The following is a 56,998-nucleotide window of genomic DNA, read 5'->3' on the forward strand; positions in this document are numbered from 1 at the left end:
TCCTGGTGGGCACCGAGTACATCGGCGGCGGCCTGGTCACCGTCGTGGTCCGGGGCGACGTCGGCGCGGTCAAGGCGGCCACCGACGCCGGCGCGGCCAGCGCCTCCCGGCTCGGTGAGGTCGTCTCCGTGCACGTCATCCCCCGCCCGCACACCGAGGTCGAGGCGATCCTGCCGACCGGGTCGACCCGGGGCGGAACGAAGTCCTGAGCCGGCCCCCATGTTCATCGAAGGAGCTTGACACATGAGTCGGGTGTGGACTGCTGTCGACATCGAGGACGTCGCCCGGTCGGACGGTCCGCGCGAGGTCCTGCTGGGCCCGGGTGACCTGATCTCCCCGCACGCGGAGGACATCGCCCGGGGGCTCGGCATCACCGTTCGCCGGGGCGCGGCGGACGGTCGGGCGGCGTCCGCCCCCGTCCAGGCGACGGCCGGCCCTGCCGGGGCCTCCGCTACTACCGGCACCCCTGCCGGGGCCTCCGCTACCACCGGCACCCCGGGCGGCTGCGACGACACCGACGGCTGCTCGTGTGGCTGCGAGGGCGCCGAGGAGGCGGAACGGACCATCCGTACCATCGCCGCCGCGGTGGTGTCCGCCAACCCCGACGCCGACGCCTCGACGGTGGCGACCGAGACGCTGCGGGCGCTCGGCGCCTACGGCGGGCCGGGCGTGGGCAGCCCCGAGCAGGCCCAACCGCTGCCCGGACAGACGCTGCCCCGCAAGGCCAAGGGCGCCCGCCCGCAGTTCTTCGCCGAGCCGGGCATGGAGGCCCTGGTCTCGACGATGGTGACCCTCACCTCGGAGGTGTGGGTGCTGCGGGAGCGGGTGATGACCCTGGAACAGCTGCTCGCCGACCGGCGGGTGGTGGAGCGGGGTGCGGTGGACGACTTCACCGTCGCCGCCTCCGACGCCGAGACCAGGGACGCCGAGGCGGCGGCGTTCGTCGCCCGGGTACTGCGGGTCTTCTACGAGTGGCGCGAGGAGATCGTGCGGGAGGAGACCCCGGAGTCCTACCGGGAGGTCATCCGGCAGGCCTTCGCGCAGGTGGGGGAGGGCAAGTGAAACAGCAGCACCGGCACGGCCTGTTGCCGACGGAGAACCACGACGAACTCGCCCGGGAAACCTTCGTGCGGGCCCTGAAGGCGCACATCTCCACCGAGGTGACCCCCGGGGTCCGGGAGCTGTACGCGCACCGCGTCGCACCCCGCTACCAGCGGGAGATGGGTGTCCCGCCGCGGGACCGTGAGACGGTCCGCCGGGCGATGGAACCCGAGCCGTACTACCAGCTCTGGAGTTCGGTCCGGCGGGCGAGCCAGGACCTGCTCTGGAACGTGGTGGCCGACAGCATCGTCCGCCAGCTGGACGACCTGCGGGCGAAGGCGGAGCCGTCCGGGCGGGTGCGGGGCTCGCTCGAACTGGATCACGACTTCGAACTGCCCTGGTACTTCTGGGGCATCGACATCCACGCCATGCCCGGCGGCTACCGGGGCGAGTACGCCCCGGGCGACGTCACCGCCGGTGCGCTCTACGACCGGGGCGTCTACGTCTACGCCACCGGGCAGATGGGCGAGCTGAACGACGACTACGGCCAGTCGGTGGTGAACAACTACCTCAAGCCGGAGCACCGGGATTTCCGGCCCCGGCGCATCCTGGAGATCGGCTGCGGGGTGGGCAACTCGACCCTGCCGTACGTGGACGCCTATCCCGACGCCGAGGTGCACGGCATCGACGTCGGCGCGGCCCTGCTGCGATACGGCCACGGCCGTGCCGAGTCTCTGGGCCGCAAGGTGCACTTCTCCCAGCAGAACGCGGAGGCCACCGCGTTTCCCACCGGGCACTTCGACCTGGTCGTCTCGCACATCCTGTTGCACGAGATGCCACCGGAGGCGGTCCGCGCGGTCCTGCGGGAGTGCCACCGGCTGCTCGCCCCCGGCGGGATGATGATCCACGCGGACTTCCCGGGCTACGCCGGCCTGGACCCGCTGGCGCAGTTCCTCATCGACTGGGACACCTGGAACAACAACGAACCGTTCTGGGGGCCGATGCGGGACATGGACCTGGTCCAGGCCGCCCGGGACGCCGGGTTCACCGGCGACTGCACCGAGCTGTCCTGCAAGCGGGACTGCGTCGAGGAGGTCTCCACCCCCACCGGCCGGGTGCTGCAGAGCGGTGAACGCCGCAGCAGCGGCACCCTGGCCTTGCTCGTGGGTCGGCGCTGACATGGCCCACAGCGCCGTCGAGCTGCGCACCTTCGCGTTCGTGGACCGGCTCCAACCGCAGATGGCCGCCCTGCTCGGCAGCGTGATGTCGGGCGATCCGGTGGTCGAGGGGATGTCCGAGCTCTACCTGGAGATCTCCCCGGGCAGCGACGTCTACGCCCTGGTCGACGCCGCGGTCAAGGCTGCCGGGGTCCGCCCCGGTTCCCAGGTCGTCGAGCGGCAGTACGGCATGACGGAACTGCACTCGATGTCGCAGGACGCGGTCCGTCAGGCCGGTCAGACCATCCTCGACCTGCTCGGGTTCACCGAGGCCGACGCGCAACCGGCGGAACTGGTCTCGGCGAAGATCGTCTCCAACATCGACGCCTATCAGGCGCAACTGGTGAACCGTTCCCGCAAGGGCTCACTGCTGGTGGCCGGCGAGTCGATGCTGGTGGTCGAGTGCCAACCCGCGGCGTACATCTCCGCCGTGGGCAACGAGGTGGAGAAGTCCGCCGGGGTCAAGATCGTGGACGTCCGGGGGGTCGGCCAGTTCGGTCGGCTGTGGGTCTCCGGGCTGCACTCGGAGGTGGAGTCGGCCCGGGACGCGGTCCGCCGCGCCTTCGACACCAGACCCTGGTCGCACCGACGCTAGAGGAACGAGGTGGTTCGGCATGCGTATCGCCCGGGTGATCGGCTCGGTGGTCAGCACCGTCAAGTCCGAGGAGCTGACCGGCGCCAAGCTGCTCGTCGTCGCGCCCCTGGGTGAGACGCACGCCGTGGAGCCGTACGTCGCCGTCGACACCGTCGGGGCCGGCCGGGGAGAGGTCGTCCTGGTCGCCATGGGTGGTGCGGCACGGCTGGTGCAACGGCAATCCAGTCAGGCGCCCGTGGACTCCACAATCGTCGCGATCGTCGACCGGCTGGAGACCGAGGCGTGGGTCAACTACGTAAAGGACTGACGTGGACCTGTGGGATACCGGTGCCCTCGGCGTGGTCGAGACGCACGGACTGACCGCCTCGATCGTCGCCGTCGACGTGATGGCCAAGGCGGCCCAGGTGCGGCTGATCGGCGTCCGCCGGATCGGCGACGGGATCGTGACGGTCTCCGTCGTCGGCGACATGGCGTCGGTGACGGCGGCGGTGGAGAGTGCCCGGCTGGCGGTCACCGCGATCGGCGGCACGGTCGCGTCGACGGTCATCGGTCGACCCGCCGTACCGACGGCGGTCCTGCGTGACGCCGGACCGGTCGAACCCCCCACCACCCGACCTGGGGAGCAGTGACATGCGTGGCTACGTCGGCCCGGCCGGGGCGCAGATCCACTACCGTGCCAGCGGTACCGGTGGCCCCGCGCTGGTGCTCTTCCACGAGTCGCCGCAGGCGTCCAACGTGTTCGAGCCGGCCCTGCCCGCCCTCGGCCGGTCGCTGCGCGCCTACGCCCTGGACACGCCCGGGTACGGGCTCTCCGACCCGCCCGCCGGCACCCCGGAGATCCCCGACTACGCCCGCCTGCTGCTCGACGCCGTCGACGCGCTGGGCATCGGCCGGTTCGCCGTCGCGGGGCAGCACACCGGTGCCTCGCTGGCGCTTGCGGTGGCCCACCTCGCCGAGCCCGGCCGGGTCACCCACGCGATCCTGTCGGGCCTGGTGCTGGACCGGGCCGAACGGGAACGACTGGGCGCGTCCTGGGCGCCGGACAAGCCGATCGACCCGGCCGGTGGGCACCTGCGCGAACTCTGGGCCCGCTACCTCGACATCTGGGAGGGGCCCCCGGCACTCGTCAACCTCGCCGTGGCGAACATCGCCGCGGTCTTCGAGCGTTACAACTGGGCCTACCGGGCCGCCTTCCGGTACGACCCGACCGAGCCGCTGCGCACGGTGCCCTGCCCGGTGCTGCTGCTGACCGCGGAGCGGGACATGCTGGCCGGCGGCGACGCACTGGCCCGGGAGATCCGTCCCGACGCCACGGCGGTCCGGTTGACCGACACCACCGGTCAGCTGCCGTGGCGGGTGCCGGAGGAGTTCGCCGCGGTGGTGTCGTCCTTTGTCACCGGGCGTGAGCCGGGGGCCGACCGGGTCGGTGCCCGGTGAGCGAGCAGGCGGACCTGCTGGTGATCGGGGCCGGCACCGCCGGTCTGCCGTGTGCGATCGAGGCGGCGCGGGCGGGGCTGCGGGTCGAGCTGGTCGACGTGGGTGCCGACATCGGCGGGACGCTGGGTGTCTCGGCCGGGCACCTGAGCGCCGCGGGCACCCGTCGGCAACGTCGGGCGGGCATCGACGACGACCCGGACCGGCACTTCGCCGACGTGCTGCGGATCGGGCACCACCGGGGGGACCCGGCGCTCATCCGGCTCGCCGTCGACGAGGCCGCGGGGCTCGTCGACTGGTTGGACGACAACGGTTTCCCCTTCGCTCCGGGCACGCCAGTGGTCTACCACGGGCACTCCCCGTACTCCCGGCCCCGGACCTACTGGGGTACCGGGCACGGCCGGTCGATCCTGGAGACCCTGCGACCGCTGCTTGCCGAGCAGGTCAGCGCGGGCCGGGTCAGCCTGCGGCTGGGCACGCGTGCCGCGGAGTTGACCACGACCGCGGGCGTGGTCACCGGCGCCGTGGTGCATACCGCCGAGGGCCCCCGCGAGCTCCGCGCCGGGGTCACCGTCCTGGCCTCGGGCGGGTACGGCGCCAACCCCGACCTGTTCCGTGCGCTGACGCCGAACCGGCCACGCCTGGTGACCAACGCGGCACCCACCTCGACCGGTACCGCGATCGAGTTGGCGGTGCCACTGGGCGGCAGCGTCCGCTTCGCCGACCTGCACACGCCCCGACTGGGCCTGTTGGAGCGCCGCTCCGACCCCGGCCGGGTGGACTTCTGGACCGAGCTGGCCCACCTCGCCCCGGCCGAGCGCCCGCCTCGGGAGATCTGGGTGAACTCGGCGGGGCAACGGTTCGTCGCCGAGGACCTCGACGACGTCACGCGCCACGAACGGGCCGTGCAGGAGCAACCGGGGGCAGAGTTCTGGATCGTCTGTGACGAGCCGGCCGTGGCGGCGGGCGCGCCACTGGTACCCGCCTGGGGTGCCGACCGGTTCCGGACGGAGGCGCGCCGGGGGGACGTGGCGTGGGTCGCCGACGACCTCGCCGACCTCGCCCGCCGGGCGGGCATCGACGCGCCGGGGCTGGAGCGCACCGTGCGGGCGTTCAACCTGGCGGTCGAGCAGGGGGTGGACCCGCTCGGTCGCCGGGTGTTGGGACATCCGGTCAGCCGACCGCCGTACTACGCGGTGCGGTCGGTGGCCGCGCTGCTGTGCAGTTTCGGCGGACTGGACGTCGACACCGACTTCCGGGTCCGGCGGGCCGACGGCACGGCCGTGGCCGGGCTGCACGCGATCGGGGAGGCCATCGGGATGGGCGCCACCAGCGGGGCGGCGTTCTGCGGCGGGATGGCGGTGACCCCGGCGCTGGCCTTCGGACGGCGGTTGGGCCGACGGCTGGGCGAGCGGACGAGTGTGGACCCCTGACCGGCATATGTATGCATAAAGGCGCGGACGCCGAGTCCGTGCCGGCAAAAACAAGTGTTGACAGCGAGTGGTGCATCACTGTTGTATACAACGACCACTCGGTGGCTGCTATGAGAGGTGTTCATGACTAGCGATCTGCACCACGAAGGACCGCTGCACGGCGTGCGCGTGGTCGAGTTCGGCTCCCTGCTCGCGGGGCCCTTCTGCAGCCAGCTGCTGGCCGACTTCGGCGCCGAGGTCATCAAGTGCGAGCCACCGCGTCAGGGCGACCCGATGCGCGAGTGGGGCCAGGAGAAGCCGCACGGCAAGTCGCTGTGGTGGCCGATCGTGGCCCGCAACAAGAAGTCGGTCACCGTGGACCTGCGCACCCCCGAGGGGCAGGACGTCGCCCGGCGGCTGATCGCCCAGTGCGACGTGGTGGTGGAGAACTTCCGCCCCGGGACGATGAAGCGCTGGGGGCTCGGCTACGAGCAGCTGTCGGTGGCCAACCCCGGCCTGGTCATGGTCCAGGTCTCCGGCTTCGGCCAGAACGGCCCCTACTCGGCACGCCCCGGTTACGGTTCCGTCGGGGAGGCCATGGGCGGCCTGCGGTACGTCGTCGGCGACCCGCAGACCCCGCCGAGCCGGGTCGGCATCAGCCTCGGCGACTCCCTGGCGGGCACCTTCGCCGCCCTGGGCGCGCTGCTGGCGTTGCGGGTGCGCGACCGGACCGGCCGCGGCCAGATCGTCGACTCGGCGATCTACGAGGCGGTCCTGGCGATGATGGAGTCGCTGCTTCCCGAGTACGCCCTGGGTGGCCACGTGCGCGAGCGCACCGGCGCCATCCTGCCCAACATCGCCCCGTCCAACGTGTACCCGACCCGAGACGAGGGGCTGGTGCTCATCGCGGCCAACCAGGACACCGTCTTCCGCCGGTTGGCCGTGGCCATGGGCATGGCGGAGCTGGGCACCGACCCACGTTTCGCCAGCCACGCCGCACGGGGCCGCAACCAGGTCGAGCTGGACGAGATCATCGCGAAGTGGTCGGGGCAGCACGACACCGAGGAACTGATGGCGGTGATGATCGAGAACGACGTACCGACCGGGCGGGTCTACCGGGCCCCGGAGATGCTGCGCGACGAGCACTTCGCCGCCCGCGAGGCGATCGTCCGGATCGCCCACCCCGAGTTCGGCGAGTTCCCGATGCAGAACGTGGTGCCCAGGCTGTCGATGACCCCGGGACGGGTGAAGTGGACCGGACCGCGGCTGGGTGAACACACCGACGAGGTCCTGACCGACATCGTGGGCATGGAGACGGCCGAGATCGACGCGCTGCGCACCAGCGGCGTCATCTAGCGGCGGCGCACGGTGAACGATCTCCAGGGGGACTACCGCAGGGCGGGCTTCGGCGGCGGCCTGGGGCACGGATCGAGCCGCGCGCTGCTCGTGGTCGACCTCGTCCGGGCCTACCTCGATCCGGCGTCACCGCTCTACGCCGGCCAGCCGGAACCGCCGGCCCTGCGGGCCTGCGCCACACTGCTCGACGCCGCGCGGCGCCAGCACGTGCCGGTGATCCACACCCGGGTCGAGCTCGCCCCCGGTGGACTCGACGGCGGCCTGTTCACCCGCAAGGTGCCGGCCCTGCGGGTCTTCGAACGCGGCGGTGAGTTCGCCGCCGCACCACCGGAGCTGGCTCCCGTCGCCGGTGAACCGGTGGTGACCAAGCAGTACGCCAGCGCCTTCTTCGGCACCAGCCTGGCCAGCACCCTGCGGGTGCTCGGGGTGGACGCGTTGCTGATCGTCGGCGCCTCGACGAGCGGGTGCGTCCGGGCAACCGCGGTGGACGCGTTGCAGCACGGGTTCGTCCCGCTCGTCGTGGCCGACGCCTGTCTGGACCGGGACCCACGCCCGCACCAGGCCACGTTGTTCGACCTGGCCGCGAAGTACGCCGAGGTCCTGACCCTCGACGAGGCGATGGCGCTGCTCGGACCGGGAGGTGCGTGATGCGGGTCCTCGGGTACGCACGACGGCGGTTGCTCTTTCTGCCGGTGGGCCTGCTGTCCGTTATCGTGCTGGCGTTCCTTTTGGTCAACGCGTTGCCGGGCAACCCGGTGGGGGTCATCGCCGGCCCCGCGGCCGGCCCGGAGGAGTTGGCCGAGATCGAGCGCCGGCTCGGCCTGGACCGGCCCCTGTGGGAACGGTTCGTCGACTACGTGGGCGGCCTGGTCCGCGGTGACCTGGGATCGTCGTACTACACCGACCGGCCGATCCTGTCCGAGATCGCGCGGTTCGCCCCGGCCACCCTCGAACTGGTCTTCCTCTCGCTCACCCTCGCCGCCGTGCTCGGCGTGGCTCTGGGCACCGTGGGCGCGTACTTCAAGGGCACGCTTACCGACCGGGCCTCCCGGTTCGTCGTCACCACGTTCCAGTCGATCCCGGACTTCTTCCTGGCCCTGCTGCTGATCTACCTCTGCTTCTACCTCGCCGGCTGGGCACCGGCCCCGGTCGGTCGGCTCGGCCTGATGGACGAGCCACCGCCGACGGTCACCGGCGCGCTGCTGGTCGACGCACTGATCGCCGGTGACCTGGCCACCTTCCGCTCGGCGGTGGCGCACTCGATGCTGCCGGTGCTGACCCTGGGCATCTACTACTCGGCGTACTTCGCCCGCAGCACCTACGCCTCGCTGGTGCCCGCCCTGGAGTCCAAGCAGGTCGAGTTCGCCCGGGCCTGCGGCCTGCCCGAGCGGACCGTGCTCGGCTACGCCTTCCGGCAGGCCCGGACCCCGATCCTGACCTACGGCGGCATCCTGCTCGCCGCGCTGCTCGGCGGCGCGGCGATCATCGAGACCATCTTCTCCTGGGGCGGCTTCGGAGAGTGGGCCATCGACTCCATCCTCCAACTGGACATGCCGGCCGTCCAGGGCTTCATCCTGGTCGCCGGACTCGGAACCCTGTTGGCCTTCACCGCACTGGACATCCTGGTCGCGGTGCTCGATCCGAGGGTGCGTTATGACTGAGAGCCTGGCCGTTGATGCCACCACGGCCACCGCCCCGAAGACACCGAAGCGCCGCCGGAGCGGCCGACGACTGCGGCTCTGGGTGCCCACCGGCATCCTGACGGCCATGCTGGCCGCGGCCTACCTCGCGCCCCTGCCGCACGACCCGGCGGAGCCGCTGGCCAACCCGCTCGCGGCCCCCGACGGCGTGCACTGGATGGGCACCGACAAGTTCGGCATCGACGTCTTCAGCCGGCTGGTCGCCTCGGCCGGTGTGGACATCCCGCTGGCGCTGGCCGGCATGCTCATCTCGCTCGTGATCGGCGTGCTGCTCGGACTGGCCGCCCTGCACCGGGGGCCCTGGGGTGAGCGCGTCGTCCGCGCGCTCGACGTGTTCCAGGCGTTTCCGCTGCTGATCCTGGCCATCGCGCTGGTCGCCCTGATGGGCAACAACATCGAGAACGTCGTGGTGGCCATCGCCGTCATCAACGTTCCCCGGTTCGTCCGGCTGGTCCGCAGCGAGGGCCTGACCATCCGGGAGAGCCGGTACGTCGAGGCGGCACACGCCATCGGCGCGACCGGCCCCCGGGTCATGTTCCGGCACGTCCTGCCGAACATGACGGGCATCATCCTGGCCCAGGCGTCGCTGGCGGTGGCGCACTCGATCGTCGTGATCGCCTCGCTCTCCTTCCTGGGCATCGGCATCAACGCCGCCGACGCCAGCTGGGGAGCAATGATCCAGACAGGAGCACAGAACATGACGACCGGCCAGTGGTGGGTCTCGGTCTTTCCCGGCCTCGCCATCTTCCTGACCGTGCTGTGTTTCAACGCCATCAGCGACGAGTTGCAGGACACCTTCGGCCGGGCGAGGCAGCGGTGACCGCCCGCGACGTCCTACCCGGCACCGGTGCCCTCCCCGGGGCACCGGCCACCACCCAGCCGGCGGGCCGTCTGCTGGAGGTGAGCGGCCTGACCACCCGGTTCGACACCCCGGACGGCCTGGTGCACGCGGTCAACGGCGTCGACTTCCACGTAGACCGGGCGGAGATCGTCGGCGTGGTCGGGGAGAGCGGCTGCGGCAAGTCGGTGACCATCCGGTCGATTCTCGGGCTGGTCCGTCCGCCGGGGCGGGTGGTGGACGGCACCGCCATGTTCGACGGCGTCGACCTGCTTGGCCTGCGCGGCGCGCAGCTGCGCCGGCTGCGCGGACGGCAGATCGGGTTCATCGCGCAGAACCCGTTCAGCGCGCTGAACCCGGTGCTGCGCATCCACCGCCAGTTCGCCAACATCATGGCCGCGCACGGTGTCCGCTCGGGCGGCACGGCCCGGGACCGGGCCCGGACCGCACTGGCCGACGTCGGCATCGCCGGACCGGACCGGGTGCTCGACGGTTACCCGCACCAGTTGAGCGGCGGCATGGCCCAGCGGGTCGTCATCGCCATGGCCATGCTGCTCGACCCGGCCCTCGTCGTCGCCGACGAACCGACCACCGGCCTCGACCTGACCGTGCAGCGTCAGATCCTGGACCTGATCCGTGGCCTGGTCCAGCAGCACGGCCGGTCGATGCTGCTGGTCACCCACGACCTCGGGGTGGTGGCCCAGTACTGCGACCGGGTGGTGGTGATGTACGCCGGCAAGGTCATCGAACACGGTGCGGTGCGCGACGTGCTCAACACGCCGCGCCACCCGTACACGCAGGCGCTGATCCGGGCCGTGCCCCGACCCGGGCAGCCGTTGGTGCACCTCACCGGGCGACTTCCGGACCTGGTCGACTACCCGCGGGGGTGCCCCTTCCAGGCGCGCTGCCCGGATGCCTTCGCGCCCTGCGACCACGTGATCCCCGAAGCGGCGACCGTCGGAGGCGGCCAGACGTACTGGTGTCACCTGTCGAAGGAGCCGGAGGTCGTCAGGTGAGTCTGCTGAAGTTGGCGAACGTCAGCAAGGAGTTCCCGGTCGGTGGTGCCACCCGCGTCTACGCCCTCGACGACGTGTCGCTGTCGGTGGACGCCGGTGAGACGCTGGCGATCATCGGGGAGAGCGGGTCGGGCAAGTCGACGTTGGGCCGGCTGGCGCTGCGACTGATCGAGCCGACCCACGGGTCGGTCCACTTCCAGGGTACGGACGTGCTCGCGCTGCCCCCCGCCGAGCTGCGGCGACTACGGGCGAAGCTGCAGATCATCTTTCAGGAGCCGTTCGAGTCGTTGAACCCGCGGATGCGGGTGGCCGACATCGTCGGCGAGCCGCTGGCCATCCACCAGCCGAACATCTCGGCGGCCGACCGTCGCGCCCGGGTCAGCGCGGTGATCGAACAGGTGGGGCTCGCCCCCGACATGGCGCGGCGGTATCCCGGGGAACTCAGTGGCGGCCAGCAGCAACGCGTGGGCATCGCACGCGCGATCGTGACCAGGCCGGCCCTGATCGTCCTCGACGAGCCGACCTCGTCACTCGACCTGTCGGTGCGTGCCCAGATCCTGCAACTGCTGGCCGACCTGCAGACCGAACTCGGCATGGGGTACCTGTTCATCTCGCACGACATCCACACGGTCCGCTACGTCAGCGACCGGATCGCGGTCATGTACCGGGGCCGGGTGGTCGAGACCGGTCCCTCCGAGCGGGTGTTCGCCGACCCGCAGCACCCGTACACCCGGGCCCTGCTGGCCGCGGCGCTTCCGGTCGATCCCGACCAGGAGCTGCCGCCGGCCCGGCTGGTGGGCGAGCCGCTGAGCCCGACCCAGCGGGTGACCGGCTGTGTGCTGTACGGGCGCTGTCCGGTCAGCGAGGAGAAGTGTGTACAAATTGACGTCCGACTGGCTCCGATCGACGCGGACCGGCAGGTGGCCTGCGTGAAACCGGGCGCACCCGGTAGCTGACCGGGTGCGTGCCGGCCGGGCGGTGCCCCCGGTCGATGGTCGCCGCCGCCGACCGGGGGTGCTCAGGGTCGGGGCTCGGCGCGGTCCGTCATGGCGTCCAGCAGCACCCGGCGCGCGGCCAGCACGTGGGCCCGCATGGTGCTCGACGCCCACTCGGCGTCCCGGGTCCGCAGCGCCGCCACCAGATCACGGTGGTGCGCCATGCTGCGGGCCAGCGCGTCCGGTGTGTAGAGCCGGAACGCCCGGATGATCAGTGGCACCTCCACCACGGCCGACAACAGCGAGGTCAGCCGCGGACTCGCGGCGGCGCTGATGACCAGCCCGTGCAGCTCGGCGTTGAGGCTGGCGATCTCGTCCAGGTCCGGCGGGGTCATCCGCTCCGCCCGCTGTTCCATCTGGTCGCAGAGCAGGCTGAGCTTCGGTAGCCAGTCGGCGTCGATGCGGTGGGCGGCCAACGCCGCGCCGTAGCTCTCCAGCCGGGCCCGGATCTCGTAGGTGTCCTGCAGGTCACTGAGTGACCACTCCGCGACCCGGGCGCCGCGGTTGGGCTGGAAGACGACGAGCCCCTCCGCCGTGAGCCGGCGCAGAGCCTCCCGGATCGGCGTCCTGCTCACCCCGAACTGCCGGGACAGTTCGACCTCACCCAACCGTTCCCGTGGGCCGATGGAGCCGCTCAGAATCGCAGCCCGTAACGCCTCGTAGGCGTCCTGGCCGGCATTCGTCACCGTGCCTCCGTGGTGTCGAGTGATGGCGGGCTGGCATCCTTGCCGCCCGTCCGACGGTCTGAGATTGTATACACATGACGGTTGGTGTGGTGGAAGTGTCCCCCCGGGACGGGTTGCAGAACGAGGCCGAGATCCTGCCGACAGCGCGCAAGATCGAGCTCATCCGACGGTGCGTCGACGCCGGAGCCCGCCGGGTCGAGGCGGTCTCGTTCGTCCGCGCCGACCGGGTGCCCCAGATGGCCGATGCGGAGGCCGTCATGGCCGAGGTGCCCCGACACAGCGACGTATCGTACATCGGTCTGGTGCTCAACCGGCGCGGGCTCGACCGGGCGCTCGCCGCCGGGGTGGACGAGGTCAACTGTGTCGTGGTCGCCACCGAGACGTTCAGTCGACGCAACCAGGGCGCCTCGGTCGACGCCATGGTCCAGCAGTGGGCCGCGATAGCCGGAGCCGCCCACGCCGCCGGCCGGAAGGCCAGCGTCACCGTGGCCGCCGCCTTCGGCTGCCCCTTCGAGGGCGAGGTCGCCCCGACGGTCGTCGCCGACCTGGTGCGACGGTTGGCCGCCGCCGAGCCGGACGAGATCGCCCTGGCCGACACCATCGGTGTGGGAGTTCCCGCCCAGGTCCGGCAGCTGGTGCGGGCCGCCGCGGCGGCGGCCCCGGGGGTGCCGCTGCGCGCGCACTTCCACGACACCCGCAACACCGGCATCGCCAACGCGCTGGCGGCGGTCGAGGCCGGCGTGCGGGTTCTCGACGCCAGTGTCGGCGGGATCGGTGGCTGCCCCTTCGCCCCGGCGGCCACCGGCAACGTCGCGACCGAGGACCTGGTCTACGCGCTGCACCGCTCCGGTCATCCGACCGGCCTGGACCCCCGGCTGGTGATCGGGACGGCCGCCTGGATCGGCGACCAACTCGGCAAGGCCACTGTGCCGGGTGCGCTCGGTCGGGCCGGCTGGTTCCCGGCCGAGCCGCAGTGACCGCTCCGACCCCGGTGGTTCGGACGGGCGGTCGCGGGACCGCCGTCGTCGCCACGGCCGGGTTGCTCCGCGACACGATCAGGCGACCCCGTCAGGCGTTGTGTCCTCTGTTGGGTTGTTCGTCCTAATCTAGCGACGTTCACGTTTCTTTCGGTCGTCACCGCGCCGAGTCGCACGGTGACCCGTCCCGACGCGTCCGGCTCGGGCTCCCCACGGAGGTTGCAGATGGGCGATCGTGTGCGCAGACGTCAGTTGGTGGCTCTCTCGGGCACCGCCGGCGCCGTCGGCCTGCTCGGTCTGGTGGGCGCGGGCGGTGCCCTGGCCGACGGCGGGTCGGCGGGGCCGGCGGCCACCCCCGGATCGCCACCGGCGCTCGGCGGCCCCGGCGGCCCGGCCCCCTGTCCCACGCCCTCCGCGGCGTGTGGCTTCCCGGCAGACACCGGTGGCCGGTTCGACCTGTGGGACCGGGTGCAGGTCTGCGAGGGCACCAAGGTCGGCCCGCCCTTTTCGCAGTGCCTGCGGACGACACCCACCTACGTGATCCTCAACGGCGGGTCCGGGTCCAACCACGACTACCTGCTCGTCCCGAGCTGCCGCGTCCGGGGCATCGAGTGCCCGTGAATCACCACCGCCGCCGCCCCGAACTACTGGCTGGAGGCGTGGAACAACGCACAACCCGGGCAGCCGGGACAGGTCGTGTACCCCAACATCGGGCTGGGGATCAACTCGGCCGACCCGACGATCCGTACCCAGGACCAGCTGCACATCCACCTGGCCGGCATCCACTCCGGCATCCAGACCCAGCTGAACAGCCACGACAGCGCGATCAGCAACGACCCGGCGCGGTGGCGCAACCAGATCGTGCCGATCTGGGGGCTGACGAGCACCGGTACCCCGGCTCCCCGGTCCTACCGGGTGCTGCACGTGGCGAACCTCAACGACAACCTCTTCCGGCTGCTGCTGGACAGCGTGGTACGACCGACCGGCTCGACGATGGCCGCGCAGATGATGGCGGTGACGCCCCGCCTGATCGGCAACGGCGGGTTCTACGTGCTCAACAGCGAACCCGGACTGCCCGTCGCGATGGGGCAACCCGGCGGCACGGGCACCACCGACTTCCTGCTGGCGTACAACTGACCGGACAGCGCGTACGATGTCCCGTGGTGCTGGTTCGTCCCGCCCGTGAGGGTGGGACGTCGTAAGAGGGAACCCGGTGCGAGACCGGGACTGCCCCGCAGCGGTGAGTGGGAACGACCGCCGTCAACGAAGCACTGGACCGTGAGGTCTGGGAAGCGACGGCCAGTAGGCGACCTGTGTGTCACGCCCACGAGTCCGAAGACCTGCCAGCGCCGCGCACACCGCCGGTGTGCGCCGCCGGCGGCCCCTCGGGAGGGTCAGGGCGGAAGCCGGTGCCTCCGGGGCGCCTACCTTCCCCTCCCGTGCCCGCCGGGCGCTTCGAGGGAAGGACCCCCTGTCGATGAACACCGCATTCGGTCAGAGCACCGTGCTCGGGTATCCGCGCATCGGCGCCGACCGTGAACTGAAGAAGGCCGTCGAGGCGTACTGGGCCGGCGCCCTCGACGCCGACGGCCTGGCGCGTACCGCCGCCGGCCTGCGGGCCGAGGTGTGGCGGACGCTGCGCGACGCCCGCCTCGACGCGATCCCGTCGAACACCTTCTCCTACTACGACCACGTGCTGGACACCGCCGTCGCGGTCGGCGCCGTCCCGGCCCGGTTCGCCCGGTTGGGCCTGTCCGAGATGGACACCTACTTCGCCATGGCCCGGGGCGTCGAGACCGAGCCGGCGTTGGAGCTGACCAAGTGGTTCGCCACCAACTACCACTACCTGGTGCCGGAGATCGCCGCCGACACCGTCTTCACGGCGAACCCGGCCAAGGCGCTCACCGAGTACGCCGAGGCCCGCGCGCTGGGGCTGACCACCCGGCCGGTCCTGGTCGGACCGGCCACGTTCCTGCTGCTGGCCAAGGGCGACGACCCGTTCGCCCGCCTCGACGAGCTGGTCGGGACCTACGCGGAGATCCTCACCGCGTTGGCCGACGCGGGGGTGCCCTGGGTGCAGCTGGACGAGCCCGGCTACGTCACGGACCGCACCCCCGCCGAGATCGACGCGTTGCGCCGGGCCTACACCCGGCTCGGTACCCTCACCCACCGGCCCCGGATCTTCGTCGCCAGCTACTTCGGCGAACTCGGTGACGCGCTACCGGCGCTGCTGGACACCCCGGTCGAGGCGATCGGCCTGGACCTGGTCGCCGGCGCGGGAAACCTCCAGCGGCTGGCCGCCGCCGGCCCGCTGGGCGGCCGGACCATCGTCGCCGGCCTGGTCGACGGCCACAACATCTGGCGTACCGACCTGCGGGCCGCCGTCTCGATCGGGGCGACGATCGCCGGCCTGGCCGACCACGTCGCCGTCTCCACCTCCTGTTCCCTGCTGCACGTGCCGGTCGACCTGACCGCCGAGTCGCGTCTGGACCCCCGGCTGGCCGAACGGCTCGCGTTCGCCCGGCAGAAGGTCGACGAGGTCGTGCTGCTCGGCCGGGCGCTGCGCGACGGCACCACCGTGCTGCCCGCGCCGCTGCCGGCCGCCCCCGCCGCCTGGCGGCACGACGAGGTACGCGGCCGCCTCGCCGCGCTGCGCCCCACCGACCGGCGACGTGGCGACTACGAGACCCGGGCCGCCCGGCAGCAGGACCGGCTCGGCCTGCCGGAGCTGCCCACCACCACCATCGGGTCGTTCCCGCAGACCGACGAGCTGCGTCGGGCCCGCGCCGCGTACCGGGCGGGTGGCCTGGACGACGCCGGCTACACCGCGCGGATGCGCGCCGAGGTGGAACGGGTGATCCGGCTGCAGGAACGGCTGGGCCTGGACGTGCTGGTGCACGGCGAACCGGAACGCAACGACATGGTGCAGTACTTCGGCGAGCAGCTCGACGGGTTCGCCGCCACCGAACACGGTTGGGTGCAGTCCTACGGCTCCCGCTGCGTACGCCCGCCGGTCATCTTCGGTGACGTGGCGCGCCGGGCACCGATGACCCTCGACTGGTCCACCTACGCGCAGTCGCTCACCAGCAGACCGGTCAAGGGCATGCTTACCGGCCCGGTCACCATCCTGGCCTGGTCCTTCGTCCGCGCCGACCAGCCGCTGGCGGACACCGCCGACCAGGTGGCGCTGGCCCTGCGCGACGAGTGCCACGACCTGGAGGCCGCCGGGATCCGGGTGATCCAGGTCGACGAGCCGGCGTTGCGCGAGACGCTGCCGCTGCGCCGGGCCGACCAGCGGGCGTACCTGGACTGGGCGGTGGCCGCGTTCCGGCTGGCCACCAGCGGCGTCGCCGACGACACCCAGATCCACACCCACCTGTGCTATTCGGAGTTCGGTGAGGTGATCGACGCGATCGACGCCCTCGACGCCGACGTGACCAGCATCGAGGCGTCCCGGTCGAAGATGGAGGTCCTCGACGACCTCGCCGCCGTCGGCTACGGCCGGGGCGTCGGCCCCGGGGTGTGGGACATCCACTCTCCCCGGGTCCCCCCGGCCGACGAGGTGGTCGAGGCGCTGCGCCGGGCCGTGGCCGCGGTGCCGGCGTCCCGGCTGTGGGTCAACCCGGACTGCGGCCTGAAGACCCGCGGCTACCGCGAGGTGGAGGCGTCCCTGCGGCAGCTGGTCGCGGCCGCCGCCGAGGTACGCCGGGACTGACCGCGCGGCACCGGACGGTCCCCACTGTCGGGGACCGTCCGGTGGCCCGGGGCCCCGCCGGCCGGGCACCGCCGTGGCGGAGCCGACCGGTTCAGCCGGTCGGCGGGCGCCTGCCGACCGGTCACAGGGCGGGACGGACCCGGAAGGTGGCGGTGGCTGCCGAGGCGCCGTCGCCCACCCGGGAGATCCGCATCTGTCCCCGGGCGTCGTGCCGCAGGTAGTGCTCCGGATGGTTGGTCGTCCGCAGGGACGTGTGCGCGCCGCCGAGGCCGGGGACCGGGCAGAAGGTGGCGTCGGCGGCGAAGTCGGCACTGCCGTCGGCGCGGTGCAGGAACACCCGGAACTCGTGGTGGCGCAGGTAGTGACCGGGGAAGTTCACCGACTCGAAGGAGACGCAGCTGCGGGTACCGAGACCGGCGCGCACGACGAACGCGGCGTCGGCCTTCGTACCGGTGTCGCTGCCGGCGTCGACCCGGTCGACGCGGGCCTCGAAGAAGGCGTGCCGGACCCGGTGGCCGGGCCGGCCGGCCAGTTCCAGGCCGATCCGGGCACCCGGGGTCAACGTGGGTCCGGCCGGGGAGGTCGGCGCGGCCGGAGCCGGCGCGGTGGAGCTGGTGGCGGGCTTCGCCGGGGTGCTGCCGGCGCTGGCCGGGGTGCTACCGGCGGTAGCCGGGGTGGACGCGTCGTGGTCGGTGCCGGCGGCACGCGGGTTGAGCCCCGGCTGCACGGTGGGGCCGTCGGCCGGGCCGGACGGCGTGGCGCTGCGTTCGGGGGTGCCCGAGCCGAGACCCTCCACTGTGTACGGCGCGCCGCCGTTGGCGGGAAAGTCCGCACCGCTCGGCACCCCGGCGACGAACTCACCGCGGACCGGTTCCTGGCTGGTGCCGGCGTACAGCGCCGTCACCGCCACGACACCGGTGAGGGCGACCAGGGCGACGCCGCCCATCAGCAGGGCGCGGCGCGGGCGGGCCCGATCGGTCAGGCCGCTGCGCGACGGGACGCCTGCCGGCGTGTCGGGTCCGGTCCGTCGGACGACGACGGCGCTCTGCCTGCCGGCGAGGTCGGCACCGGCCGGAGACACCCCGCTCGGCCAGGCGGTCGGGGGCAGGGTGACCGGAGGCGGCGGCGGTGCCGCGGCGCGGTGCCGGAGTAGACCGGCGGGCTCGTACCACTGCGGTCCGGTGTCCGGCCGGTCGGACCACCGGTCGGTGATGCCCCGGCCGGGCGGACCTGACCGGCGAATCCAGCCGCCGATCCGCAGGCGTGACTGGTCGTTGCCGGTTTCGGGCATAGTGGTCTCCTGCTACTTCCGGCGCACGCGCTCACCCGGACATGTCAGATTGTTGCCGGCATACGTTCTCATTTCCCACCCGACCAACGCCAGTACGCATGCCGATCCGTGATCAAGTTTATCCGGCGCCGGTCGAGGTCCACCGTGGACCTACCCGGGGCGCGCCGGTCAGCTCATGTCGATGCCGAACGCCTGTTCACGCACGTCGAGGTCCGGATGCCGACGCAGGTCGAGCAGCAGGTCCCGCCACGGGCCGGGCCACCCGAATCCGGCCCCGTGCCGGACCAACGCCACCGCCAGCAGTCCACCGGCCAGGTCACCACGTCCGGCCGACCGCCCGACCGTCGCGATGAGCACCGTCGGATCGAGCCGGTCGCGCAGGGCCTGCCGGCGGGCGTCGACCAGGTCGGCGACACCGACGGCGAGGCCGGGTCGACAGGTGACCGTGTCGGCGATCTCGTCCAGATTGTCCAGCCGGCCGAGGGCGACCAGTAGTTCGGTGGCCGTACCGGTGAAGGTGGGTCGGTCGGCCAGCCACCGCGCCGCCTCGACCAGGGCGTTCCGGTCGGCACCGGCCGGCCGGCCACCGGAGCGGACGGCCGCACCCCGGGCCAGGAGGTCGATACGGCGCCGGGCCGGGCGGTCCGCAGCGGGTCCACCGGGCCTGTCGTCGTACGCGTCCTCGTCGACCAGGCGGGTCCCGGGTCGCACCGCAGCACCGCCCCGGCGGTCTCGGTCCAGATCCGGGCCCGCCGCTCCGGCGGGGCCGCGGCCAGCCGCTCGCCGACCCGCTCCAGCAACGGCCCGGCGTGCCACCGGACCAGCCGTTCCGGGTGCAGCGCGTGTTCCAGGTCCGGCAGCAGCGCCCGTACCGTGTCGGTGCCGCAGGCGGGCAGTAGCGCGGCCGCCTCCTCGTCGCCGCAGCGCAGCGCCGCGTGCCCGCTGCCGCGCCGGAACGAGAGCGGGTTTCACCCCGGTCGGGCTGGACCGGGCGGCGGCTCAGGCCCGGCCGGTGACCAGGAACTGGAGCTGGTGTTCGTGGTCGGGGGCCACCCCGAACCGGCGGTCCAGCTCGTACACCGAGGTCAGCGGGGTGACCGTGACGTCGTCGAGTCCCGCCTTCTCCAGTACGGCGACGGTCTGGTCGATGGACTGTGCGGCGGCCAGCGGCAGCATCGCCCGGACCTGGTCGTCGTAGTGGTCGGCGAGGCCGCCCGGGGTCTCGGGCAGTCCGTCGGGGAACCAGGTGCTGTCGACGACCGCGACGGTGCCGCCCGGCCGCAGCAACCGGATCCAGTTCGCCACGGCGACCTCCGGCTCGCGCAGCGTCCACATCAGGTACCGGCTGGTCACCGCGTCGAAGCTGGCGGCGGGAAAGTCGGGGTGGACGGCGTCACCGTGCCTGATCACCGGACCGTCGGCCATCGCCGCGGCGTGCCGGCGGGCCCGCTCCAGCATGCCCTCGGCGAGGTCGATGCCGGTGACCCGGTGCCCGAGTCCGGCCAGCACCATCGCGGCCTGTCCGGTGCCGGTGCCGACGTCGAGGACGTCCAGCGGCGGGTCGGGCAGGGCCCGGGACCAGATCTCCGACCAGGCCCGCTGGTCGTCGGCGAAGCGGTCGGGGCGTTGCACGTACTCGTCGTAGCTGGGCGCGCGGCCGTTCCAGTAGGCGTCGATGCGGTGCTGGGCCGTCATGCGGCGATCCTCTCCTCGGTGGTCTGGTCGACCGGTTGGAACAACAGGTGGATGGCGCCGTCGAGGTCCAGCCGGCGGATGCCGATGCCGTAGACGGGTTCGAGGAGCACCGGGTCGAGCACCTCGTCGGTGGTGCCGGCGGCGACCACCCCGCCGGAGCCGAGCAGCACCAGGTCGTCGCAGTACCGGGCGGCGAGGTTGAGGTCGTGCAGCACGACCACCGAGCAGGTGCCCAGGTGGCGTACCAGGTGCAGGATCTCGTGCTGGTAGCGGATGTCCAGATGGTTGGTGGGCTCGTCGAGCAGCAGGTGGGTCGCCTGCTGGGCGAGCGCCCGGGCGATCAGCACCCGCTGGCGCTCACCGCCGGAGAGTTGGGTGAAGGCCCGGGCGGCCAGGTGTGAGCCGCCGACCCGGGCCAGAGCGCGGGCGGCGATCTCGTGGTCGACCCGGCCGGTGCGCTGGAACGTCGACAGGTGCGGACCCCGGCCCAGCAGCACCAGCTCCGCCACGGTCAACGCCGTCTCGCCGCCGGTCTCCTGCACCACCACGGCCAGCCGGCGCGCGGCCTCCCGTGGTGTCAGGGTGGACAACTCGTCGTCGTCCACCCGGACCTGGCCGGTACGGCTGTGCAGCGCCCCGTAGAGCAACCGCAGCAGGGTGGTCTTGCCGCTGCCGTTCGGGCCGATCAGGCCGAGGACCCGACCCGGCCGGGCGGTCACGGTCACCGCGTCGATCACCGGGTTGGTGCCGTAGTGCCAGGAGACGCCGGTCGCGGAGATCACGGGGCCGCCGGGAAGCGCCGCATGATGCGTTCGAGGCCGTCGATCGACAGCGGGGTGGGTGGCTCGGTGAAGTTGAACAGCTGGGTCATCACGTTGCCCGCCCGGACGGCCTTGAGCTTCTCGGCGCCGGGCAGTCCGGTGAGTCCCTGCTCGACCGCCCGGGGATCACCGTCGCCGTGGAGCAGGATCAGCACGTCGGGGTCGCGGCCGAGCAGTTCCTCCACGGTGACCTCGAAGACCCGTTCCCGGACGTCGGCGAAGACGTTGCGGAACCCGGCGGCCTCCAACTGGGGGTGGGCCATGCTGGCGGTGCCGTAGGCGTAGGTGGTGCCACCACCGACGGTCGGATACAGCACCGCCGCCGTACGCCCGTCAGCCGGCGCCGAAGCCTGGGTCTGGATCCTGGTCATCCGCTCGCGCAGCGCGGTGACCGCCGTGGCGGCCTCGGTGTCCCGGTCGAACACCCGGCCGTAGGCCCGCATCTGCTCGTAGATGTCGTCGAAGGTCGGCGCACCGGTGCTGTCGGGGCACATGGCAGGCTCCTCCAACAGCGGGATGTCCACCGCGGAGAGGGTGTCGCGGGACAGGTTGTCGACCTCACCGAGCACCAGGTCCGGCTGTTGACTGATCACCACCTCCTTGGAGATCTGCAGGTGGCCGCTGGTGTCGGTCTTGTCGGTCAGCAGCGGGATCCGGTCCAGCTCGGCCTGGGTGGCCGCGTCGTAGTACTCCTTCGGGTACTGCCCGGCGCGGGCGGTGACCCGGTCCATCACCCCGAGCGCGTGCAGGTACGGAACGGCGGAACTCTTGAGCAGCACGACACGTTGCGGCGCGTCGTCGAAGGTCACCTGCGCGCCGCAGTTGGTCACGGTGAGCGGGTAGCCGGGCCCGGCGGCCGTGGTCGCTCCGCCACCGTCGGACCCGCACGCGGCGAGCAGCAGTACGCAGACGGACGCGGCAGCGGTGCCGGCGAGGCGGTACGTCGTCAAGTCTTCTCCTGGACTCGTCGGGGCGCTCAGGCGCCGGTGGCGTGTAGTCGACGGATCAGGACCACCAGGAAGGGGGCCCCGAGCAGGCTGGTGATGATGCCGATCGGGATCTCCTGCGGGGCCAGCAGGACCCGGGCCAGGACGTCGGCCCAGACCAGCAGGATGGCCCCGAGCAGGGCGGCCACCGGCACCACCCGGACGTGCGGTGCCCCGACGACGCGGCGGGCCAGGTGGGGCACGACGAGTCCGACGAAGCCGATGCTGCCGGCGGCGGAGACCAGCACCCCGACGCTGAGTGAGACCAGCACCAGCAGCCGCATCCGGAACCGGTCCGGTGACACGCCCAGGGTCTGGGCGGTCTCGTCGCCGATGGCCAGGACGTCGAGTCGGCGGCCCAGCACGGTGAGATAGGCCATGGTGACGCCCACCACGATCGCGGCCACCAGCAGCAGCGCGTTCCACCGGGCCAGTCCGAGGGAGCCGAGCAGCCAGAACATCACCGACCGGGAGCCCTCGGCCGAGCCGGAGGCGAAGATCAGGAAGCTGGTGGTGGCGTACAGCGCGTAGCCGACGGCGACCCCGGCGAGCAGCAACCGGATCGAGGTCACCCGGCCGCCGCTGCGGGCGATCAGGAAGACCAGCAGCGACGCGGCGAGCGCGCCGAGGAAAGCGCTGGTGGAGAGGGCGTACTGGCCGAAACCGGCGCCGGCGCCGAACAGGATCGCCGCCGCGGCACCGCTGGAGGCCCCGGAGTTGATGCCCAGCAGATAGGGGTCGGCCAGCACGTTGCGCACCATCGCCTGCAGGGCCACCCCGCACACCGCAAGCCCCGCGCCGACCAGCATCCCGAGCAGCACCCGGGGCAGCCGGACCTGCCAGACGATGGCCTGCTCCGGCAGGGTCCAGGTCACCTCGCCGGGCCAGCCGACGAGCTGGTGCCCGATGATGCGCGCCACGGTCAGCGGCGCGATCCCGATCGCCCCGGTGCCGACCGCGACCACCCCGGTCACGGTCAGGGCGGCGGTCAGCGCGAGCAGCCAGAGCGCGGTCCGGCGACGCTGCGCCGCGACGCCGAGCAGTTCCGTCCGGCCGCTCATCAGGGCGGTACCCACCACCGTTCCCCCTTCTGCAGCACTGATGCTTCTGCAAAAGTATGGCAACAAGCCGGTGGTGTGATCCGGCCGGGGTGGCTAGGCCGGGACCACCTGCGGATCGCCGGCGGCGTCGTGGGCCGCCATGGTCTCCTGCCGGTCGGCCTCCTCGCGCAGGATGGCGCTGTGCAGCCACGCCGGTGGGATGCCGAAGGCGTCCACCAGCGTGCCCATCTGCGGGCGCAGCTCCTTGAGCAGACCGTTGACCACCGCCGTGACGGCCTTGGACCGGGCCGGGGTGAGCCGCCCGTGCTCCAGGAACCACCCCTTGTGGGTCTCGATGACGCTGAGCGCGTAGAGGTCGCAGACCCGGGAGAGCAGGGCCCGCGCCGCCGGGTCCGTGGTGGCCTCGACGCCGGCGACGAACGCCTCCAGGGTGATCCGGTCGACGTGCGCGGCGGCCAGGGTCAGGACGTGGTCCTGGACGTCGTTGAAGATGTCGAAGGGGCGGTCCTTCTTTGTCGCCGCGCCGTTGCGCAGCCGCCGGATCGCGCCGTCGAGCAGGTGCTTCTCGCGGTCCTCGAAGACCTTGAGCTGCCAGCCCCGGTCGGTGACGGCGACCTCGTCGTCCTGGCCGGGCACGGCGCTGATCAGCCGCTGGATGAGTGACCGCGCGGCGGTCCGCTCGATCATCATCTCCCGGACCTGCTCGGCGACGAAGGAGGCCCGGCCCCAGCCGTCCAGCGAGCCGAAGGCGTCCCGGTAGCCGGTCAGCAGTCCCTTGGCCACCATCTGCAGCAGCACCGTGTTGTCGCCCTCGAACGTGGTGAAGACGTCGATGTCGGCCTTGAGCCCGGGTAGCCGGTTCTCGGCCAGGTAGCCCGCGCCGCCGCAGGCCTCCCGGCAGGTCTGGATGGTGCGGGTGGCGTGCCAGGTCTGGGCGGCCTTCAGCCCGGCGGCCCGGGACTCCAGCTCCCGCTGCCGGTGCTCGTCGAGCGGGCTGTCGTCGCGGTGCGCCTGGTCGAGGGCGGTGACCAGCTCGGTGTGCGCGAAGTGCAACGCGTACGTGGTGGCCAGCGCGGGCAGCAGCTTGCGCTGGTGGGCGAGGTAGTCGTTGAGCAGCACCTCCCGCTCGGCGCCGGGGGTACCGAACTGGCGGCGCAGGTCGCCGTAGCGCACCGCGATGGTCAGCGCCGACCTGGTGGCCGCCGACGCCGCACCGCCCACGCTGACCCGGCCCCGGACCAGGGTGCCGAGCATGGTGAAGAAGCGCCGGGAGTCGTTGTCGATCGGGCTGGTGTACGTGCCGTCCGCCGCGACCTGGCCGTAGCGGTCCAGCAGCATGTCGCGCGGCACGCTCACGTGGTCGAAGGTGATCCGGCCGTTGTCCACCCCGGCCAGGCCGGCCTTGGGCCCGGCGTCGCCGATGGTCACCCCGGGCATCGGGTTGCCCCGCTCGTCGCGGATCGGCACCAACCACGCGTGTACGCCGTGCCGCTGCCCGCCCGTGATCAACTGGGCGAAGACCACCGCCATCCGGCCGTCCCGGGCGGCGTTGCCGATGTAGTCCTTGCGGGCCGCCTCGTGCGGGGTGTGCAGGTCGAAGGTCTGCGTCTGCGGATCGTAGGTGCAGGTGGTGCGCAGTTGCTGGACGTCGGAGCCGTGGCCGGTCTCGGTCATCGCGAAGCAGCCGAGGAGCTTCACCGAGGCGATGTCACGCAGGTACGCCTCGTGGTGCCGCCGGGTGCCCAGGGCCACGACCGCCCCGCCGAACAGGCCCCACTGCACGCCCGCCTTGACCATCAGCGACAGGTCCACCTGGGCCAGCATCTCGCTGGCCACGATCGAGGCGCCGACGTCGGACCGGCCGCCGTGACCGGTGGGGAAGGCCGAGGCGATGCCCACCTCGGTGGGCAGTTCGGTGAGCAGCCGGGTGATCCGCTCCCGCGCCTGGTCGCCGCTCTCGCCGTACACCGGTAGGAAGCGTTCGTCGAGGTGTGCCCGGTGCGCGTCGCGGACCTCGGCCCACGGTCCGTCGAGCACCTGGCGCAGGACGGTGGGGTCGACGGGGCCGGGCGCGTGATCGGTCATGGCTACCTCGCGGGACGCTGGTGTGCGGCACTGAACCTACCCAAGGGTAACAAGTGGTTGATCCCGGTAGCCGGCTTCGCTTGACCCTGACACTGTGACAGGGTTTCCACTGGTGCCTGGAGGTGGTCGCCATCAACCCGACCCGTTCGAACCCGCCGGAGAGCCGACTGGTCGCAGCCCTGGGCGCCGGGCAGTCCTCGATCCGGCTCAGGGCCGCCCTGGCCGCCGGCACGCAGCCCGACCCCGCGATGCTGGAAGCACTCGTGCGACGGTGCGCGGTCGAGCCGGAGCTGTTCGTCCGCGAGATGCTCACCTGGGCGCTGACCCGGTTGCCGCCGGAGACGACGGTGCCCAGGCTCGTCGCCGAACTCGCCGCCGAGGCGGCCCAGGCCCGCAGTCAGGCGCTGCACACCCTGTCCAAGATCGGCGACCGCGGGGCGTACCCGGCGGTCGTCCGGTCGCTGCACGACGCGGACGACGAGGTGGCCCGCACCGCCTGGCGGGCCGCCGCCGTTTTGGTGCCCGACGACCAGCGGGAGCCGCTGGCCGCGGCACTGGCCGCCCAGCTCGGTCGCGGCGACCGGGAGATACGACGCAGCCTCAGCCGGGCCCTGGCCGCCCTCGACGACGTGGCCGAACCGGCCCTGCGGACCGCGGCGGCCAGCACCGACCCGGCGGTACGCGCGCACGCCCGCGCCACCGAGCTGCTGCTACGCGACCCGGAGGCCGACTTCGACGCCGCGGTCCAGGAGGCGAAGCGGATCGTCGCGCTCGGCCCCGACGGCGTCGGGGAACCGTTGCTCGGCCCCGACGGCGTCGGGGAACCGTTGCTCGGCCCCGACGGCGTCGGGGAACCGTTGCTCGGCCCCGACGGCGTCGGGGAACCGTTGCTCGGCCCCGACGGCGTCGGGGAACCGTTACTCGGCCCCGACGGCGTCGGGGAACCGGTGTGCTGATCGGTGAGGTGGCCCGCCGGTCGGGGGTGAGCATCCGGATGCTGCGGCACTACGACTCGCTCGGGCTGGTCCGCCCGACCGGCCGCACCACCGGCGGCTACCGGGAGTACTCGGCGCTCGACATCCGCCGGATCTTCCACGTGGAGAGCCTGCGGTCGCTGGGGCTGTCGCTGCGCCAGATCGGCCGGGCGCTGGAGGACCCCGCCCACACCCCGGCCGCCGTGGTCGGTGACCTGATCCGCTGGACCGAACAACGGCTGGCGCGGGACCGGGAACTGCTCGACCGGCTGCGGACCATCGACGCCTCGACCCCGTCGGACTGGTCGGACGTGCTGCGTGTCGTCGAGCTGATGCGGGGTCTCGACTCGCCCAGCGCCGCGCGCCGGCAGCAGAGCGTGCTGGTCCCGGCCGATGAGGTGCCGGTCCCCGCCGAACTGCTGGCCGCAGCCGTCCTGGCCGAGGCCGACCCGCACGTCGCCGGGGCGCTGCGGTGGGCGCTGGCCCGGGCGGGTGACGCCGGGGTGGCCCCGCTCGCCGCCGGGATCCGCTCCAGGCACGTCGAGGTCCGGCGGCGGGCGGTACGGGCGGTCGCCGAGCTACCCGGCGACGCGTCGACCGCCCTGCTCACCGAGGCCCTCGACGACCCGGACCCGACGGTCCGTCGGCCCGCCGCCCTGACCGTGGGCACCCGGGGCGGGGCCGGGGCCGTGCCCACCCTCGTCGCCATGGTGGTCGAGGGCGCCAACGACGTCGAGGCGGCCGAGGTGCTCGGGTCGCTGGCCGCCGCACCCGGCAACGCGGAGCGGATCGTCGGTGCCCTGGCCGACGAGTTCGCCGCCCACCCGGGGCAGCCGGCGGTGCGGATCCGGTTGACCCAGGCCCTCGTGGAGCTGCCCCCCGGGGTTGCCGACGGCCTCCTGCGGGAGTTGGCCCACGACGACGACCGGGTGGTCGCCGCCATCGCCTCGGCCCAGCTGGCAGCTGCCGGGGGATAGCCGGCCTATTCCCGCCAGCCGGTCAGCTCGACCCCCTTGGGGATCTCCACCCGGAACCCCAGGCCGATCTCGCCGCTCTCGCCCGGGCCCAACCGTAGCCGCCAGACCACCTCACCCAGTTCGCTGCGCTCGGCCGGCGGCGGCACCAGCGTGGTGTCCCGGACGACGACCGCCTCGTCGCGGGAGACCGGCAGCTGGTCGCGTACCTCGACGGTGGCCGGCCGGGGCGTGTGGTTGGCCACGGTGATCTGGTACTCGACGTCCCGCCGGCGGGTCGAGCCGAGGGTGGCCCGGGTCTCGGTCCGCCGGTGCAGCTTCCGCTCCACCCGCACCCGGTCGTCCACCCCCAGCGCCAACTCGGTCTCCTCGCCGGGGGCCCAGACGGGCAGCCGGGTGGTCGCGACGAAGTCGGCGCCGTGGAACACCGCCGCCGGGCCGGGCGGGAACGTGTGCGCGGAGGTGTTGCCGACGGTGGCCCGCAGGTGCGCCTCGGTGGCGCGAAGTGGCACGGTCACGTAGTCGGTGCGCGTCGGCAGCTCCAGGACGGCGATGGTGGCCCGGTGCGCGCTGCCGTCGGCCGGCACCGCCACCGGACGGGCCGGCCGGTAGGTGGCGGCGCTGATGCCCTGCTCCACCTCGGCGACCTGCTCCCGCACCTTCGGCCGGGGCCGACCGGCCCGCGCCGCGACCCCGGTGAGCGCCGGGCCCCCGCCCGGCGGTGGCGGCGAGCCGAACGAGGCCGTCGGCGCGGGCGGCGGCGGGGCGGGCCGGAACCGGTCCAGATACCAGGGCGACAACTCGGGTACGGCGGTCGCCGCCGCCGGCCGGGCGGTCGACAGCGCCAGCTCGCACTCCGGCCAGTCCTCCCCGGTGTCCTGGCTGACCAGCCCGAACCAGGTAACGGTCATGGTCTCCTCGACCAGCCGCAGGTCGTAGGAGGGCTGCCAACGGGCCCCGTCCACCAGGTAGCTGACCTCCAGGTCCAGCTCGGTGTCGTCGGCTGAGGCCGAGACGGTCACCTCGGCGGCCAGCCGGTCGGGCTCCCGCTTGCCGTGCGCCGCGTCCAGGTGCCGCTGGAGCACTGCCTGTTCCTCGGTCAGCTCGGTGCGCCGCCGGGCCAGCGCGCGTAGCCGGGCACGGGACTCGGCGAGCTGACCGGCCACCGAGTCGGTGAAGGCGGCCACGTCGGCCGGGCTCGCGTCGCCGCCGGCCAACGCCCGGGCGTACGTGCCACCGGCCCGCTCGGCCAGCCGGCCGAGGAACTCGCCGCGCTGCTGCTCGATCTCGTCGGCGTCGTCGATCTCGGCCAACTCCTCGGCCAGCTCCCGGTGCCGTTGCTCCCACCCACTCACCTGGTCGTCGGCGCTGCGGGCCTGCCGCCAGGTGGTCACGTCCACGCCCAGCACCGTGGCCGCGCCCCGGCCGCCGACCCGGATCGAGTCGCGGTGCAGCCCCAGCGGCAGTGGTGCCAGGCGTAACCGGTGTTCGCCGGCGGCCAGCCGGGCGCTGCCCCGGCGGGTGATCCGGGCCCGGTCCGGATAGACGGTGACGGCGACGATGGGTGCGTGCAACTCCGCTGTGGTCACGGCGGCGAGGGTAGTCCAACCGCGCCCGTACCGCCCTCCGTCGGCTGCGTAGGCGGCCGTAGTCCGGTGTAGCGCCCACGGTGGTAGAGCAACGGCGCGCCCCCGGTCTGCTGACCGGTCAGGGGTTCGGCCAGCACGATCACGTGGTCCCCGGCGGGCACCCGCTGCGTCACCCGGCAGAGCAGCCAGGCGATCGGACCGGGTAGCAATGGCACTCCGTACGGGCCGTTCCGCCAACCGGGGGATGCGGTGAACCGGTCGATCCCACTGGTGGCGAAGGTTCGGGCGATGTCCCGCTGATCCTCACCGAGCAGGTGCACCGCCACGTGCGCCGCGCCGGCCACGGCCGGCCAGCTCGAGGATGAGCGGGCCAGACAGAACGACACCAGCGGCGGTTGGAGCGACACCGAGGTGAACGAGGTGGCGGTGAATCCCACCGGCGGGGCACCTGCGGCGGTGACCACCGCGACGGATGCGGCCTGCTGGCGAAGAAGCGAGCGGAACGTCTCCGGACCTACCGGCTCGATCGGCTCGGCGGGGGCAGTCAAGACAATCCTCCTGATGGATGGGGCGGCTACCGTCGCGTCGACCGGTCCTGCCGGAATCAGCCGACCGCGTCGAGGCGGACGGCGATGGGTGCGCCACCCCGGACGAGCGTGTTGTAGATGGGGCACCGTGCGGTGAAGTCGTCGACGTAGCGTCGGCTCAGTTCCTCGGCGGTGCCGGAGAACCTGAAGCTCAGGTCGATCCACTCGAACCGGGTGCTGTCGTCCGCGTCGACCAGGTACGACGCGGACAGCTCCAGGTGCGGGTACGGCAACTCCCACTCCACCGAGCGAGCCGCGATCAGGTTCAGCGCACACCCCGCCAGGCCAGCCAGGAAGTAGTGCGCCGTGCCCGCGTGTTCGACGACGTCCAACAGCTTGCCGTTGTCGATGGTGAAGGTCACCTCCCCGCCGTCGGCCACGAACCGTCCCACCACCGGGGTCGTCCGCAGCGTCAACACGGCCGGCTGGCGCTCGGTGGCAGTGGTGCTCATGCCGCACCGCCGGTCTCGGTGGCCGCCGTACGCTCGGCCAACCGGTTCGGCGCGCTCGGGAGCCCGAGGTGCTCGCGCAGCGTCGAGGTCGTGTACTCGCTGCGGAAGACGCCTCGTCGCTGCAGCTCCGGCACCACCAGGTCGACGAAGGACGCCGCCGGTCCGGGCCAGTAGGGCTGGCAGATCGCCAGGCCGTCGAACGCCTGCTCCCGGAAGTTGGACTCGATGAAGTCGGCGAGGTCCGCGGCGTCACCCACGATCGCGGGCTGCGACATCGGGTTGTTGCCGAGGTAGTGGGTCAGGTCCTCCAGGGTGATGTCCTCGTCGTCGAAGCTCGCGATCGCGTTGTCGATGATCCAGGCCTTCTCCGGGGTGAGCGAGCGGTCGATCGCCGCCAGGACCCGGTCGGTGCCGGTGTGGCCGGACAGGTCGATGCCGAACTGGTCGGAGAGCACCTGCGGGATGAAGACGTTCGTGTTCAGATCCTGTACCTCACGGAACTTGGCGTGCGCGGCACGCGCGTTCTCCGCGACGTACGGGGTGATCCCCGCGATGAGCAGATGGTCCTCGGCCGGGCGGCCGTGCCGGACCACCCGGGACTTGACGTCGGCGTAGTACGCCCTGTTCCAGTCGGCGTGCCGCCACTGGATGAACCGCATCTCGGCGTACTTGGCGGCGTACTCCAGCGAGCGCTCCGAGTAGCCGGGGTGCATGAAGGGAATGTGTCCCTGCGGCGGGCGGGGGAAGTTCAGCGGGCCACGGACCGAGAAGTGCTTACCCGTGTGGTTGATCGGTCGGGCCTTGCTCACGTCGTGGTAGATCCCCGTTTCCTTGTCCGCGACGAGCCAGCCGTCCTCCCAGCTGTCCCAGAGGTCCCAGAGCACCTCGGTGAACTCCTCGACCCGGTCGTAGCGGTCCTCGTTGTCCAGGTGACGCTCCCGGCCGAAGTTGAAGGCGGCGGAGAGGTCCGAACCGGTGACGATGTTGAGGCCGAGCCGGCCGTTCGAGAGGTGGTCGAGGGTCGCGGTGATGCGCGCGGTGTGGAAGGGGTCGTTGTAGGTCGTGTTGAAGGTCACGACCAGGCCGACCTTCTCGCTGAGGGCGGCGGCGTAAGCCATCAGGGTGAAGCCCTCGATGGCGAAGAGGTGGTCATGTGAGGCCTGGACGTTCTTCCCGGTGTAGGCGAAGTTGCCCCGGTGGGCCGAGCTGGTCAGGGAGTTGCCGACGAAGTAGAAGTCCAACTTGCCCCGCTCGGCGATCCGGACGTCCTCCGCGACCACCCTCGGATCGGTGTACCCGTCGGCCACCGCCTCCGGCAGCCGCCAGGCGCTGGAGTGGCGCCCGATCCCGCTGTAGACCAGGCCAAGTTTCACGTGCTGACGTGTCATTCCAGAGAACCTTTCAGGTGCGGGGTGGTGGTGGGTCGGCGGGCGCTCACGGGCGGCTTCCGCTGGTGGTGGTGCGTGGAAACGGCTCAGTCCCCGGTCCCCTCCGGACGGGACCTTCTCCGCAACGCGCCCAGCTGCTCGACTCCCAGGTAGGACAGCAGTTCGGCCCGACGGACGAGCAACTCCGTGCCGGGCACCGAGCCGTCGGGGTCCCGTCGGACCTCGACCGCGTGCGCGATGCGCCCCTCCCGCAGGACGAGCACCCGGTCTGCCAGCTGCACCGCCTCGTCGACGTCGTGCGTCACCAGCACCACTGTGGTCGCGTGCCGCTCCCAGATGCCGACCACGAGTTGGTGCATCGAGATGCGGGTGAGCGCGTCGAGCGCACCGAACGGCTCGTCGAAGAGCATCAGCCGGGGGCGGCGGACGAGGGCCCGGGCCAGCGAGACCCGCTGTGCCTCTCCACCGGAGAGGGTCAACGGCCACGCGTTGCTCTTGTCCGCCAACCCGACCTCGGCGAGGGCGTCGAGTCCCGCCGCGGCCGACGAGCCCGGCAGCCCGACCGTCACGTTGTCGAGTACCCGCAGCCAGGGGAAGAGCCGCGCCTCCTGGAAGACGACCGCGCATCCGTCCGGGGCCGCGACGTGACCGGCGTCTGGGGCGTCCAGGCCGGCGAAGAGCCGCAGGAGTGTGGACTTGCCGGAACCGGACCGGCCGAGCAGGGCGACGACCTCGCCCTGCTCGACGGTCAGGTCCAGGTTGTGGAGTACGCGTTGCCCACCGAAGTGCCGGGAGACTCCGCGTGCCAGTTCGAGCATGTCAGCTGCCAAGGCTCGACACGTCGACGTAGTTCCTGGTGAGGTCCGGGACGCTGGACCGGAAACCGAAGCGTACGGTCTGCTCGCCGACCTCCTTGATCTGTGCCAGGACCTCGTCGTTGACCGGTACCACCTCGCCCGGGTCGAAGCCGACCACGATGTCGACGAGCTTGGGTGGTTGCCCGTCGGCCAGTCGGGCCTTCTTCTCCACGTCGCGGTTGGTCCGGATCTCCTCGGACTGTCTGGCGAGTCCCTCGAAGACGGCCCGGACCGAGGCGGGGTGCGCGTCCAGGAAGCTCCGGGTGACCACGAAGAGGCTCCAGTTGCGCGCGCCGGTCTGCGCGTTGGTGGTCAACACCGAGGTCCCCTCGATCAACTGTGCGGAGGCGAAGAAGTTGTCCCAGGTGGCGAGCGCGTCGACGTCGCCGCTGGCCAGTGCCGAGACGCCGTCGGCCGGGTTGGCGATGTGGACGACGGTGACGTCGCCGGCGGTCAGGCCGGCCGACTCCAGCGCGGCCAACAGCACGTACTCACCTGTCGAACCGGGGGTGCTCACCGCCACGCGTTTGCCGGCGAGACCGGCGACGCTGGTGATGCCGGCCTTGTCGCGTACGACGATGCCCTGGTTGTCACCGCTGTTGCGGACCAGGGCGAAGGCGACCAGAGCCGAGGCGGTGTCGGCCTCGTTGAAGAAGGTCGCCACCGAGTTCGAGGTGAAGTCGATCCGTCCGGCCTTGGCCGCCTCGGAGGCCTCCACCGGTGCCAGCGGTCCGTTCCACTGCACGGAGCCGCCGACCTCCTTGAGCGCGTCGGAGACGGTGTTGCTGTCTTCGGCGAGGGTCCACAGGCTGGTGCCACCGAAGTACCCGACCCGGGCCACGGCCGAGTCGCCCTGCGCCGTCGGTGCGGAGGTGGCCGCGGGAGCGGCGGGATCACTGCCGCAGGCGGTCACGACGAGTGTCGCCACGAGCAGGAGGCCGCCGAGCCCTCGACGGCGGGCCGATAGCAGTGTCTTCATGATGTGTTTCCTTTGCTGTTCGAAGTGCGGATTCGACCCGTCGGGCAGGGGCGGGCCTACACCCCACGGTGGGCTTGTCGCCAGCGGAAGACCCTGCGCTCCAGCAGGGCGACGAGCGCGTCGGTGACGAGCCCCAGCCCCGCATAGAGCACGACGCAGAGGATGACGACGTCGCCCTGGCCGTACTGGCGTGCGTTGGTCAACAGGAAGCCGATGCCGGAGACGGCGTTGAGGCTCTCGGCAAGCACCAGCACCGCCCAGGTGATGCCGAGCGCGTAGCGGATGCCGATGAACACCGACGGCAACGCTCCCCGCAGGAGCACCCGGGTGGCGAGCTGGTACGCGTTGAGGCCGTAGACCTTGCCCGCCTCGACCAGCTTCCGGTCCACGTTCCGGATGCCGCCGAAGGTGTTGAAGTAGACCGGGATGGCGGTGGCCAGGACCACGAGGAGCACCTTCGTCTCCTCGCCGATGCCGATCCAGAGGATGAGCAGCGGAAGCATGGCGGTGAACGGCACTGCCCGGACGATCTGGATCGGCTTGTCGAGCACGAACTCCGCCCAGCGGGTGAACCCGGCGAGCACGCCCAACAGGATCCCGGCCGCTATACCGACACCGGCTCCGAGTAGTCCCCGGGTGACGGTCACCGAGACCGAGGACCACAGCTGCCCTGCCCGGGCCAGCTCCGCCGCCGAGTCGACGACCGCAGCCGGCGAGGGCAGGAACTGTGCCGAGACCGAACCGGTGGCCGTGCTGACGACCCAGAGCACGATGATCACCAGCACGCTCGACCAGGGCGCGAGTCGCAACCCCAGCCGCAACCATGGTGGACCCGAGCGGGCGGCGGTGACACTCATGATGCCCTTTCGTCGAGGCAGCGTGACTCAGGGTCACTGGTTGTTGCCAACCAGCGAACTCCCTACTATCTCGATAGGGAATATGGGGATAGTACTGACCGGATACTGCCTGGCATAGGGCTGGTCGCTGTGACCGGCGCAACATCGCAGGTCGGTGGCGTGCAGGTGGCGCTGTCGAGGGCCCGACGCCACCCGTCACTGCTCCCTGCCGCCCCCGGCACGGCGAGCCGTACGGGTCGTTTCGGGGTGATCTGCGAACCGTCTCCCCGCAGCGCGGTGGACACCCCCGGGCGGCTGCACGCTGAGCTGCGGCGGGGAGGGTGCCTGACCGTTTGTGACCCGTACGCCTACGATGCGGCCGGCAACACCACGAAGCGGACGAAGGTCGGCGAGGACCAGACCCTGGTCTGGGACGCCGAGGGCAACCTGGCCTCGGTCACCGACGCCGCCGGCAAGAGGACCAGCTTCCTGTACGACGTCGACGGCTCCCGGATGCTGCGCAAGGAGCCGACCGCGACCACCCTCTACCTGCCCGGTGTGGAGATCCGGCTCAACCACCAGTCCCGGGTCACCGACGCCACCCGCTACTACTCGCTGCCCGGTGGCGGCACCCTGGTCCGCAAGGTCGACGGGGTTCGCTACGTCGCCAGCGACCACCACGGCACCGGTCAGGCGACCGTGGACTCCGCCGGTGCGGTCACCCACCGGCGGACGACGCCGTACGGCGAGAGCCGCGGCACCCCACCGGCTCCGGGCCAGTGGCCGACGGAGAAGGGTTTCGTCAACGGCAACATCGATGCGACAACCGGTCTGGTGAACATCGGGGCGCGGGAGTACGACACGGTCGCGGGTCGTTTCGTGTCGGTGGATCCGATCATCGACGTCAACGATCCGCAACAGATGAACGGGTACGCGTACGCGAACAACAACCCGGTGTCGTACTCGGATCCGGACGGGCTGCGGGCGTGTTCGGACGACGCGTGTGGCCCGGGTGCGGACTACGAGGACATGTACGGCAACTACCACAAGGTCAAGGGGCACAACGACGGTTGTGGTGGGTGTTCGGGTGCGTACGATCCGGACGAGCCGAAGATCAATGTGCACAACAATCCGCGGGCGTCGGCGCAGGAGCGGGCGGTTGCGGCGCGGGCGGCGGCGGAGAAGGAGCGGCAGCGGCGGATCGCCGCGGCGAAGGCGAAGATGCTGAACGCCGCGAAGGCGTTGGCGAAGATCCTGATGGACGAGTTGGGCATCACCGACGCCCTGGACTGTTTCCTCAAGGGTGACATGGGTGGTTGCCTGGCGACGGCGGCGAACGTGGCGGGTGCCGCGATCGGTGGGGCGTTGGGCAAGTTGGCGGCCAGATACGGTGCGCCGTGGAAGTGGAAGAAGTTCGCGAACCTGACGAGCAGGGTGAAGGGTCTGCTCGGTGACCTGATCGGCGGGGTGAAGAGTTATCTCAAGTGTGCCAAGCACAGTTTTGCTCCGGGCACGCTGGTGCTGCTGGCGGATGGCTCGGTGCGTCCGATCGAGGCGGTGCGCACGGGAGACCGGGTCGTCGCCGAGGATCCCGAGACGGGTGCGGCCGGTGTCCGGGAGGTGGTGGCCACCCATGTCAACCTGGATGTGGAGCTTGCTGATCTGACCTTGTCGACGGTTGCCGGGCCGGTGCTGGTCGAGACGACGGTGGATCATCCGTTCTGGAGCCGGGACCGGTCGGCCTGGGTCGGGGCGGGTGGGCTGCGTGCCGGTGAGCGGATGCTCTCGGCCGACGGGGCGCCGGTGACCGTGTCGCAGGTCAGGTCCCACCTCGGCCAGCGGGTAATGTACGACCTCACCATCGACAACATCCACACGTACTATGTTCTCGCCGGCAACACTCCCGTGCTGGTGCACAACTGCGGTAGTCAGACGCTTTACCGGAGCGACACTCGGGATCCGAGCGAAATATTCGCCAATGGCTTCGAATCTCGTGGGGATAACATGGATGTTCTGGAACATGCCTCTGGGTGGTCGCGAGATTCTGGTTATGTTTCCACAACGACAAGCGAGCGCGTGGCGATAAACAGGGGTGGCAACGTCTATGAAGTGCGCGCGGATGGTGTGGATGTCAACAAGGAATTTCCAGGAAATCCCTTCTCGCATGAGCGTGAAGTAGCAGTTCCTAGAAGCATTGCACCGGAATGTATCGTCTCCTGTCGCTTGCCTGACGGTGCGCGGGTCGTGAATCCTAATTATGGCGATGGGAGGTAACGTGGCAGCGATGTTTTACAAATTGTTGGCCACTGGATCCGACGGTGGGAACGCCCAGGTGGAGCTCACCTTGCTATCCGAGGATCCAGCGGCCCTTCAAGCTCGTTGGGGCCATGGGGAGCCTCGGAAATATTCGGGTGTTGACCTGTTTGAGTGTCTTATCTCAGTCCGCGCGGATCTTGAATCGCAAAGTCTGCTCCTGTGTTGCCAAGGGGCTAGGAGGAATGTAAGTCCATCCGGGATGACGCGTCAGATGAGCAATGGTCGGTTGGCGTACCTGCTTCCAGTTGGACGACCGGTGTCTGACGAGGACCTGGTTGACGTTTTTGCGCCGGCGGACTGTTCAGAGGTCGTATCAATTGCCGACCAGAAGGCGGAGATCGCTCGGATATTTCGGGGGCACTGAGCGGTTGCGTCGTTGCACGGTCAAGCGGGTCAGGCGGCGCCCTGACGGTCGTCGCCTGCCCTTGCCGTCACGGCTACGTTTCGTAGTCGGGGGTTGCCCGAGGGTGCGGTGGTCTTTCCGGGCTGTCGTCACGGTCGCCGTCAGTCCGGGACGCGTATCGGCATGCGTCGATTCCCGGGTCCAGGCGTCTGGATGCCGTGCCGCGTAGCGCCGCGGCGTCAATCGTCGGGGTCCTTGACGCCCGGGGGTCGGTGAACGGGTTCATTTTGACCCCGGGTCGTCGCCGTGGCGGTGGGTCGGTCCGGTATTGATGGGCGTGCGTGCCGGCCGTAGGCCTTGAGCGCGTGCGCGCGGCCCGGCTTCTGTCGGACCGCATCTCTTGATCCTGTAGAGCAGTTGTGACCCAGTCGGATCTTGGTCGAGGGCCTTGGTCCGGCTGGCTTACTGCTTCGGCGTGCGCTGGCAGCTGGTGCGGGAGCGCTTGCCGGGCGGCGTGGCACGCTCGTTGCTGCTGAGACGCCGCAGGTGTTCAGACTGCTGGGCGAAGTTGCCGCGGTCGGCCTGGTACTTGATTACGGCATCGATGAGGCCGTGGGTCTTGCTCTCACCGACGACTGACACCCGACCAGCCGCGCCCCGACCGGACCCTCATGCCGCTGACCGGTGGTGGGCTGCTGCAGCAGTTGACCAAGCGGTCCTGGAGTGGGCGTTGGACGGGGGGATCACCGATCACGCTCTTCTGCGGAACCGTTTTCCGGCGTATCGTTGAAGTTTGTTAACGAGAGGATTCGCAAGTCTGATGTCCATGGTGAGACAACAAGATCCAGACTTTCGTATATGCCACATCAGCTTTGAGTCATTACTGGAAGTCCAGCGGGACGCGGAGAGTAGCGGCTTCGCCAGCAGGTGGACGTCACTCGATGCTCTTCGTGCTCAGGTAAAAGAGGACAGTGTTCTGGTGTCACCTTTAATGAGGGAGACGAGAGGTGGCCCGATCCGTGCCTACCGGTGCGCTGTCCTTTTTTCTGTGACGAGTGGGGGTGGTCGGGGTGGAGTTGCAACTATCGACATTTCTCCAGCGAGATTCGATTCGTTGACGCGTATAGATAGGGATCCAGACGTGAGGGAGGTTCTAGTAAATGTGTTCGCACTCGCATTGAGCGGAATTTCTACGGTGTCCAAGAATTAGTTTCTCAAGTGTCAACTTTCTTGCCCGGAAAATACCGTACTGAGTTTGCCAGGGTGAAGATTGTTGGCTGCGCTTCCCGGTGAACTTCATCGGCGATGTGCGTGGTTGTGGTTATTGGTGCGCCGGCCCGACGGGGATATCTGCCCGGTGGGCCGGCGCCGTCTTGGTGGCACATAGTCGGCCTCGGGATACGGTATGGACGTTTCTATGAATCGGCAAAGTGGCTCCAATTCGCGGACTATGTCCGGTCCGTAGGGCAAAGTGAGGGGTAGGCGCAGCGGCTTGGTGGCCATCTTGTGTTCTCCACAGGGCTGCGGCGGCGGTGCTGTGGCCAAGTTGGAAGCGTCGGACTAAGTCTGGCGCCTCTAACCGGGTCATACTGAAAGGAGTAGATCGGATGGCCTTGAGGTCAGGGTGAGGAGGGGCGCAGTAGTCTGCGATTGACCAGGCGGAAAGTGTGTTTGAAGAAGATGACGTGAATAGTTTAAATATGTCGAGAAGTGACTGATGGCCGACGGCTTCGTCAAGTGGGTAAGAAATGCCTCTACTGGCGATTCTTTTCAACGTCAGGTCACCCTGCTGAAGGGGTGGGGAGTTAATCTGGTTCATCCCGCGAAGGGCGTCGCAGTTCTACTCGATATCGACGGCAATGGCGTTGATGTCGCTCCGGAGCGCGTTGCCGAGTTGATCGGCCAACGAGTGGGTCGTGAAATTTCCGTGGAATGGTGGCTTTCTGCAGATATCGATGTTACGTGCAGTCATGTTTTCTATCCGCGCAACCAGGAAGTCCAGACCTATCATACTGATGGTCTCGAAAGTGCTGAGTGTGACGTCGTGGTTAGCGCAGTGCGGAACCTTTTTGACGCTGATCCGGAGAATTCCAAAGCTCTAGTGGTGGATGTTCGTGGCGATACTGTCGACTTCGAATGGGAGGAGTTTCTGCTATACGGGAAGGAGTGTGATGGTGGTGTGCTCGATACGACGGCGAAGACGATCCTTATCTCGGGTAACGCGGCCGGGCTTACTTCGCTCGCCCGTCACCTGCTCACCCTCGCGCAGCCCAGCGCACCGGCTGGATCGCACTTGGATTTCGACGACTACTGCGGCTGGTTCGAGGAAGGCTCTTTTGGGGTTCGGATCGAGCTGGAGTAGCGGCCTGCGTGTTCTCCGGCACCGCCACCGTCAGGCTATTGCATAGTCACGTGCCGGGTCGTTGGCCAGGGGTTTTGAGGCGTGTTTGGTGTTGGTGGAAGCGTAGGAAGCGGGTGAGGGCCTGTCGGTCAGGCCCAGGTCCCCGCACGCGCGTGTCAAGGTCACGAGCAGGCAAGCTGTTCCGCCCCGCCGCAATCACCGGGAGGGTGCGGTCAGCCCTTCAGGCCGGTGTGGGCCAGCCCCTCGACGAACTGCCGCTGGGCGAGCACGAAGATGACCAGGACCGGCACGGCGGTCATCGAGGCGGCCGAGAGCTGCACGTCCCACATCGGTCCGCCGTAGATGTCGACGAACTGGGTGAGCGCCTGGGGGAGGGTGAACTTCTCCGGTGAGGAGAGGAAGACGATCGGCTCCAGGAACAGGTTCCAGCTGTGCAGGAAGGTGAAGATCGCCACCGCGCCGAGGGCCGGCCGGGCCAGCGGCAACGCGATGCGCCAGAAGGTGCCGAGCCGGCCCAGCCCGTCGACCCGGGCGGCTTCCTCCAGCTCGCCGGGCAGGGTGATGAAGAACTGCCGCATGATGAAGGTGGCCAGCACGCTCGGCGCGCCGAAGATCGGCACCAGGATCAGCGGCCAGTGGGTGTCCACCAGGCCCCACGAGTTGAACATCCGGAACAGCGGCACGATGGTCACCTCGCTCGGGATGAGCAGCCCGACCAGCACCACCACGAAGAGCACGTGCTGGCCCCGGAAGCGGATCCGGGCGAAGGCGTACCCGGCGAGTGAGGAGACGGCCAGGGTGCCGATGGTGACCACGGCCGCGATGTAGGCGCTGTTGAAGTACTGCTGCGCGAAGGGTTGCAGCTCGAAGACCCGCCGGTACGCCGCGAGGCTGGCGTCGGTGGGGAAGAGCGACGGTGGGAAGGCGAAGATGTCGCTGACCGGCTTGACCGACGAGGTGACCATCCACCAGGTGGGGAAGACGAACGGGACGGCCAGCAGGCAGAGTGCGCCGTAGAGCGCGACCCTGACCCGGGCGGGGAGCCTACTGTTCATGGTGGACCCACCTTCTGCGCATCCGCCACTGCACGACGGTGAGCACCAGCACGATCAGGAAGAGCAGCACCGACAGGGTCGCGCCGTAGCCGAACTGGTGGAACTGGAACGCCTGCTGGTAGAGGTAGTAGACGAGCACCGTGGTCGAGGTGCCGGGCCCGCCCTGGGTGAGCACGGCGATCTGGGCGAACACCTGCAACGAGCCGACCACGGTGATGATCGAGGTGAGCAGGATGGTCGGGCTGATCAGCGGCACGGTGATCCGCCGGAACCGGGTCCAGGCGCCGGCGCCCTCGACCCGGGCGGCCTCGTACAGCTCCGCCGGCACGCCCTGCAGGGCGGCCAGGAACAGCACCATGTTCAGACCGACGTTCTTCACCACCTGCACCACGACCACCGACAGCAGGGCGGTGGTGTCGCCGCGCAGCCAGTTCGGGCCGTCCACGCCGACCGCGCCGAGCGCCCCGTTGACCCCGCCGTTGTCCTGCAGCAGGAAACCCCAGACGATCGTCCAGGCCACCAGCGAGACCACCACCGGGGAGAAGAACAGCGTCCGGAACACCACGGTGCCGCGTAGCCGCTGGTTGAGCAGCACCGCCAGGAGCAGGGCCAGGCTGAGGTTGAGCGCCACCAGGCCGACCGAGAACAGCCCGGTGGCCCGCAGCACCGACGGCAGGTTCGCGTCCTCGGCCAGGCTCCGGTAGTTGTCCGGGCCGACGAACTCGAAGGTGCCGGCGAGCACGTTCCACTCGTGCAGGCTGTACCAGAACACCAGGCCGAGGGGGACCAGCACGAACAGCACCGTGCCGACCAGCTGGGGGGCGACGAAGAGCAGGCCGGCGAGGTGGTCGCGGCGGCGGTTGGTCCACCAGCCGCGCCGGGGCGCCGCGGCGGGCCGGTCTCCGGCCCGCCGCGGGGTGTCCCTGGTCAGGACCGACATCCGGGTTCGCCTACTTCGCCAGCAGCGGGTTGATCGCCGCGCAGGTGCCCTGGAGTACGCCCCGCACGTCGGCGTCGGGACGCCACAGCGGGTCCAGCGCGGCCCGTACCGCCTGGCTCAGCTCGGCCTGGCCGGTGTGGCTGGGCTTCACCACGCCCTCGGCGATCCCGTCGAGCACCACGTCCTGCAGCTGCTTCGGGCTCAGCAGCGGGTTGGTCTTGGCGAGCGTCTCGGCGGTCAGCAGCGAGGTGCGCGGCGGCGGGAAGAACTGGGCCAGCTTCGCCGAGTTGGTGGGGTTGGTCAGGTACGCCAGGAAGTCGGCGGCGGCCTCGGCGTTGCGGCCCTGCTTGAGCACGCCCATGCCGCCCTGGCCGATGACCGCGTACTCGCCCTTCGGGCCGGCCGGCAGCGGCACCAGGTCCCAGTCGAACTTCTGGTCGGCCAGCAGGGAGGCCCGGGAGATCTGGGTGATGGTCATGGCGGCCTCACCGGCGAAGAAGTCGGCGGTGGTGCCCGGTCCGGGCAGTGCCTTGTCGACGAAGATGCCCCGGTGCAGGGCGGTCATCGCCTCGACCATCTCCGGGGAGTCGAAGCCGCAGGTCTTGCCGTCCTCGCTCCACGCCTGGGCGCCCCAGCCGGTCCACACGGTGGAGAGGAAGTCCCAGTTCTTGTAGTCGAAGTCGCGGACCACCAGGCCGGCCTTGCCGGTCTTCGCCTGCACCGTCGAGGCGGCGGACAGCGCGTTCGGCCAGGTCCACTGGCCGCCGGCGATCAGCTCCGCCGGCTTCTTCGCCCCGGCGGTGGTCAGCAGGTCGGTGTTGACGAAGACCCCGAACGGCGAGGTGGAGAAGGGGTACGCGTACAGCTTGCCGTCGGTCTGCCACAGCTTCGTCGCGGCCGGGGTCAGCTCGTCGAAGGCGTACCCGTCGGTGGCCTTGAGGGTGTCGTCCAGCGGGACCAGCGCGCCGGAGTTGACGAAGTCGGGGGCCGAGTTCTCCAGCACCCAGGCCAGGTCGGGTGGGTTGCCGCCGGCGATCTGGGTGGTCAGCGTGGTGGTGTAGGTCTCGAACGGCAGCGGGTCGAAGGTGATCCCGGCGACGTTCGGGTTGGCCGCGGTGTACTCGGCGGCGATCTCGTTGAACAGTTTCAGGTGGGCCTCGTTCGCCGACCAGGTGGTCATCCGCAGGGTGACCGGGCCGTCGGACTCGGCGGAGTCGCCGCCACAGGCGGTCAGGCCGAGCAGCGCGCTGAGCGCGACGACGGCCGTCAACCGGATCCTCATCTGGGTGTGTCCTTCCTCAGTAGCCGGTGATGTCGGGCCAGCGCAGCTCGACACCCGCGTCGGCGAGGCGGTGCTGGAAGTCGGCCAGCAGGCCGGGGGTGTAGCGCACCGCACGGGGGGTGACCCGCCGGGCCAGGCAGAAGTCGGCGAGCAGGCCGGCGACCTCGCCGATGTTCCACTCCACCGGGTGCAGGCGGTACGAGCCGTTGGTGATGTGGGTGGTGCCGATGTTCTTGCCGGCGGGCAGCAGGTTCTCCACCCGCCGGGGGATCAGCGCGCCGAGCGGGATCTCGAACGGGCAGGAGGCCACGTCTACGTAGTTGTCGCCGCCGGTGGAGGGGTGCAGGTCGATGCGGTACATGCCGACGCCCACCGAGTCGGCGTAGCTGACCGCGCCCTTGTCGCCCCGGACCGCCAGGGAGAGGTCCTGCTCGACCACTGTGTACTCGGCGCGGATGCGCCGGGACTCGCGCACGTAGGGGGCCTGGGACAGGCCGCTGTGGGTGAGGTCGCCACCGGTGGCGGCGGTGCCGTTGCCGGTGACGTCGCCGCGCAGCCGCAGGCTCGGGAAGCCGGTGCCGCCGTCGGTGCGGGGGGCCTCGGTCTGCAGCCAGTACAGCACCGACAGGGACAGCTCCCGGGCCGCCGCGATGACCGCGTCGGGGTCGGCCACGTCGATCAGCGGCTGCTCGAAGTAGTCGATCATCGGCCAGTTGACCAGGCAGATGTCGCTGTCGTACGCCCCGGGCAGGAAGTTGCGCCGGGCGGCGATGCGCCGGAACGTCCACAGGTTGCCGTCGCCGGGGTTGACCCGCTGGTCGGCCTGGACCAGCCAGGGGTCGTCGTCGGGGTTCGGGGTGAAGCTGCGCTCGGAGATCTCCAGCGTGCGCGGGTTGGGGGAGCGGAACGACAGCATCCGGTCGCCCCAGTACGGCGGTTGGTAGTCCCGCCAGAAGTCGTACGCCGCGGGTTTGTCGATGGTGTGGTCGCCGTCGACGTGGTCGACCGCGAAGCAGACCGACACGGCCTGCATGTTGGTCGGCTGGGCCTGCTCGGGCGCGCTCGGCTCGCCGGTGTCGGCCCGGGACTCGAAGCCGGTGACGTACTCGGTGCCGGTCAGCGGCAGCAACTCGCCGGTCTCGGTGGCGTCCAGCACGTACGGCGCGTTCAGGTGCAGCCGTTCGCCGGTGTCCCGGTGCTGCACGGTGACCCCGGTGACCCGGTCGCCGTCGGTGTCGGCGGCCACCGGCCGGTACGGCTGCAGCACCCGCAACCGCCCGGACCCGCGGTACGGGGCCAGCATGTTCTCCAGCACCGCCACCGCGACCCGGGGTTCGTGGCAGAGCCGGCTGACGTGTCCGGCGCCCGGGTTCAGCGCGGTGCTGCGCCGGGCCCGGTCGGTGAGCGGGTACCAGTTGCGGTAGTGCTCCCGGATGCCCTCGCGCAGCGCCCGGTAGCTGGCGGTGACGCCGAAGTGTTCCACCCAGGAGTGTTCGTCCGGGGGCACCGCCTGGCTGGTGAGCTGTCCGCCGAGCCAGGCGTACTCCTCGGTCAGCAGTACGGTGCGGCCGGCGCGCAGCGCGGCCAGCGCGGCGGCGACGCCGCCGAGTCCACCGCCGACGATCAGTACCTCGGCCTGCATCTCGGGCACGGTCCGTCCTTTCCGGGGGGTGGGGGTGGCCGCCCGCGTGAAGGTGGCGGCCGCAGGGGTGTGGTCAGGGGCGGGGTGGGGCCAGGGTGGTGCCGTCGACCGGTTGGCAGGGCAGCAGCCGTTGGGTCACCGTGTCGGGCAGCGCGGCGAGTAGCCCGGTGAGCACCTCGACGGCCTGCCAGCCCATCTCGCGGCGGGGGATCCGGAAGCCGGTGAACTCCCGGTCGCTGCTGGTCGGCCGGGTCGGGTCGCCCAGGGTCAGGATGGACAGGTCGGTGGGGACGGCCAGGCCCCGGTCGTGGGCGACGGCGGCGAGGGCGACGCCGTCGGCGTACTCCTCGACCACCACGGCGGTGACCCCGTCGGCCAGCAGCGGGTCGAGCAGGTCGGCCGGGTCGCGGTCGGTCGACAGGTGCCGGGCCGGTAGCCCGGCGGCGGCCAGGGCCTCGCGGTAGCCGGCGAACCGGTCGGCGGGGGACTCCGGGCCGGTGGCGCCCTGACCCAGGTACGCCAGCTCGCGGTGGCCGGCGTCGAGGGCCCGACGGACCACGGCGGCGGTGGCGGCGCGGTAGTCGGCACCGACGTAGGGCACCGGTCCGCCGGCGTCGTCGCGCCGGCCCACCGACACGAAGGGGTGTCCCTCGGCGACCAGCCGGGCCAGCTCCTCGGGGTCGAGGGAGCGGCCGAGCAGTATGCAGCCGTCGGCCAGCCGGAGCCGGTTGTCGTGGTGGAAGATGCGGCGTCGGCCGTCGGTGACCGGGGCGCTGGTGAGCAGCAGCAGGTCGCAGCCGAGCCGTTCGGCGGACTCCTCGATGCCGACCAGGAACGGGTGGTAGAAGTCGCCGGTGCCGGCCGGGAAGACCGGCTCGTAGGTGAACACGCCGAGGATCCGGTTGTGCCGGGCGGCGAGCCGGCGGGCCACCGGGTCGGCGACGTACCCGGTGGTGCGGATGGCGGTCAGCACCCGGTCGCGGGTGTCCGGGGCGATCCGGACGCTGCCGTCGTCGCGGCCGTTGAGCACCAGGGAGACGGTGGCCTGGCTGACGCCGGTCATCCGGGCGATGTCCTGCTGGGTCACCCGCCTACGCGATCCGGTCACGCTCGGTGTCCAATCGTTTCAGTGCTAATACGCATTAGCGACGTTGGTGTGAAATCCTGCGACCCGGTCCCCGCCGCCGTCAACCCCCGGCGACCGAAAACTTCTCGGCCGTAAGCGCGTGATAATCCGTATTAGCGCCTTGACGCTGGCCCGCAGACCGCCGCAGACTCATCGACCACGAGGCCCGCTCCCTCGTCGAGCGGGATCTCACACACGGTCACTGACGGTGGGGAGATCCGATGGAGAACGAACCCCTGCGCAGCCCGTCCGCGTCACCCGGTCCGGCCGCGGTGAGCCGCCGCGGCCTGCTGCGCGGCGCGGCCCTGCTCGGCACCGCGACGGCCGCCGGCACCGCGCTCGGTGGCACCCTCGCCGCCGGTTCCGCCCTCGGCGGACCGGCCGGTTTCCCCAGCTACCGGTACGTCCGCGACGCGTTCGCCCGACCGCTGGCCTACGACCCGACCGGCGAGACGATCTTTCCGTGCGTGCGTGGGGTCTACGACAAGATCTCCGGCGCCCGGGGGCGGTACTACCTCTACTACGCCCCGCACGACGCCCCCGGCGGCATCTGCCTGGCCTACGCCGACCGGCTGGAGGGCCCCTACACCGAGCACCCGGGCAACCCGATCGTGGACCGGCGGCTGCCCACCACCACGGTCAGCCACGTCTCCTCGCCGCACGTGGTGTGGAACGACTCCAGCCGGGAGTTCTTCCTCTACTTCCACGGCGAGAACACCACCACCCGGGTGGCCCGCTCCCGCGACGGCATCACCTTCACCGACGAGACGCCGATCCTGAGCACCCGCCTGGTGCCGAACACCACCGAGACCTCGTACGCCCGGGTCTTCGCGCACCGGGTGGCCGGGCGGAACAACACGTACGTCATGCTCTTCATGGGCGCGCACACCGTCGGCCCCGGCACCCGCAAGATCTTCTGGGGCTGGTCGCCGAACGGGTGGGACCAGTGGCAGTTCGCCCCCAATCCGCTGGTCTCGCCGGCCGGCGACGGGCTGACCGACATCTCCGGCCCGCACCTGCTGACCCGCAACGGCACCACGTACGTGGCGTACCACGGCAACGACGGGCGGATCCGGATCACCGAGGTCGGCAACAACTTCGACCGGGAGGTGCACCTCGGGGTCTTCCACGCCCCGGTTGCCTCGGACAACGGCCGGGTCGCCGCGCCCAGCTTCGGCACCGACGGCGGCGTGTCGTACATGCTCTACGAGGCCGGCCCCCGCCTGGACGCCCGGATCTGCGTCGCCCGCGCCGGCTGACCCCGCCGGGGCTCAGGCCAGCAGGATCTCCCGCATCCGCGCGCCCGGGTTGAACCGGCCGACCACCCGGGCGACGGCCGGATCCAGCACGTCCAGGGTGTTGTTGCGGCGCATCAGTTCCCGGACCGCCGGGGGCAGCCGGGGTGGATCGTCCATCGTGGCGAGCACCTGGGCGGCGGTCGAGATGAGCGAGTCGGCCAGGGTGGCGGCATCGGTGTCCAACCGCACCCGGCCGTACTCCCAGCCGGCGGTGGTGAGGTCGAGCACCTCGAACACCCGGGTCACCACCGGGACCGGGTCGGTGACCCGGTCCAGCCGGTCGGCGTTCGCACCGACGACCGCGACGGCGGCGGTCACCTGCGCGTACGGGTGGAGGCCGGACGGCAGGGCGAACAGCGGCCAGCGCAGCGCGTGGCCGGCCTCCTTCCACAGCGGCCGGTAGTTACGGCGGTGCACCAGCAGTCGGCGCCCGGTGCGCCGGTGCACCTCGTGGGCCTGGGCCTGCAGGTCCGCGTGGGCCTCGTCGGCGGCGTCACCGACGATCCGCGCCGCCACCACCAGGCCGTCGTCGTCACCGAGCAGCTGGGCGACCGCGCCTACCTGGTCGGCGAACCGGACCCGCGCATGGTCGCCGTAGCGGCCCCGGACCTCGCGGAGCAGTTCCTGCTGTCGTACCGGATCCAGCTGGACCTGCCTGCCACCCAGTAACTGCCGGAGCCACCGCATCTCGCCTCGTTTCAGCAGCCGTCGCGGACCGCGGCAATGCTAGTGCGTCGCGGCCGCCCGGTGCGGCGGTGGGGGGTGACCGAGCGTTGAAAAATCGACATCAGTCGTTTGACGTGTGATGTCTGGGCCGCTAGTCAGCGGCGCAGCCGCACCGGGTCCGCGGAGCCGCCCCGACGGACCAGCCAGGCCTCGGTGATGTGGGTGAACATCGCCTGCGCGGCACCCTCCGGGTCGTGCGCGGCGATCCGCTCGTAGATGAGCCGGTGCCCACGGTTGGACGCCGCGCAGAGCGCGGGTTCGGTCCGGCCCATGTAGCGGACGGTGTTGACGACCTGGCTCTCCAGCGCCCGGACGACGCCCCGGGCGATGCGGTTGCCGGAGGCCTGCATGACCGTGTCGTGGAAGGCCCGGTCGTGCTCGTGGTAGGTGACGTGGTCGTCGAGCAGCTCGTCCATCCGCTCCACCATGGTCCCCAGCCGGTCGACGGTCTCGGCGTCGGCGAGGCGGGCCGCGACGTTGGCCATGTCGGACTCCAGCAGTCGCCGGGTCACCACGAGGTCGTCGAGGATCGCCAGGCTGTCGTCCTTGGCGATGGTGGCGGCCAGGACGAGCTCGTCGAGCATGTCCCACATCGCCGACGGGGTGACCATGGTGCCCGCACCCTGGCGGACCTGGACCAGGCCCTTCTCCTGGAGGATCTTGACCGCCTCCCGCACGACGGTCCGGCTCACCGAGAAGGTCCGGCAGAGCGCCGGCTCCGGCGGCAGCGGTGTACCGGACGGGTGCACCCCCGCGACGATGCGCTCCACCAGCTCGGCGGTGACGGCCCTGGCGAGGTTGGTCGGCCGGCGCGACCAGGTCGGAGCGGGCAGGGCGGTCTCCTGCGGTGGCGACATGTTCTTCCTCCGGGTGGCCCGCCGTGGGCCCGGCGTCCGTGGGTCAGTCTACGGCGGAGGATGGACGTGATACGTCATACGATCTACCTTTCGGTCTGTGATGGATGATCGGACCGTCACCGGTCACTAACCGGCGGTGGGCGGTCAGGCCGCGCCGAACCGCCACTGCTGGTTGGTACCCCCGTGGCAGGTCCACTGCACCAGCCGGGCCCCGTCGGTGGTGGCGCCGCCGTTGACGTCCAGGCAGAGCCCGCTCGGCACGCTGCGCACCGTGTACACCCCGGAGGTCCCGGTGGCGGTGGCGGTGAACTTCTGCTGGTTGCCGTTGGTGCAGGCGGCCTGCTGGAGGAAGGCGCCGGCGGCGGTGGAGCCGCCGGTCACCTCGGCGCACTTGCCGCTGTGCACCGCCTTGAGGTACACCGCGCCGCCACCGGCGTCAACGGCCTGCCACTTCTGGTTGTTGCCGCCGGTGGCCGCCCACTGGTTGATCTGGGCGCCGTCGGCGGTGGAGACCCCGCTGACGTCCATCACCTTGCCGCTGTGCTGGGCGGTCAGCGTCCAGGTCCGGCCGGCCACGCCGGTGGGGCCGGGCGTGCCGACACCCGAGCCGCCGAAGGTGTGCGAGTCCAGGTCGAACCAGTTGTTCGCGCTGCCCTTGAACACCAGGTACAGCTGGTGGGTGCCGGCCAGCGCGGTGACGTTGACCGGCGGGGTGGACTGGTAGTTGTTCCAGCCGCCGGTGCTGGGCACCGGGGTGGTGGCCAGCAGCGTGCCGGTCGGTGAGCCGGCGCGCAACTCGATCGTGCCGCCGCCCGAGGGCGAGGACAACCGGTAGCTGACGGTGCTGATGCCCGACAGGCTCATCGGGGTGAACGCCACCCAGTCGTTGTTGGAGATGTCCCCGACGCGTTTGCCGCTCTCCGCCGCGGCCTGGTCGATCACCCGGGTGCCGGACTGGCTGCTGTAGTACTCGGCCTGCTTGTGCTTGGGTTGCAGGATCACCTGCGCGTACCCGGTCAGCGGCGCCGCCCCGCCCGCGCCGCCGTTGTCGGTGTAGCGGGCGTTGAGCACGTAGAACAGGTTGGCGCCGTCGGGGTGCCCGCCGAGCAGGTCGGTGGAGATGGTGCCCGAACAGCCCGGGTACTCGGTGGTCTCGTGCGCGTGGTCGTCATGGCCGAGCGCCGGGTTGAGGATCACCTTGGCGCAGTCGACCGTGCCGCCGTCCGGATCGGTGACGCTGATCTGGTACGACACCCGGTCACCGAAGGTGAGCATGCCACCGTTGGCGGGGGTGGTGATGGTGACCACCGGCGCGGTGTTGCCCACGGTGATCGTGACGTTGGCGAAACCGGTCTTGCCGGTGTTGTCGGTGACCTTCAGCTGGGCCGTGTAGTTGCCGTTGGCGGTGTAGACGTGCGACGGATTGGCCGCCGTCGAGGTGGTGCCGTCGCCGAAGGTCCACTGGTAGCTCAGCGTGTTTCCGGGGTCGGGGTCGGCGGTGCCGGCGCTGCTGAACTGCACGGTCAACGGCGCGTTGCCGCTGGTCGGAGTGCCGGTCGCCTTGGCCACCGGTGACCGGCCGCCCTGGACGTAGTCGATGCGGTACAGCCCGGAGTCGCTGTTGCCGCCACCGAAGTTGGTGCCCCACTCCAGCAGGTAGAGCGAGCCGTCCCGGCCGAACTCCAGGTCCATCGGCTTGTTGAACCGCCCGTTGGGCAGGAAGGAGTTGGTCCGGGTCACCGCGGTGGCCGAGTCGAAGTGCACCTCCTTGAGGTAGCTGCGGGACCACTCGTAGAAGAAGTGCACGCCGTCGTAGTAGGGCGGGAACTTCGTAGGCGACGGGTTCGCCGGGTCGTACCGGTAGACCGGGCCGCCCATCGGCCCGGAGCCGCCGGAGCCGAGTTCCGGGAAGTTCGGCGAGGTGCCGTAGCCGTACCACAGGTTGGGCGCGACGACCGGCCGCAGGCTGGTCAGGCCGGTGTTGTTCGGCGAGTTGTTGACCGGCGCGGAGCAGTTGAACTTCGCCCCGACCACGCCGGTGTCCGGGTTGTACGGGGCGTAGGGCTGGTTGTCGCCGTGGCAGAACGGCCAGCCGTAGTTGCCCGGGGCCTTGATCACGTTGAGTTCGACCAGCCCCTCGGGGCCGCGGTTGGTCGTCGGCGGGTTGCGGTCCGGCCCGTAGTCGGCCAGGTAGACCCAGCCGTTGGCGGGGTCGATGGAGAAGCGGAACGGGTTGCGGAAGCCCATCGCGTAGATCTCCGGCCGGGTCTGCGCGGTGCCCTGCGGGTAGAGGTTGCCCGCCGGGATGGTGTAACCGCCGCTGGCCTGGGGCCGGATCCGCAGCAGCTTGCCGCGCAGGTCGTTGGTGTTGCCGGCGGTCCGGGCGGCGTCCAGGTTGGCCTTGCCGGAGCGCCAGTCCAGCGGGGCGTAGCCCTGCCAGTTGGGGTCGAGGTTCGGCGGCACGTCGTCGCCGGTGCCGATGTAGAGGTTGCCGTCCGGCCCGAACTCGATGTAACCGCCGGTGTGTCCGGGCTCGGGGAAGGTCCGGTCCCGGGTGGCCGGGATGTCGATGACGGTCACCCCGCTGGAGGTGTTCAGGGTGTCGCCGGTGAGGGTGTAGCGGGAGACCCGGTTGACGTCCGTGGCGCTGCCGGCGGGGGAGTGGTACAGGTACACGTAGCCGTTGGTGGCGAAGTTGGGGTCCAGGGCCAACCCGGTGAGTCCGTCCTCGCCACCGGTGTAGACGCTGAGCGTGCCGGCGGTGACGGTGCTGTTCGTACCGGGTTTGAAGATCTTCACCTGCCCGCCGCGCTGGACGTAGAGCACCCGGCCGTCCGGTGCCACGGCCAGCGCCATCGGGTCGACGGTGTTGTCGTCCAGGGCGCGTTTCTCGAAGTTGCCCCAGACCGTGCCGCCGCAGTCGCCGGGCTCGTTGCCGGCGGCCCACTTGACCCCGCCCAGGATGTGGTTGCGGAAGTGGGTCTCACTGTAGGACTCGATGGCGTGTCCCATGCCGGTGCTCCACACCCGGCCGCCAGAGACGTTGCGGCACCAGGAGATCGGATGGTCGGGCCCCATCGCCCGGGCACCCGGGTTGTACGTCCGCTCGTCGGCGGTGACCAGGACGTGTACGTCGCCCCGGGGATTGCGGTCGAAGTTGTACCACTCCTCACTGCGGTTCCAGCGGTCCGGCAGGCCGGCCGTCGACGGGTGTTTCCTGTCGGCGACGATGGCGGTGCCGGGCAGCACACCGGGGGAGTGCTCGGTCATGTGCGCGCCGGCGTTGACCGTCTGGTCCCACCACGGGTACTCGCCCTCGATGCCCATGTCGGTGGCGTTGTGTACCGCGACGATGCCCTTGCCGCTGGCGAGGTAGCCCTCCACCGCCTGGCGTTGGGCCGCCGAGGTCCACACCATGCCCGAGGTCTGGAACATGATGAGCACGTCGAAGGTGGCGAGGTTGGCGGGGGTGAAGACGCTGGAGTCCTCGCTGTGCACCAGCTCGAAGTTGTTCGCCGCCGCCTGTTGCTGAAACATCGAGATCCCGGCGGGGATTGAGTCGTGACGGTAACCGACTGTCTTGGTGAACAGCAGGGCGCGGAAGGCGGGAGCCGCCGTTGCCGGATTGACCAGGGCGAACGCGAGCACCAGGCCCGTGATCACCCCGGTGATGAGGGTGTTGCGACGCATGCCGTCTCCTAGGTCGGGCGGAGCAACGGGGTGGTGACCACGGGCCACCCGCATCCCCACGGCGCGCCGGGTCGCAGCGCGCGTGAGGTGCGGGTGTCCGGTCGGTCGTCGTACCGTCCGCCGCGACGGCAGTCAGCGCCGCGATATGTCACGCAGCGTCATTCTTGACCGGGCTGGAGCCCGTGGTGGCGCAGAGTCAGGATGGGATCGACATCAATGACTGTCAATGTTTTTGCTAACATTTCTTCCCCTGACTGCTCCCCTTTGATCTGTCGATCTCGGTCGGGCTGGTGTCGTGGCCGGTCGATGGGTGACGGGAAAGTCTTGGCCCGCCGAGGATTGCGAACTCATACCCGAACATCTATCTTCATACGTGTGACGTTTCGGTCATGTCAAGAAGAAGTTGCGCACGAGGGCATCGCGGCTGTCCGCAGGGCATGGCGCCCAAATGTTGAGCCCCGTCAATGATTACTGAACGTAAGGGATCTGGATGTCGGATGCGCAGCCGTTGCTCGCCCTGCGCGGGGTCGGCAAGTCCTTCCTCGGGGTACGCGTACTCGACGCGGTCGACCTCGACGTCACCCCCGGTGAGGTGCACGCCGTCGTCGGCGAGAACGGTGCCGGCAAGTCCACCCTCATGAAGATCGTCTCGGGCGGGCACGCGCCGGACGGCGGCACCGTCGAGTTCGCCGGCCGGCCACGTTCCTTCCGTGGCCCGCGCGATGCGCAGCACGCCGGCATCGGCATCATCCACCAGGAGTTCAACCTGCTGCCCGAGCGCACCGTCGCGGAGAACGTCCACCTGGGACACGAGCCGGTCCGCCGGGGTCTGGTCGACCGGCGGGCGATGCTCGCCCGTACCCGCGAGCTGCTCGACTCGATCGGGCAGCAGGCGGTGCCGGCGGACGTCCCGGTGCGCCGGCTCGGCGTCGCCCGGCAGCAGGTCGTCGAGATCGCCAAGGCACTCGCCCTGGACGCCCGGCTGCTCATCATGGACGAGCCGACCGCGGCGCTGGCCGACCACGAGGTCGAGCTGCTCTACGCGCTGGTCCGACGGCTGCAGGAGCGCGGCATCGGCCTGCTCTACGTCTCCCACCGGCTCGCCGAGGTCTTCGACCTGGCCGACCGGATCACGGTGCTCAAGGACGGTCGCCGGGTGACCACCGTGCGCACCGCCGACACCACCGCCGACGAGTTGGTCCGTCACATGGTCGGCCGGGAGCTGTCCCACTACTACCCGGACCGGGCCCGCCCCGACGACCGTGGCCCGGTCCGGCTCACCGTGCGCCACGGGACCAACCGGCGGCTGCGCGGCGTCGACCTGGAGCTGCGCGCCGGGGAGGTGCTCGGCCTCGGCGGCCTGCAGGGTTCCGGCCGCTCGGCGGTGGCCCGGGCGATCTTCGGTGTCGAGCCGTTCACCGCCGGCGAGCTGACCCTGGACGACACCCCGGTCCGGCTGCGTTCACCACGCGCCGCGATGCGCGCCGGCATCGCCTACGTCACCGAGGACCGCAAGGGCGAGGGCATCGTCGCCCGGCAGTCGGTGCTGGACAACGCCCTGCTGGCCAGCCGGGCGGTCGGCACCGGGCGCGCCCGCCGGGGCGTACGGGTGCGGGAGCTGCTCACCGCCGTCCAGGTCAGGGCGGCCGGTGTCGACCAGGAGATCCGATTCCTCTCCGGCGGCAACCAGCAGAAGGTGGTGCTGGCCCGGTGGCTCGCCCTCGACCCACGGATCCTGCTCTTCGACGAACCCACCCGGGGCATCGACGTGGGCGCCAAGTCGACAATCCACGACCTGGTCCGTCGCCTCGCCCGCGACGGCGCGGCGGTCCTGATGATCTCCTCGGACCTGCCGGAGCTGCTGGGCATGAGTGACCGGATCGTGGTCATGCGCGACGGCGCGGTCGCCGGTGAGCTGCCCGCCGGTGCGGCCGAGGAGGAGGTCGTCGCCCTGGCCGTCGGCACCGCCCGATGAGTGCGCTGTCGCTGGCTGCCGTGCCCCGGCGGGTACCGGGGGTGTTCCTGGCCCTGGCCCTCACCCTCGCCGTCGGCTGGCTGGTCGTCGCGGTCAACGGTGGTCAGCTGTTCAACCAGGCGACCACGGTGAGCCTGCTGCACGTCGCCGCCGGGCTGGGCCTGGTCGCCGTCGGCCAGACCCTGGTCGTCCTCGGCGGGTCGCTCGACCTGTCGGTGGCGTACGTGATCAGCCTGAGCACCCTCGTCGCGGCCGAGACGATGAACGGCAGCGACGGCGCGGTGCTGCCGGCGGTCGGTCTGACCCTGGCCGTCTGCGCCGGCGTGGGGCTGCTCAACGGGGTGCTCGTCACCCGGCTGCGGGTGAACGCCTTCATCGCCACCCTCGGCGTCGGGCTGCTGCTCAAAGGCTACCTCGACAGCGGCTACGACGGTCCGGCCGGCAGCACCGCCCCCGCGCTCGTGCAGACGCTGGGCTATCAGCGGATCGGGCCGGTGCCACTGTCCTTCCTGCTGCTGGTCGCGGTGGCCGGCGCGGCCTGGTTCGCGCTCGCGCGCACCCGCTTCGGCCACCACCTGGTCGCCGTCGGCGGGGACCCCGAGGTCGCCCGACTCTCCGGGGTACGCACCACCCGGGTCCTGCTCACCGCCCACGTGCTCTGCTCGCTCTGCGCCGGGCTCGCCGGGATCTACCTGGCCAGCCGGCTCGGCTCCGGCGCGCCCCGGGTGGGCACCGAGGGCCTCTACGACCTGGAGTCGATCGCCGCGGTGGTGATCGGCGGGACCGCCCTGGCCGGCGGGCGCGGCGGTGTCCTCGGCACCGTCGCCGGGGTGCTGCTGCTGGCCAGCATCGACGCCACCTTCAACCAGCTGGAGGTGGACGCCTTCTTCAAGCAGGTGGTCCGGGGCGTCGTCATCATCGCCGCGGTCGCCGTCTACGCCCGCCGGAACCTGCGAAAGGCGGCGTGGCGACCGTGATGTCGACCCTGCGCTCCCGTCCCCTGCCGTTGCGCGCCCGCCCCGGTGGCCTGCTGCCCATCCTGGCCATGCTCGCGGTGCTGCTGCTCCTGGTCGCCGTCCGGCAGCCCGACTTCCTCGCCCCGCCGTCGCTGATGTCGTTCCTCGGCCGGTCGGCGCCGATCATCCTGCTCGCCGCCGGCCAGTACTTCGTGATCGTCTCCGGGGAGTTCGACCTCTCGGTGGGTTCCCTGGTCACCGCCCAGGTGGTCGTCGCCGCCCGGCTGATCGACAGCGATCCGGGTAGGACCTGGCCGGTGGTGGCGGTGCTGCTCGTCGGGGGCGCGCTGGTCGGCCTGGTCAACGGCCTGATCACCACCCGCCTGCGGGTGCCGTCGTTCGTCACCACCCTCGGCATGTACCTGATCCTCGTCGGCGCGGTGTACCTGTGGTCAAACGGCGCGCCCCGGGGCGGGCTGTCCGAGCCGTTCCGGCAGTTCGGCCGGCGCGGGTTCGAGGACGTACCGGTGCTCGGTCGGGTGCCGTACGCCCTGATCGTGTTGCTGGTCGTGGCGGCGGTGGCGATGCTGCTGATGCGCTCGGACTTCGGCCGGACCCTGGTCGCCGTGGGCGACAACCCGCGCACCGCCGAGCTGAGCGGGGTGCGCGTCTGGCGTACCCGGACGATCGCCTTCGTGCTCAGCGGCCTCGCGGCGACCGTGGCGGCGATCCTGCTCGGCGGCTACAGCGGCGTGTCGTTCCAGGCCGGCGCCGGCCTGGAGTTCGGCGCGATCACCGCGGTCGTGCTCGGTGGCGTCGCCCTGGGCGGCGGTCGCGGCGCGGTGCTCGGCGCGATGCTCGGGGCGCTGACCCTGGAGCTGCTCTTCGCCCTGATGAACTTCTACGGCGTCCCCGGCGCCCTCAGGTCGACCGTCCAGGGCGCGATCATCCTGCTCGCCGTGGCGGTCTCGGCAACGCGATCCGTTCCGAGATAAGGGGAAACCATAGTGCGACGTGGCCTGGCGGCGTTGACCGCCGTCACCCTGCTGGCCCTGACCGGCTGCGCCACCGACGAGCCGACGACCGGCCCGTCCGGCAGCGCCGCCGCCGGCCCGGGCACCGGGGAACAGTCGAAGTTCTTCGTCCGCGCCGACTACGACGCCGAGTTGGCGCTGCTCGACGCCGCCCCGACCGGGCCGGCGGACAAGCCGTGGGAGCAGGCGCTCAACCCGACGATGAAGGACACGGCCACGTTCAAGAAGGCCGGCCCGCACAAGCTGTGCTTCTCCAACGCCGCGCTGAACAACCCGTGGCGACAGGTCGGCTTCAAGACCATGCAGGCCGAGGTCGCGGCGCAGGGCAGCCGGATCAGCGAGTTCGTGCACGTCGACGCCGAGGGCAAGGACCAGAAGCAGATCGCCGACATCAACGACCTGCTCGGCAGGGACTGCGACGCGCTCATCGTCTCGCCGAACACCACCGCCACGCTGACCCCGGCCGTCGAGGCGGCCTGCCGGGCGGGTCTGCCGGTCGTCGTCTTCGACCGCGGCGTGGACACCACCTGCCCGGTGACGTTCATCAACCCGATCGGCGGCTACGGCTTCGGCCACGTCGGCGCCCAGTTCGTCAGCCAGCGGATGAAGCCCGGCGGCAAGGTGCTCGCCCTGCGTATCCTGCCCGGCGTCGACGTGCTGGAGACCCGCTGGTCGGCGGCGAAGGTGGCCTTCGACAAGGCCAAGGTCGACGTGGTCGGGGTCGAGTTCACCGACGGCGACCCGGCCAAGACCAAGAAGATCGTCGACGACTACCTCCAGCGCCACGGCACCATCGACGGCGTCTGGATGGACGCCGGCGCGGTCGCGGTCGCCGCCGTCGAGGCCTTCCAGGACGCCGGCAAACCCGTCCCGCCGATCAACGGCGAGGACCAGCTCGACTTCCTCAAGGTCTGGAAGGACGCCGGGCTCACCGCCATCGCCCCGACCTACCCCACCTACCAGTGGCGTACGCCGATCATCGCCGCGCTGCGGATCCTCGACGGCCAGCAGGTCGCCAGCCCGTGGAAGCTGCCCCAGCCGACGATCACCCAGGACAACCTGGACAGCTACCTCGACGCGGACATGCCGCCGCTGCACTACGCGATGTGCGGCTGCACCGACCTGCCCGGCTACCCACAGCGCTGGAAGTAGGGCAGCCGGTGTACGCCATCGGCGTCAACCCCTGGGTGTGGGCCTCACCGGTCGACGACGCGGCCCTGGCCGAGTTGGTGCCCCGCATCGCCGGGATGGGCTTCGACGCCGTCGAGCTGCCGATCGAGCAACCCGGCGACTGGGATCCGGGGCGTACCCGGGATCTGCTGGACGCGCACGGGCTGGTCGCGGCCGGGGTCTGCGCGGTCACCCCGCCGGGGCGGGACCTGGTGGCCGCCGCCCCGGCGGTGGTCGAGGCCAGCGCGGCGTACCTGCGGGGTTGCGTGGACAGCGCGGCGGCGCTCGGCGCGCCGTGTGTCGGCGGACCGGTGTACGCCTCGGTGGGCCGGACCTGGCGGATGTCGGCGGCCGAGCGCGCGGCCTGCTACGCCGACTTCCGTCGGGCGCTCGCCCCGGTCGCCGAGTACGCCGGCGAGCGGGGCGTGGGCCTGGGCGTGGAGGCGCTCAACCGGTACGAGACAAGCGTGGTCAACACCGTCGCGCAGACCGTCGAGCTGATCGACGGGCTGCCATCGAACGTTGGCATCATGATCGACACGTACCACCTGAACATCGAGGAGGCCGACCCGTACGCGGCGCTCGCCGCCGCCGGGCCGTACCTCACCCACGTCCAGGTCAGCGGCACCGACCGGGGCGCGGTCGGCGCCGACCACCTGGACTGGCCCC

General features: G+C 70.9%; 50 protein-coding genes, 2 pseudogenes and 1 riboswitch (2 of these 53 running past the window's edge). Of the genes and pseudogenes, 28 read left to right on the forward strand and 24 right to left on the reverse strand.

From position 1 onward, the window contains the following. The 14 genes from eutM to ACN28G_RS09450 form a co-directional block, all read left to right on the forward strand. On the forward strand, nt 1–209 hold the 3' portion of the coding sequence (gene eutM, locus ACN28G_RS09385; RefSeq protein WP_217628932.1) for an ethanolamine utilization microcompartment protein EutM. Its footprint begins 91 nt before the window's first position; only the last 209 of its 300 coding nucleotides appear in the window; the start codon falls outside the window, past its left edge; the stop codon is at nt 207–209. Nucleotides 210–243: 34 nt separating this feature from the next. Further along, nucleotides 244–1,062, forward strand: a complete 819-nt coding sequence (locus ACN28G_RS09390) for a hypothetical protein (RefSeq protein WP_139135659.1) — start codon at nt 244–246, stop codon at nt 1,060–1,062. Continuing rightward, nucleotides 1,059–2,219, forward strand: a complete 1,161-nt coding sequence (locus ACN28G_RS09395) for a class I SAM-dependent methyltransferase (RefSeq protein ID WP_091437321.1) — start codon at nt 1,059–1,061, stop codon at nt 2,217–2,219. The genes ACN28G_RS09390 and ACN28G_RS09395 overlap by 4 nt, the downstream gene beginning before the upstream one ends. 1 nt (nt 2,220) lies before the next feature. Further along, nucleotides 2,221–2,853 (forward strand): hypothetical protein, encoded by a 633-nt coding sequence (locus ACN28G_RS09400; protein WP_091437323.1) that lies wholly within the window; start codon nt 2,221–2,223, stop codon nt 2,851–2,853. A gap of 19 nt (nt 2,854–2,872) precedes the next feature. Next, nucleotides 2,873–3,160 (forward strand): EutN/CcmL family microcompartment protein, encoded by a 288-nt coding sequence (locus ACN28G_RS09405; RefSeq protein ID WP_091437326.1) that lies wholly within the window; start codon nt 2,873–2,875, stop codon nt 3,158–3,160. A gap of 1 nt (nt 3,161) precedes the next feature. Beyond that, nucleotides 3,162–3,482 carry a BMC domain-containing protein gene (locus tag ACN28G_RS09410; protein WP_229688497.1) on the forward strand — a complete coding sequence of 107 codons (321 nt, stop codon included), beginning with the start codon at nt 3,162–3,164 and terminating at the stop codon, nt 3,480–3,482. A gap of 1 nt (nt 3,483) precedes the next feature. Then, complete coding sequence (locus ACN28G_RS09415; RefSeq protein WP_091437329.1) at nt 3,484–4,290, forward strand: alpha/beta fold hydrolase; 807 nt, start codon at nt 3,484–3,486, stop codon at nt 4,288–4,290. Further along, nucleotides 4,287–5,720, forward strand: coding sequence for an FAD-dependent oxidoreductase (locus ACN28G_RS09420; RefSeq protein ID WP_091437333.1), 1,434 nt, complete (start codon nt 4,287–4,289; stop codon nt 5,718–5,720). Before ACN28G_RS09415 ends, ACN28G_RS09420 begins: the two co-directional genes overlap by 4 nt. Nucleotides 5,721–5,843: 123 nt before the next feature. Continuing rightward, nucleotides 5,844–7,055: a CaiB/BaiF CoA transferase family protein gene (locus ACN28G_RS09425; RefSeq protein WP_091446380.1), complete on the forward strand. Its 1,212-nt coding sequence runs from the start codon at nt 5,844–5,846 to the stop codon at nt 7,053–7,055. 12 nt (nt 7,056–7,067) lie between these two features. After that, nucleotides 7,068–7,703 carry an isochorismatase family protein gene (locus ACN28G_RS09430; RefSeq protein ID WP_091437336.1) on the forward strand — a complete coding sequence of 212 codons (636 nt, stop codon included), beginning with the start codon at nt 7,068–7,070 and terminating at the stop codon, nt 7,701–7,703. Then, complete coding sequence (locus ACN28G_RS09435) at nt 7,703–8,716, forward strand: ABC transporter permease (protein ID WP_091446382.1); 1,014 nt, start codon at nt 7,703–7,705, stop codon at nt 8,714–8,716. The genes ACN28G_RS09430 and ACN28G_RS09435 overlap by 1 nt, the downstream gene beginning before the upstream one ends. Beyond that, nucleotides 8,709–9,575, forward strand: coding sequence for an ABC transporter permease (locus ACN28G_RS09440; protein WP_421478924.1), 867 nt, complete (start codon nt 8,709–8,711; stop codon nt 9,573–9,575). Before ACN28G_RS09435 ends, ACN28G_RS09440 begins: the two co-directional genes overlap by 8 nt. After that, nucleotides 9,572–10,609, forward strand: coding sequence for an ABC transporter ATP-binding protein (locus ACN28G_RS09445; RefSeq protein ID WP_175440527.1), 1,038 nt, complete (start codon nt 9,572–9,574; stop codon nt 10,607–10,609). The genes ACN28G_RS09440 and ACN28G_RS09445 overlap by 4 nt, the downstream gene beginning before the upstream one ends. Then, nucleotides 10,606–11,565, forward strand: a complete 960-nt coding sequence (locus ACN28G_RS09450) for an ABC transporter ATP-binding protein (protein ID WP_091437348.1) — start codon at nt 10,606–10,608, stop codon at nt 11,563–11,565. The genes ACN28G_RS09445 and ACN28G_RS09450 overlap by 4 nt, the downstream gene beginning before the upstream one ends. Nucleotides 11,566–11,627: 62 nt before the next feature. On the opposite strand, the gene ACN28G_RS09455 is transcribed toward ACN28G_RS09450, so the two are convergent. Further along, a complete protein-coding gene (locus tag ACN28G_RS09455; RefSeq protein WP_091437351.1) occupies nt 11,628–12,290 on the reverse strand; it encodes a GntR family transcriptional regulator in 663 nt (220 codons plus the stop codon). Between the two features lie 74 nt (nt 12,291–12,364). Here ACN28G_RS09455 and ACN28G_RS09460 point away from each other — a divergent pair, with 74 nt between their 5' ends. The 4 genes from ACN28G_RS09460 to metE all read left to right on the forward strand — a co-directional run bounded on the left by ACN28G_RS09460 (nt 12,365) and on the right by metE (nt 16,982). Beyond that, nucleotides 12,365–13,267 carry a hydroxymethylglutaryl-CoA lyase gene (locus tag ACN28G_RS09460; protein ID WP_091437354.1) on the forward strand — a complete coding sequence of 301 codons (903 nt, stop codon included), beginning with the start codon at nt 12,365–12,367 and terminating at the stop codon, nt 13,265–13,267. A 225-nt stretch (nt 13,268–13,492) separates the two neighbouring features. Next, nucleotides 13,493–13,888, forward strand: coding sequence for a hypothetical protein (locus ACN28G_RS09465; RefSeq protein WP_229688499.1), 396 nt, complete (start codon nt 13,493–13,495; stop codon nt 13,886–13,888). After that, nucleotides 13,889–14,404, forward strand: a complete 516-nt coding sequence (locus ACN28G_RS09470; RefSeq protein WP_268239719.1) for a CDP-diacylglycerol diphosphatase — start codon at nt 13,889–13,891, stop codon at nt 14,402–14,404. Between the two features lie 13 nt (nt 14,405–14,417). After that, nucleotides 14,418–14,629: riboswitch (cobalamin riboswitch) on the forward strand. Between the two features lie 115 nt (nt 14,630–14,744). Next, the gene (gene metE, locus ACN28G_RS09475) at nt 14,745–16,982 is read left to right on the forward strand and encodes a 5-methyltetrahydropteroyltriglutamate--homocysteine S-methyltransferase (protein ID WP_421478925.1); all 2,238 of its coding nucleotides are present in this window, start codon (nt 14,745–14,747) and stop codon (nt 16,980–16,982) included. 121 nt (nt 16,983–17,103) lie between these two features. On the opposite strand, the gene ACN28G_RS09480 is transcribed toward metE, so the two are convergent. The 7 genes from ACN28G_RS09480 to ACN28G_RS09510 all read right to left on the reverse strand — a co-directional run bounded on the left by ACN28G_RS09480 (nt 17,104) and on the right by ACN28G_RS09510 (nt 24,921). Then, on the reverse strand, nt 17,104–18,273 hold the full coding sequence (locus ACN28G_RS09480) for an AbfB domain-containing protein (protein ID WP_421478926.1): 1,170 nt from the start codon (nt 18,271–18,273) through the stop codon (nt 17,104–17,106). 168 nt (nt 18,274–18,441) lie between these two features. After that, nucleotides 18,442–18,984 (reverse strand): hypothetical protein, encoded by a 543-nt coding sequence (locus ACN28G_RS09485; RefSeq protein WP_091437363.1) that lies wholly within the window; start codon nt 18,982–18,984, stop codon nt 18,442–18,444. 288 nt (nt 18,985–19,272) lie between these two features. Further along, nucleotides 19,273–19,968, reverse strand: a complete 696-nt coding sequence (locus ACN28G_RS09490) for a class I SAM-dependent methyltransferase (RefSeq protein WP_091437366.1) — start codon at nt 19,966–19,968, stop codon at nt 19,273–19,275. Further along, on the reverse strand, nt 19,965–20,750 hold the full coding sequence (locus tag ACN28G_RS09495) for an ABC transporter ATP-binding protein (protein WP_091437370.1): 786 nt from the start codon (nt 20,748–20,750) through the stop codon (nt 19,965–19,967). The genes ACN28G_RS09490 and ACN28G_RS09495 overlap by 4 nt, the downstream gene beginning before the upstream one ends. Next, on the reverse strand, nt 20,747–21,739 hold the full coding sequence (locus ACN28G_RS09500) for an ABC transporter substrate-binding protein (protein ID WP_421478927.1): 993 nt from the start codon (nt 21,737–21,739) through the stop codon (nt 20,747–20,749). The genes ACN28G_RS09495 and ACN28G_RS09500 overlap by 4 nt, the downstream gene beginning before the upstream one ends. A 26-nt stretch (nt 21,740–21,765) precedes the next feature. Continuing rightward, on the reverse strand, nt 21,766–22,854 hold the full coding sequence (locus ACN28G_RS09505; RefSeq protein WP_421478928.1) for a FecCD family ABC transporter permease: 1,089 nt from the start codon (nt 22,852–22,854) through the stop codon (nt 21,766–21,768). A 75-nt stretch (nt 22,855–22,929) separates the two neighbouring features. Then, nucleotides 22,930–24,921: an acyl-CoA dehydrogenase gene (locus ACN28G_RS09510; RefSeq protein WP_421478929.1), complete on the reverse strand. Its 1,992-nt coding sequence runs from the start codon at nt 24,919–24,921 to the stop codon at nt 22,930–22,932. Nucleotides 24,922–25,052: 131 nt separating this feature from the next. Here ACN28G_RS09510 and ACN28G_RS09515 point away from each other — a divergent pair. Then, nucleotides 25,053–25,685: pseudogene (locus ACN28G_RS09515) on the forward strand (HEAT repeat domain-containing protein); the annotation flags it as partial. A 185-nt stretch (nt 25,686–25,870) separates the two neighbouring features. Continuing rightward, a complete protein-coding gene (locus tag ACN28G_RS09520; RefSeq protein WP_091437381.1) occupies nt 25,871–26,872 on the forward strand; it encodes a HEAT repeat domain-containing protein in 1,002 nt (333 codons plus the stop codon). A gap of 5 nt (nt 26,873–26,877) precedes the next feature. Here ACN28G_RS09520 and ACN28G_RS09525 read toward each other — a convergent pair whose 3' ends face one another. The 7 genes from ACN28G_RS09525 to ACN28G_RS09555 all read right to left on the reverse strand — a co-directional run bounded on the left by ACN28G_RS09525 (nt 26,878) and on the right by ACN28G_RS09555 (nt 33,578). Continuing rightward, on the reverse strand, nt 26,878–28,458 hold the full coding sequence (locus ACN28G_RS09525; RefSeq protein WP_091437386.1) for a DUF4139 domain-containing protein: 1,581 nt from the start codon (nt 28,456–28,458) through the stop codon (nt 26,878–26,880). After that, complete coding sequence (locus tag ACN28G_RS09530) at nt 28,455–29,006, reverse strand: flavin reductase family protein (protein ID WP_091437389.1); 552 nt, start codon at nt 29,004–29,006, stop codon at nt 28,455–28,457. The genes ACN28G_RS09525 and ACN28G_RS09530 overlap by 4 nt, the downstream gene beginning before the upstream one ends. Before the next feature lie 56 nt (nt 29,007–29,062). Beyond that, nucleotides 29,063–29,497 (reverse strand): OsmC family protein, encoded by a 435-nt coding sequence (locus ACN28G_RS09535; RefSeq protein ID WP_091437394.1) that lies wholly within the window; start codon nt 29,495–29,497, stop codon nt 29,063–29,065. After that, nucleotides 29,494–30,885, reverse strand: a complete 1,392-nt coding sequence (locus tag ACN28G_RS09540; protein WP_421478930.1) for an NtaA/DmoA family FMN-dependent monooxygenase — start codon at nt 30,883–30,885, stop codon at nt 29,494–29,496. Before ACN28G_RS09540 ends, ACN28G_RS09535 begins: the two co-directional genes overlap by 4 nt. An 86-nt stretch (nt 30,886–30,971) precedes the next feature. Continuing rightward, nucleotides 30,972–31,703, reverse strand: a complete 732-nt coding sequence (locus ACN28G_RS09545; protein WP_421478931.1) for an ABC transporter ATP-binding protein — start codon at nt 31,701–31,703, stop codon at nt 30,972–30,974. Nucleotide 31,704: 1 nt separating this feature from the next. Next, a complete protein-coding gene (locus tag ACN28G_RS09550) occupies nt 31,705–32,721 on the reverse strand; it encodes an ABC transporter substrate-binding protein (RefSeq protein ID WP_421478932.1) in 1,017 nt (338 codons plus the stop codon). A 56-nt stretch (nt 32,722–32,777) separates the two neighbouring features. Beyond that, nucleotides 32,778–33,578 carry an ABC transporter permease subunit gene (locus tag ACN28G_RS09555; protein WP_421478933.1) on the reverse strand — a complete coding sequence of 267 codons (801 nt, stop codon included), beginning with the start codon at nt 33,576–33,578 and terminating at the stop codon, nt 32,778–32,780. 342 nt (nt 33,579–33,920) lie between these two features. On the opposite strand from ACN28G_RS09555, the pseudogene ACN28G_RS09560 reads away from it, so the two are divergent. After that, a pseudogene (locus ACN28G_RS09560) lies at nt 33,921–35,831 on the forward strand (polymorphic toxin-type HINT domain-containing protein); the annotation flags it as partial. Nucleotides 35,832–36,678: 847 nt separating this feature from the next. On the opposite strand, the gene ACN28G_RS09565 reads toward ACN28G_RS09560, so the two are convergent. Next, on the reverse strand, nt 36,679–36,858 hold the full coding sequence (locus ACN28G_RS09565) for a hypothetical protein (RefSeq protein WP_175440528.1): 180 nt from the start codon (nt 36,856–36,858) through the stop codon (nt 36,679–36,681). A gap of 1,075 nt (nt 36,859–37,933) precedes the next feature. Here ACN28G_RS09565 and ACN28G_RS09570 point away from each other — a divergent pair. Next, complete coding sequence (locus ACN28G_RS09570) at nt 37,934–38,578, forward strand: Imm32 family immunity protein (protein WP_139135661.1); 645 nt, start codon at nt 37,934–37,936, stop codon at nt 38,576–38,578. Between the two features lie 212 nt (nt 38,579–38,790). Here ACN28G_RS09570 and ACN28G_RS09575 read toward each other — a convergent pair whose 3' ends face one another. The 5 genes from ACN28G_RS09575 to ACN28G_RS09595 form a co-directional block, all read right to left on the reverse strand. Beyond that, nucleotides 38,791–39,633, reverse strand: coding sequence for a carbohydrate ABC transporter permease (locus ACN28G_RS09575; RefSeq protein ID WP_091437416.1), 843 nt, complete (start codon nt 39,631–39,633; stop codon nt 38,791–38,793). After that, nucleotides 39,623–40,573, reverse strand: coding sequence for a carbohydrate ABC transporter permease (locus ACN28G_RS09580; protein ID WP_091437420.1), 951 nt, complete (start codon nt 40,571–40,573; stop codon nt 39,623–39,625). The genes ACN28G_RS09575 and ACN28G_RS09580 overlap by 11 nt, the downstream gene beginning before the upstream one ends. Before the next feature lie 10 nt (nt 40,574–40,583). Next, complete coding sequence (locus tag ACN28G_RS09585) at nt 40,584–41,855, reverse strand: ABC transporter substrate-binding protein (RefSeq protein WP_091437423.1); 1,272 nt, start codon at nt 41,853–41,855, stop codon at nt 40,584–40,586. 16 nt (nt 41,856–41,871) lie between these two features. Continuing rightward, nucleotides 41,872–43,497 carry an FAD-dependent oxidoreductase gene (locus tag ACN28G_RS09590; protein WP_091446385.1) on the reverse strand — a complete coding sequence of 542 codons (1,626 nt, stop codon included), beginning with the start codon at nt 43,495–43,497 and terminating at the stop codon, nt 41,872–41,874. Nucleotides 43,498–43,570: 73 nt separating this feature from the next. Next, the gene (locus tag ACN28G_RS09595; RefSeq protein WP_421478934.1) at nt 43,571–44,584 is read right to left on the reverse strand and encodes a LacI family DNA-binding transcriptional regulator; all 1,014 of its coding nucleotides are present in this window, start codon (nt 44,582–44,584) and stop codon (nt 43,571–43,573) included. Nucleotides 44,585–44,844: 260 nt separating this feature from the next. Here ACN28G_RS09595 and ACN28G_RS09600 point away from each other — a divergent pair, with 260 nt between their 5' ends. Next, a complete protein-coding gene (locus ACN28G_RS09600) occupies nt 44,845–45,882 on the forward strand; it encodes a hypothetical protein (protein WP_091437431.1) in 1,038 nt (345 codons plus the stop codon). Between the two features lie 12 nt (nt 45,883–45,894). Here the strand turns inward: ACN28G_RS09600 and ACN28G_RS09605 are convergent, their stop codons facing one another. From ACN28G_RS09605 to ACN28G_RS09615, 3 genes are all read right to left on the reverse strand, one after another. Next, entirely contained in the window at nt 45,895–46,608 is a 714-nt protein-coding gene (locus ACN28G_RS09605) for a hypothetical protein (protein ID WP_091437434.1), read from the reverse strand. 134 nt (nt 46,609–46,742) lie between these two features. After that, a complete protein-coding gene (locus ACN28G_RS09610; protein WP_091437437.1) occupies nt 46,743–47,504 on the reverse strand; it encodes a FadR/GntR family transcriptional regulator in 762 nt (253 codons plus the stop codon). A 144-nt stretch (nt 47,505–47,648) separates the two neighbouring features. Continuing rightward, a complete protein-coding gene (locus ACN28G_RS09615) occupies nt 47,649–51,194 on the reverse strand; it encodes a ThuA domain-containing protein (protein ID WP_091437441.1) in 3,546 nt (1,181 codons plus the stop codon). A gap of 490 nt (nt 51,195–51,684) precedes the next feature. Here ACN28G_RS09615 and ACN28G_RS09620 point away from each other — a divergent pair, with 490 nt between their 5' ends. The 5 genes in view from ACN28G_RS09620 to ACN28G_RS09640 are tightly spaced (at most 12 nt apart) and all read left to right on the forward strand, a layout consistent with a single transcriptional unit that may run on beyond the window. Next, nucleotides 51,685–53,169: a sugar ABC transporter ATP-binding protein gene (locus tag ACN28G_RS09620; protein ID WP_421478935.1), complete on the forward strand. Its 1,485-nt coding sequence runs from the start codon at nt 51,685–51,687 to the stop codon at nt 53,167–53,169. Then, nucleotides 53,166–54,146: an ABC transporter permease gene (locus tag ACN28G_RS09625; RefSeq protein ID WP_421478936.1), complete on the forward strand. Its 981-nt coding sequence runs from the start codon at nt 53,166–53,168 to the stop codon at nt 54,144–54,146. The genes ACN28G_RS09620 and ACN28G_RS09625 overlap by 4 nt, the downstream gene beginning before the upstream one ends. After that, the gene (locus ACN28G_RS09630; protein WP_421478937.1) at nt 54,134–55,120 is read left to right on the forward strand and encodes an ABC transporter permease; all 987 of its coding nucleotides are present in this window, start codon (nt 54,134–54,136) and stop codon (nt 55,118–55,120) included. Before ACN28G_RS09625 ends, ACN28G_RS09630 begins: the two co-directional genes overlap by 13 nt. 12 nt (nt 55,121–55,132) lie before the next feature. After that, on the forward strand, nt 55,133–56,311 hold the full coding sequence (locus ACN28G_RS09635) for a substrate-binding domain-containing protein (RefSeq protein WP_229688628.1): 1,179 nt from the start codon (nt 55,133–55,135) through the stop codon (nt 56,309–56,311). Nucleotides 56,312–56,319: 8 nt separating this feature from the next. After that, on the forward strand, nt 56,320–56,998 hold the 5' portion of the coding sequence (locus ACN28G_RS09640) for a sugar phosphate isomerase/epimerase family protein (protein ID WP_091437451.1). Its footprint extends 173 nt past the window's final position; the window shows 679 of its 852 coding nt (coding positions 1–679); its start codon is at nt 56,320–56,322; its stop codon lies beyond the right edge, outside the window.

Origin of the sequence: Micromonospora sp. WMMA1923 (assembly GCF_049179195.1) — a bacterium.
In the GTDB taxonomy this organism is placed as follows: domain Bacteria; phylum Actinomycetota; class Actinomycetes; order Mycobacteriales; family Micromonosporaceae; genus Micromonospora; species Micromonospora yangpuensis.

What these genes read in the sequence shown, in the direction of transcription:
- ACN28G_RS09465 (WP_229688499.1), top strand. Translation starts at nt 13,493, where the DNA reads ATGGGCGATCGTGTGCGCAGACGTCAGTTGGTGGCTCTCTCGGGCACC.
- ACN28G_RS09550 (WP_421478932.1), bottom strand. Translation starts at nt 32,721, where the DNA reads ATGAAGACACTGCTATCGGCCCGCCGTCGAGGGCTCGGCGGCCTCCTG.
- ACN28G_RS09400 (WP_091437323.1), top strand. Translation starts at nt 2,221, where the DNA reads ATGGCCCACAGCGCCGTCGAGCTGCGCACCTTCGCGTTCGTGGACCGG.
- ACN28G_RS09555 (WP_421478933.1), bottom strand. Translation starts at nt 33,578, where the DNA reads ATGAGTGTCACCGCCGCCCGCTCGGGTCCACCATGGTTGCGGCTGGGG.
- ACN28G_RS09415 (WP_091437329.1), top strand. Translation starts at nt 3,484, where the DNA reads ATGCGTGGCTACGTCGGCCCGGCCGGGGCGCAGATCCACTACCGTGCC.
- ACN28G_RS09545 (WP_421478931.1), bottom strand. Translation starts at nt 31,703, where the DNA reads ATGCTCGAACTGGCACGCGGAGTCTCCCGGCACTTCGGTGGGCAACGC.
- ACN28G_RS09605 (WP_091437434.1), bottom strand. Translation starts at nt 46,608, where the DNA reads ATGCGGTGGCTCCGGCAGTTACTGGGTGGCAGGCAGGTCCAGCTGGAT.
- ACN28G_RS09580 (WP_091437420.1), bottom strand. Translation starts at nt 40,573, where the DNA reads ATGTCGGTCCTGACCAGGGACACCCCGCGGCGGGCCGGAGACCGGCCC.
- ACN28G_RS09480 (WP_421478926.1), bottom strand. Translation starts at nt 18,273, where the DNA reads ATGCCCGAAACCGGCAACGACCAGTCACGCCTGCGGATCGGCGGCTGG.
- ACN28G_RS09585 (WP_091437423.1), bottom strand. Translation starts at nt 41,855, where the DNA reads ATGAGGATCCGGTTGACGGCCGTCGTCGCGCTCAGCGCGCTGCTCGGC.
- ACN28G_RS09615 (WP_091437441.1), bottom strand. Translation starts at nt 51,194, where the DNA reads ATGCGTCGCAACACCCTCATCACCGGGGTGATCACGGGCCTGGTGCTC.
- ACN28G_RS09590 (WP_091446385.1), bottom strand. Translation starts at nt 43,497, where the DNA reads ATGCAGGCCGAGGTACTGATCGTCGGCGGTGGACTCGGCGGCGTCGCC.
- ACN28G_RS09510 (WP_421478929.1), bottom strand. Translation starts at nt 24,921, where the DNA reads ATGACCGATCACGCGCCCGGCCCCGTCGACCCCACCGTCCTGCGCCAG.
- ACN28G_RS09625 (WP_421478936.1), top strand. Translation starts at nt 53,166, where the DNA reads ATGAGTGCGCTGTCGCTGGCTGCCGTGCCCCGGCGGGTACCGGGGGTG.
- ACN28G_RS09610 (WP_091437437.1), bottom strand. Translation starts at nt 47,504, where the DNA reads ATGTCGCCACCGCAGGAGACCGCCCTGCCCGCTCCGACCTGGTCGCGC.
- ACN28G_RS09390 (WP_139135659.1), top strand. Translation starts at nt 244, where the DNA reads ATGAGTCGGGTGTGGACTGCTGTCGACATCGAGGACGTCGCCCGGTCG.
- ACN28G_RS09435 (WP_091446382.1), top strand. Translation starts at nt 7,703, where the DNA reads ATGCGGGTCCTCGGGTACGCACGACGGCGGTTGCTCTTTCTGCCGGTG.
- ACN28G_RS09440 (WP_421478924.1), top strand. Translation starts at nt 8,709, where the DNA reads ATGACTGAGAGCCTGGCCGTTGATGCCACCACGGCCACCGCCCCGAAG.
- ACN28G_RS09535 (WP_091437394.1), bottom strand. Translation starts at nt 29,497, where the DNA reads ATGAGCACCACTGCCACCGAGCGCCAGCCGGCCGTGTTGACGCTGCGG.
- ACN28G_RS09575 (WP_091437416.1), bottom strand. Translation starts at nt 39,633, where the DNA reads ATGAACAGTAGGCTCCCCGCCCGGGTCAGGGTCGCGCTCTACGGCGCA.
- ACN28G_RS09405 (WP_091437326.1), top strand. Translation starts at nt 2,873, where the DNA reads ATGCGTATCGCCCGGGTGATCGGCTCGGTGGTCAGCACCGTCAAGTCC.
- ACN28G_RS09425 (WP_091446380.1), top strand. Translation starts at nt 5,844, where the DNA reads ATGACTAGCGATCTGCACCACGAAGGACCGCTGCACGGCGTGCGCGTG.
- ACN28G_RS09490 (WP_091437366.1), bottom strand. Translation starts at nt 19,968, where the DNA reads ATGACGGCCCAGCACCGCATCGACGCCTACTGGAACGGCCGCGCGCCC.
- metE (WP_421478925.1), top strand. Translation starts at nt 14,745, where the DNA reads ATGAACACCGCATTCGGTCAGAGCACCGTGCTCGGGTATCCGCGCATC.
- ACN28G_RS09540 (WP_421478930.1), bottom strand. Translation starts at nt 30,885, where the DNA reads ATGACACGTCAGCACGTGAAACTTGGCCTGGTCTACAGCGGGATCGGG.
- ACN28G_RS09600 (WP_091437431.1), top strand. Translation starts at nt 44,845, where the DNA reads ATGGAGAACGAACCCCTGCGCAGCCCGTCCGCGTCACCCGGTCCGGCC.
- ACN28G_RS09620 (WP_421478935.1), top strand. Translation starts at nt 51,685, where the DNA reads ATGTCGGATGCGCAGCCGTTGCTCGCCCTGCGCGGGGTCGGCAAGTCC.
- ACN28G_RS09570 (WP_139135661.1), top strand. Translation starts at nt 37,934, where the DNA reads ATGGCCGACGGCTTCGTCAAGTGGGTAAGAAATGCCTCTACTGGCGAT.
- ACN28G_RS09460 (WP_091437354.1), top strand. Translation starts at nt 12,365, where the DNA reads ATGACGGTTGGTGTGGTGGAAGTGTCCCCCCGGGACGGGTTGCAGAAC.